Genomic DNA, 50,063 nt, shown 5'->3' with positions numbered 1-50,063 from the left:
ATACTCATGCCTTGTTGTTCGACACTTTTAATCACTTGAGCTCGAAAGTCTGCTGAATAAGTCATAATCTTTTTACTTTTCATTTATTTTAAAACTACTGTACCACTTTTATAAAGGCTCTACTATATTGGTCAAAAAACACCGATCCAGACGGCAATATGGTGCCCAAATCTGCGACCAAATGGGTGTGGCTAGTCACCCTTGCCTTTATCGCCATTGGTCTGGCCATGTTCCCTATCGTGAATGACTTTTTAGCCCAAAAGGGCTACGCTGTGGTACAAGATGATGGCAGTCAGTTTTTAGGCCTCATTGATTTTTATTGGATTAACGTTTTTGCCTTTGTGCTGTCTATTACCGCTCAGGCCACTATGATCTTACGTTATTCCTTTAACTGGTGGATTTGGATTGCCGTAAACTTTGTGTGGCTCATTGTCAATTTAATGAGTGGTAACTATATCTTTGCTATCCAAACCATGGTGTATCAGATTAATGCCTTTATTGGTCTGTATGAATGGCAACGTAGTGCAAGTCAAAACAAAGTGGGCTAAAAGCTATCGTGTAAACAAAAAAATACCGCGATCTTCATCGCGGTATTTTTTATGAGGATACGTTATAGGGTCTATGTGATTTAATGACTTAAGACTGGCCTGGCGTGTACTTTTTTAACGCTTCAATACGGTCATCAAGGGTGGGATGAGAGCGAAAGAAATTAGCAATACTAAAGCCTTGTGTCTGACCTGATGAGATGGCAAAAGCTTGCATGTTTTCAGGCATCTGATCGGGACGTGCTTCGGCCGGACGCAGCGCATTTAACGCACTGATCATCTTGTCACGGCCAGCAAGCTTAGCGCCCATAGCATCTGCACGGAACTCACGCTGACGTGAGAACCACATCACAATCGCTGATGCTAAAAAGCCCAATAAAATATCCATCACAATACTGGTCACAAAATAGCCGATACCTGGGCCATCTTCGTTCTTGAAGACGACTCTATCTACAAAGCTGCCGACAATACGAGCAAAGAACATCACAAAGGCGTTAACCACCCCTTGAATGAGGGCTAAAGTGACCATATCACCATTGGCCACGTGACCAATTTCGTGTGCCAATACCGCCTCGACTTCATCTGGGGTCATGGTATGCAGTAAGCCTGAAGACACCGCTACCAGCGCTTTATTCTTATTCCAGCCCGTAGCAAACGCATTGGGCTGAGCGTTATCAAAGATACCCACCTCTGGCATATCAATATTTACCGCTTTGGCTTGTTTGGCCACTGTCTCAACCAGCCATTGCTCACTGGCATTGCGAGGCTGTTCAATCACCACGGTACCCGTAGAACGTTTTGCCATCCATTTGGATAAAAACAGTGAAATCATAGAACCGATCATGCCATATACCGCACACATTACGGCTAGGCTGGCAATGTTTAGACCCCCTGCTCCATGGACAGAACCCAGTCCAAAAACACTGGATAAAATCCCAAACACAATACTAAATACCACCAGCACTGCTAAGTTGGTCAATAAAAACAGGCCAATACGCATCATACGTTAACTTCCTTTAAATATAATTGAGAGGCAAATAAGCGATGAAATCTTAGCCAAAATCCAAGCGCCCTTTGCAGCAGTCATGACCCTCTTAAATGGGGTCTAAGCGCCAAAAAGTCAACACATCGCCTGGGTAATAAAATCCTGTTTTAACCAAACAACAAGACAGCAGTTTACTTTAAGGTGGCTTATTGTAATAATGAATGACTATAAGCCGTCAATAGTGCACGCTATCACTCTCTACCTCATTACTAATAAGGATATTAGAATGACATCACGTAAACGCTCTGAAAAGCGTAGCTTAGATCAATGGCTGGCAGATTATGCCGTTAGCCACCAAAACCCTATTAATAAAAAAATACACTGGCTGTGTGTGCCGACAATTTTTGTCAGCATATTAGGCATGGGCATGTCGCTGGCCGCTTGGTTTACCATTGTGGCGGCCATGCTGGTTGCGGTGTTCTATTTGCGCTTATCAACCCCTTTATTTATCGCCATGGGCATATTTATGCTGATCAGTATGGCCGCTATCGCTTTACTTCCTCTTGGCTTTAAAGCTTGGGCCGCCGTATTTGTAGTGGCATGGATTGGACAATTTATCGGTCACAAGCTTGAAGGTAAAAAACCTTCTTTTTTTGAAGATTTACAATTTTTATTAATCGGTCCAGCTTGGGTAGCCAATACCTTAATGGGACGCAAGGTGGCCCCTAGTCGTTAACCAAATGTCAGCTTATAACCAAACTACAACCAAAACTGTTGGTTTTGTGGTTTTAGCTATCCCAAATTTACTAAATATTTGTTAAACTAGTGAGCGCTATATATAAGTACCCCTTATAGATTTAGGATGCCTAACCAAGGGCTGTCTGTTCAATAGGATATGTCTCACTTAGTGTAGCTTTTCATGCGACTGCTTATCGATCTAACTGATGATGGATTTGATGACTTTATAATCGCACCTTATAAAACTTATAACAGGAGAATGTACTGTGAATCTAATTCAAAAAACGCTTACTATTGCCACTGTAGTTGGCCTAGGTTCTTTAAGCGTTGCTGCCAATGCTGCGCTTTATGAAATTGATCCTGCCCATGCCAATGCTCGCTTTTCTGTAGACCATTTTGGTACCACCACGAACGCTGGCGGCTTCTACGGTCTAACAGGTGTGGTAGATTATTCTCCTGAGAAAAAACAAGGCTTTGTGGGTATTACCATTCCTATGAACAACTTAAGCACCAACTTTAAGCCTTTTGATAAGCACTTAAAATCTGCTGACTTCTTCAACGTAGAAAAGTACCCTACTGCTTACTTCAAATCTACCAAATGGGAATTTGATGGCGATAAAGTAAAATCAGTCAAAGGCGAGCTAACCATGCTTGACCAAACACACCCAGTTACTTTAACAGCCACTAAGTTTAACTGCTACGATAACCCAATCTTAGAAACAAAAACTTGTGGTGGTGACTTTGAAACCACTATCGACAGAACTCAGTGGGGTATTAACACTTACACTGACGGCGGTATGATGAAAGACGTTAAACTAAAAATCCAGATCGAAGCGGGTCTAAAAGACGACAACAAAAAGTCTTAATAACCACAGGCTTTCATCACGTTTTGGTCAAGGCTGCTTTAGGGTAGACCCAACCTAGTTCATCCAAAGCACAGGCCCAAAAAAGGCGCTACTCAACAGTGGCGCCTTTTTGTGTTTCAATAAGTCAAGATTATCGTTTTTCTACAGATGACCGGAGTATCAAAATAGATGAGCCTACCCCATATTTGGCCTATTTCGGCAAGAGATACCCATGAGCCTAACCGCGCCTCAACCCCGCTTGAGCTTTTATTTGACTTGGTGTACGTGATTGCCATTTCTGCGGCAGCTCAGGGACTGTATAAAGATTTATTGGCACATGAGTATGCAGGGTTTATTACCTTTACCGTGGCATTTTTTATTCTATGGAATGCCTGGTCTAGCTTTACTTGGTTTGGTTCCGGCTACGACCCTGATGACTTGCCGTATCGGATATCGGTCATGATGCAGATGTTTGGCTCGTTACTGATTGCCGCCAATATCCACCAATTCTTCGAGCAAGGGCTGATCTGGATTGGGGTTGCAGGCTACGCCATCATGCGCTTGGCCAGCTGTAGTCAATGGTGGCGAGTATATCGCCATGTGCCAGGCCACAAGAAGGTAGCTGGCCGCAGTATCTTTGGTCTCATAACTCTACAACTGATGTGGATAAGCTGGTTGTTTTTGCCCGCTGCTATAAAAAAACCTGCCTTATTTTTATTCATTACAGCAGAGCTGTTGATGCCCATCTGGGCCCGCTCAGAGCAATTTGATAATTGGCATCCCCGTCACATTGCAGAGCGTTATGGGTTACTTACCATTATTGTGCTTGGGGAAGGTATATTGGGCGTCAGTCAGACTATTTTGCATTTTTTAATCAGTCCGGCCTACTCAGCCTTTGCCATTATAATTTCAGGCTCAGCTTTAGTGGCGCTATTATTTGCTGTATGGTGGCTATATTTTAGCATCCCCTTCGATGACATCTTGGATGAAGAGCGTCGCCGCCATGACTTTGTATTTTTTGGTTATGGTCATTTCTTTATTTTTGCGGCGTTGACCGGTCTGGGCAGCACCCTAAAGCTGGTCACCGAAATCATTGATGAAACTAGTGAAATAACCGCTCAAGGCATCTCTCAGTCCTATACCATGGCGATGATTATGCTGCAGTTAGCAAGCTTTTTATTGGCCTTAATTACATTACGAGCCCTCATGTGCCGTAATTCGAGTCACAATATGGTTGCGGTACTGGCAAGCTTGGTTATCCTAGCCTTAAGCTACACGATGGTACATCAAGGTATTTCAATCACTTATGGCATTTGGTTTAGCGTACTGGCACCCCTGAGTCTGATTGCCTTATTTAATTGGGACAACAAGACTTGGGCCATGAAATCAGGATAATTAACAAGGTGACATTACGTCATCAGCAGATTAGTGTCCTAAAGCCACATCTACTACATCTACTACATCTACTAAATGAAACTTTGCCATTGGCAATAAACAATTAATCGGCTAAAGCTTGTATCAATTTAAAGCGCGGTACAGTCTGCCCTTCGAGCTGCACAGTCTCAGTAAACATAGCTAGGGGTCTTACCCACACGCCATATTCGCCATAAAGACAGCGATAGACCACAACTGCCTCTTCGGTTTCTGAATGGCGCGCGGTGTGTAATACTTGGTACAGATTGCCTTTGTAATGCTGATAGATACCTTGGGGCACGTGATTGTTATGATGTTCACTCATAGCGTTTTTGTTTCTCTTCAAGTTGTGTTTTGGCTTGTGGCCACTCATCAGCAGTCATGCTATAAAACACCGAATCTGTAATCGTGCCATCTTGGCGTATTCTATCGCCTCGAATGATACCGTCTTTTTTGGCACCCAGTCGTTCAATGGCATTTTGAGATTGCGTATTGATGATGTCGGTACACCACCCCACCGTCTGATAGCCTAGCGCTTCAAAAGCATAGGTTAACATCAACAACTTACACTCTGTATTTACATGGGTGCGCCAGTACGACTTGGCATACCAAGTATAGCCAATGCTTAACCGCTTAACGTCTGGTCTGATTCGATACAAACTGGTTGAGCCAATTGCTTGATTGGTAGCCATATCTATGACCGCAAACGCAATTCTGTCTTCGGTATCATTTGCTGTAGCGATATAAGTAGGTATCGACTGAGGGTCGGGCACAAAAGTATAGACTGTTTGCCACAGTTTTCCGTCTTGGCAGGCGTGTGCCAAATCAGTGGCATGCTTTTGAGTTAAAGGTTCAAGCCGTACTTTAGCAGTGGTTAATATGGGCGCATTTGGCATCATTATGTTTACCATTAATGGTTATTGCTCAATAATGATTTAGAGTTTAAAGAGCCTTGAGCATCTTGCAAAGTGCTTGATACCCAGACTCATTTACGAGGTTTAAGACGGCCCACTTATTAAGCAATGGTCACTTTAGCAAAAGCCTTTTTACCGGCCTGAATAACTACCGATTGACCAGAAGTTAGGCTAAAGCCTGCGTTTACTTCCTCACCATCTACCTTCACTGCATTGCGCTTTAACATATCTTTGGCAGCAGCGCTGTTTTTGGCCAAGTCTGCTTGGTTTAAGATTTGAGTGATAAATAACGCCTCTTGACCAGCCTCTAGCTCTAAAGTTACCTCTGGTAAATCAACAGGCAGCTCACCATCGGCTAAGACGTTACCGGCTGACTTGTGCGCATTGGCAGCGGCTTCGGCACCGTGGAAACGCTCGATGAGCTCTTCAGCTAGGATGCGTTTAATCTCTTGCGGATTACGGCCGGCTGCCATCTCAGCCATTAAGGCGTCCACTTCACTCATGGGCTTAAAGCTTAAAAACTCAAAGTAGCGATGGATAAGTGAGTCTGGCATAGATAAGATTTTTTGGTACATGGTACCCGGTGCGTCTTCGATACCGACGTAATTGCCAAGTGATTTTGACATTTTATTAACGCCATCTAACCCCTCTAAGATAGGCACAGTAATGCACACTTGCGCTTCATGGCCATAACGGCCTTGTAAGGTGCGCCCCATTAATAGGTTAAAGGTCTGATCAGTCCCCCCCATCTCAACGTCCGCTTCAAGCGCAATTGAGTCATATCCTTGTACTAATGGATATAAGAATTCATGGATAGCAATCGGGGTTTGTGAGGCATAGCGCTTAGCAAAGTCATCACGTTCAAGCATACGCGATACGGTTAACTGGCTTGCCAACTGAATCATATCGCCGGCGCTCATGTCATTGAACCACTGTGAGTTAAATACTACGTTGGTTTTCTCTTTATCTAAGATTTTAAAAACCTGTTCAGCATAAGTCTTAGCATTGGCCATCACCTGCTCATCGGTAAGCGGTGGACGGGTAGTATTCTTACCAGAAGGGTCACCAATTTTGGCGGTATAGTCCCCAATCAAAAAATAGATCTCATGGCCTAAATCTTGAAAATGCTTTAATTTATTGATTAGTACTGTATGCCCTAAGTGTAAATCTGGGGCGGTGGGGTCAAAGCCGGCTTTAATTTTTAAGGGACGGCCCAGCTTTAGTTTGGCCACCAAATCTTCTTCTGAAAAAATCTCATGAGTGCCGCGCTTAATGATAGCCAGCTGCTCGTCTAGACTTAAAGCATTGGATGGACTTGATGATTGTTCTGATGTCGCTTGGCTCATAATTGCCTCAATAGTTGGGTAATGAATAGGAAATGACAGTCTAATCAAGACTATGTTAATGAGTATAAAAAATGAATGCTAGGATTTTAATGAAGAATTTAGCAAAAAGCTATGTTAGTCGCCGTTTTGGGCTTAGATTTGGCAAAAGCTTGTCTGTTTTGATTTCTATTTTTGGCGCTATTAAAAAAAATTTTATTAAGGTCAAAAACCTCGGATGTAAAAAAAAACAATTTTTTTTCGATAATTTGTCTAGATGATTTTATATTTTGTCTTTTATAAGCTATGATAATTTATAGCTCAAGTTAAACGAATCTACTTAATCCATACGCTTATTATATTAACCTTTAATGATTGTTTAGGTGGTTTTAGGCCGTCTTTGCCCAACGGGTTTGGCGTTGTAGTTTTTGTGCTATTTGCAGGATTTTTACTAGACAGCTGTTAATTGACTAACCTGTATGTCGTTGCTTCTAACTGTGTTTTGCGTTTAAGGAATCATAATGAATATAGATTTTGATCATTTAGAAAAAATAATTGCGCTCGCTGAACGCTCAAATATTCAATCATTAGAAGTGGTGGATGGATCTCAGCGCATACATGTTGTTTGTCAGGCGGCAAGCTTAGCCAATACCGCTGAGTTAGCGCATAGCCCTACCACTCATCATGTCACAAATACCCAAGCACAGACTCAAAATATCCCCGCAGCCTCATCAACTGCTACGCCCTCTTGTGATCAAGACACTGCAAAATCTAATGACTTGGCCACCAAGACAACCGTTATCGCGCCGATGATGGGCACGTTTTACCTACGCCCTGAGCCTAATGCTGAGGTGTTTGTTCACGTTGGTGATAGCATCAAAGCTGGTGATACCCTATGTGTGATTGAAGCGATGAAAATTATGCATGAAGTCAAAGCGGAGACTGACTGTGTCATCGAGAAGATATTAATCAAAGAAGGTGATGTGGTCGAATTTGATCAGCCTTTATTTGAAACTCGCACGCTGTAAAGCAAATTCGTACCCTCTGCTTCATTTATCATTTTATGACACGCATTATTACCCTGTCTAACCTTTAACCTGCCTCTGCAAGGAAGCTGATATGTTCAAAAAAATTCTGATAGCCAATAGGGGTGAGATTGCCCTACGTATTGTCCGTGCCTGTCAACAAATGGGCATTAAATCAGTGGTGGTATATTCTCAATCAGATAAAGATACGCTTGCTGTAAGATTAGCGGATGAAAGTGTCTGTATCGGCCCTGCACCTGCTCCTAAAAGTTATTTAAACCAAGAAGCCATCATTTCAGCAGCACTCATGAGCGGTGCTGAAGCCATTCACCCCGGCTATGGATTTTTAGCCGAAAACGCCGCTTTTGCTGAAGCGGTAACTGACGCAGGATTGGTTTTTATTGGTCCTACTGCACAAAACATTCGTCAAATGGGCGACAAAGTAGAAGCCAAAAAACAAATGCTACTAGCGGGTGTTCCTTGTGTCCCTGGCTCTGAGGGCGCCTTGCCAGAAACTGAAAATGAGGTATTGGCACTCGCCGAGAAGGTGGGCTATCCGGTGATTATTAAAGCGGCCAGTGGTGGCGGTGGCCGTGGTATGCGTGTGGTCGACAAACAAAGTGAGCTGCTTAAAGCCATTGCAATGACCAAGAGTGAAGCGGAAGCCAACTTTGGTGATTCTGTGGTATATCTTGAACGTTATTTACAAAAACCACGTCATATCGAGGTGCAAGTCTTGGCCGATACCCAAGGCCACGCGATTCACTTAGGTGAGCGTGATTGCTCAATGCAGCGCCGCCATCAAAAAGTGATTGAAGAAGCCCCTGCTCCAGGTATCAGTGAATCACAGCGTCAACAAATTGGTGAGGCCTGCGTTAATGCCTGCAAGAGAATGGGCTATGTTGGTGCGGGTACGTTTGAATTTTTATATGAAAATGGCGAGTTTTTTTTCATCGAGATGAATACCCGCATTCAAGTGGAGCATACCATCACCGAGTTGGTGAGTGGTATTGATATTGTCCAAGCTCAAATTACCGTAGCTGCAGGTCTACCTTTATCGTATCAACAGACTGACGTTAAGCTTTCTGGCCATGCGTTTGAATGCCGAATTAATGCCGAAAATCCTTACACCTTTTTACCGACACCCGGCAAAATCAGCTATTGCCACTTCCCTGCAGGTATGGGCGTACGTGTCGACAGTCATGTTGAGTCAGGCTCAGTGATTCCCCCCTCTTATGACAGTCTGGTGGCCAAAATATGTGTTTATGCAGCAGACAGAGCCACGGCAGTGAATTATATGCAAGCAGCACTCAAGGAAGCTAGCATAGAAGGCATTGATACCAATTTAGCTTTACATAAGCGCTTATTTGAGGATAAAGGCTTTCAAGAAGGTGAGGTTAGTATCCATTATTTAGAACAGTGGATTGAGCAAAATATTTAATTGACTCTATATTATCAACCCTTAAAGGACTTAAGGCATGCCAAACTTGATCAGTAATGCTGAACTCAACAGCCCTGACCAGCCCACTTGGCAATTGTGTAGTGAGACCAATTTAACGCTACATTTTGCTAAGCCTATCACCCTACAAAAGCAGCAGCTTTGCTGGGCTTTGGCTGATCGTATTCGCAAGCTGCTGACGGTGACCGAAGTCGTCATTGGTATGAATACTTTGAGCGTTTTTACCCAGCCATTAACTTTTATTGAGCTAAATGAGCTAAAACAACACCTAACACAGCTGATAAAACAAACAGAGGGTCAAAGCATTCAAGGCAAGCATATTCAGATACCCGTGCAATATGGCGGCGAATATGGCCCTGACCTAAAGCCGATGGCTCAGGCGTTAGGCTTGTCTGTAGAAGAGGTGGTAAAGCTACACAGCGAGGCAATTTATACCGTTTACTTTATTGGATTTCAGCCAGGATTTCCTTACTTGGGCGGCTTATCAGAAAAGCTTTATTTCCCAAGGCGAGAGACACCGCGTACTCAGGTTCCAGCAGGCTCGGTCGGTATTGGCGGTGAACAAACGGGGGTATACCCCTTCTCCTCCCCAGGCGGTTGGCAATTGCTGGGGCGTACTCAGATGCCGCTGTTTGATTTGACACAAAACCCGCCGACCGCACTGAGTGCAGGAGATACTCTGCAGTTCACGGTGCTTGATATTCATTACTCGTAAACAAGGGATAGGCCACTGATTATGAAGATTTTAGCCTCAAATGCCTTAGCCAGTTTTCAAGATTTGGGGCGCTTTGGCTTTCGTAGCCTAGGCGTGGGCACAAATGGAGCCATGGATCCTTGGGCATTAAAAGCTGCCAATGCTTTATTACAAAACCCATTAGATACGGCTGCCATTGAAATTACTTTAGGCAGCTTTAGCGTGCAATTCGAGCAAAATACTTGCTTTTGCTTGACTGGGGGATTGTATGAGGCCTATCTCGATGAGCAGCGGGTGTACGCTTATTGGCGCATTACGGCTCAGGCTGGACAAACCTTAAAGCTTGTGCGCCCCCTGCAAGGCATGTATACCTATTTTGCAGTGCAAGGCGGCTTTGATATTGAGGCTGTTCTGGGCTCAAAAAGCACCAATACTAAGGCCGAATTTGGTGGCTTAAACGGGCGGTTTTTGCAGCCACAAGATAGCGTTAAAGTCGCCAAACTAGACTCAACACATAGGCATACCAGCGAGATTGGCGTGGCCGCTCCTCGCATGCCAGCTTCCCATCTTGATAGCAGCGCGCCCCAAATCCGCGTTATTGCCAACAGTGAATACGACCACTTTACTGAGTCTGCCAAACACAACTTTGAGAATCAGCTGTGGCAAGTCGATACCAGCAGCAACCGTATGGGCTATCGCTGTATTGGTGAAAATATACTTGAGTTTGCTCAAAAGTCAGAGATGAGCTCGCATGGCGTGGCCGCAGGCATGATTCAGGTGCCCCCTCAAGGCCAGCCCATTGTGCTAATGGCCGATGCCCAAACGACAGGTGGCTACCCTAAGATTGCCACCATTATTGAGGCGGATATTGGACTGATGGCACAGACCCGTTTTGGCCAAAAATGCCAATTTAAAATGGTCTCTATACAAGAGGCAATACAAGCCCGTCAAGACAGACACCGTTATATTGAACGTATTAGGAAATATGCTTATGACCACTAATTTACCTGTTAATAAACTGCAAACTATTGATTTGAATGCAGATGTGGCTGAAGGCTGTGGCCAAGATATTGCTTTAATGAATATTATTAGCTCTGCTAATGTCAGCTGTGGTTTACATGCCGGCTCGTATCAGCACATGCTTGAAACCTTAAAACTGGCCAAACAGCATAATGTACGAGTCGGGGCACATCCTGGCTTTGATGACAGAGATAACTTTGGGCGCACCGCACAGCAGCTACCAGAAGAAGAGTGCCGTGCCCTGATTCATTATCAGCTGGGTGCAGCAAAAGCCATGTGCGATTTGGTTGGCGTTAAGCTAAGTTATGTCAAGCCGCATGGCGCTTTATATAATCAGGCGGCTAAGGATGAGAAGTTGGCTAAAATTATTGTCAATGCGGTCAAAAACTTTGATCCAAGCCTAGCAATTATGGGGCTATCGGGTAGTTACCTAATCAGCGTCGCTAAGGCTCATGGCTTAACCTCAATCTCCGAAGTCTTTGCTGATCGTAACTACGAAAGCGATGGCTCTTTGGTTGCCCGAAGCAAAGACAATGCACTGATTACCGATGCGACCCAAGCAGCACAGCACGCTCTACAAATGATTACCCAAGGCATCGTGACCAGTGTAGATGGAGTTCAAGTACCTGTGGAAGCCCAAAGTATTTGCCTCCATGGTGACAGTGAGCATGCTGTGCAGTTCGCAGCTGAGATTAAGCAAAAGCTTGAGCAACAAGGTATTCTCATTTGTATCTGATGATTTTAATTTGAGTGTGTAACCCCCCCTTTGACCTTAAAATATTTTAAGACTACTCCTGATAGCTCACCGACAACAAGGATGTTTATGACAGCATTAAAAAAGAAAAACACCGCAATATTAGGAGCCGCTTTCTTAATGGCGACCTCCGCTGTAGGGCCGGGATTCTTGACCCAGACCGCTACCTTTACCGAAAGCTTAATGGCAAGTTTTGGCTTTGTGATCTTAATATCCATCATTATGGATATTGGGGTTCAGCTTAACGTTTGGCGTGTTATCGCTGTCTCCAAGATGCGCGCACAACAAGTGGCTAACTTAGTATTCCCAGGGGTTGGCTATTTACTTACTTTCTTGGTCGTGCTTGGCGGGCTGGCTTTTAACATCGGTAACATCGGTGGTGCAGGTTTGGGTATGCAGTCTGTATTCAACATCTCCCCCATCACCGGCGCCCTTATTAGTGGCGTAATTGCGGTAGCCATTTTCCTAAGCCGTGAAGCGGGACCTATGATGGACCGATTTACTCAGCTGATGGGCTTTATTCTACTGATTTTGATTATTTATGTGATGTTCAAATCAAATCCTCCCTTTGCTGAAGCGGTGACTCGGACTGTTATGCCTAGCAAAATTGATGCGATGGCCATCGTAACTTTGGTGGGTGGTACGGTCGGTGGTTATATCACTTTCTCCGGTGCTCACCGTCTGTTGGAGGCGGGTGTCAGTGGTGAAGAGAACCTGCCGTCTGTCACTCGCAGTTCAGTATCAGGTATTTTAATAGCGTCGATTGTACGTGTCTTTTTATTCCTAGCAGTATTGGGTGTGGTGTCTAAGGGTGTATCGCTCGATCCATCGAACCCGGCTATGTCACCTTTTGAGCATATTTTAGGCAATGCCGGTAAGATTATCTTTGGTATTGTGATTTGGGCCGCCTCCATTACTTCTGTCATTGGTGCAGCTTACACATCCGTCTCGTTTATGAGTAATTTTCATCCCTTTATCGAGCGCAACAGCCGCTACTTTATTATTGGCTTTATCCTCATCTCTACCTTTGTGTTCGCCACCGTGGGTAAACCTGCTCAGTTATTGGTCTTGGCAGGTACACTAAATGGTCTGATATTACCTATTGCTATGATTATTATCCTGATTGCCGCTTATCGCTCCAATATTGTGGGCAGCTATAAGCATCCAATTTGGATTGCCGCTTTTGGTTGGATCATTGCGCTTATCATGAGTGTATTAAGCGTCATTACTATTGCAAACTACATCACCGGTTAAACAAGATCGCTAAGTTTTGCCTAACGATATAAACCTAAAACAATGGTTTCGCACCTATTATGAAGAGAAAAAGGGAGCAACATGGACATTACGACCATTGAAGCTGTGGTAAAAAAAGTTGCCAACAGCTCAGTACAGCAAGTTACCATCAGTGAGGGCACTCAGTCCATTACTGTGGTGAATCGTAGCCCATCGCAGCTAAGCAGTACTGCAAGCTATGCCACAGCTAAAAATAGTGCTACAGCTGAAAATAGTGCCACAGCTGAAAATAGTGCCACAGCTGAAAATAGTGCTACAGCTGAAAATAGTGCCACAGCTAAAAATAGTACCGCCGCCGCAGATCAACAGGAGAGTGACTCTAACAAACCTGCTGCCAAACACATCACCTCAACCTATGTGGGTTATGTTCAATTGGGAAAAGATGCGGCTGCGGCACCATTAGTACAGCCAGGGGATAGCGTCCAAGTCGGTCAAACTGTGGCTTATATCGATGTTTTATCTAAACTGATGCCTGTGCTGAGTGAAGATAATGGCATTGTTGAGGCAGTTTTGGTCAATAATGCAGATAAGGTAGATTATGGTAAGCCCCTTATTAAACTTCAATAAAAAGCTTAACTAAGCGCCTTTTGCTATAATAGGGTAGTCCTGCCTTTTGGCAGCCTACCCTTTTTTATTGCAACTACTGTAGCAGGCCTATGACACATACTGACGCACCCTCTTTAGACCATTCTTTACCCCCCTCAGACAGCTCTTTAGAACATTTAGATCATCATGAAAGCCATCTAGAAGACTTAAAGTCTGCTTTATCAGACACCCTATTTGAGAGCTTCGATAGCGGCTACTACATTGGCATGATGTCAGGCACCAGCCTAGATGGTATGGACGCCGTGATTTGTCAGTTTGATAGCGCAGAGGCTACAGATGCTGCAGCAGACAAAATTGTGGTCACCCATTCACAGCCCTTCCCTGAACACCTGCGTGAGACCTTATTGGCACTGTGCCAACCCAATGGTACCGCCCAGCTTGCCTATCCAGTAAAAAACATTATTTTGGATCAGCAGCCACACAGCGAGCTTGAGTGGTTTGGCTGGGCGAGCCGAGAGTATGCCGAATTTGCCAGTACCGTGGTCAATGAGCTGCTACAAAAGTCAGGCATTAGTCCTGAGGCCATCTTAGCCATCGGCTGTCATGGTCAGACTGTGCGTCACCGTCCCAACTTAGGGTTTAGCTTACAGTTGGTCGATCCCAATATCATCGCTGAGCGCACCGGTATTAGTGTGGTCACCGATTTTCGCCGCCGCGATATGGCGGTGGGTGGACAAGGCGCGCCGCTGGCACCCGCTTTTCATTTAGACCAGTTTGGTGCGCCGTTAGAGCCGTCACAACACAATAGTGGCCACCGTATCGTCGTCAATCTAGGCGGCATTGCTAACATTACGGTGCTGCCAGCCGGCTCAGCTGAGCAGCAAGCAGCTTCGGTGATCGGTTATGACACCGGCCCGGCCAACATCCTGCTTGATGCTTGGTACCAATACCATGCGCCAAGTCTTGATGAGAGCCTCAAAGACAATGAGCTGTACGATACAGATGCCAAGTGGGCGCAGTCAGGACAAGTGAATGATGAGCTGTTAAATCAGTTGCTGAGTCACCCCTATTTTACCCAGCCCACGCCCAAAAGCACTGGACGTGAAGATTTCAATCTCTCCTGGTTACAGCAGCAGCTTGAACAGTTACCCGAGCAGACTCACGCCCAACTGCATCCGCAAGACGTGCAGGCTACATTAACTGAGCTGAGTGCCCGTAGCTTAAGCGATGCCATTGCCGCAGAAGCGACTCGACTTGATATGACAGGTGGTGAGCTGATTGTGTGTGGTGGCGGTGCTTATAATGCTTATTTGCTTAAGCGTCTTGCTGCGTTATTGCCAAACTGGCAAATACTGACCAGCGCAGACTTTGGGATTGCGCCTACTTGGGTAGAAGCCATGGCGTTTGCTTGGCTTGCACGTCAGACCATCATGGGTGCCACCGGTAACCTGCCTGCAGTTACCGGTGCCAGTAAGACAGTGGTCTTGGGTCAGGTGTGTTTTGCCTAACCCAATCAGATTTTAAATTAGCTCAAAGACTGAACCCATTGCACAATTTGATTGCTCGGCAGGGCGCCTGACTGCCGGGCAATTTCTTTTCCGCCTTTAAAAGCCACCATAGTCGGTAAGCTGCGGATACCATAAGGTGCTGCGGTCTGCTCAAACTGATCGGTTTGCAGCTTAGCAAAGACAATATGCGGCAATTGAGCTGCGGCCTGCTCGAACTGTGGCGCCATCATATGACAAGGCTGACACCAACTGGCCCAGAAATCGACGATGGTTAGCACCTCGTTTTTTTGGATGATCTTGGGGGCACTTTGAGCGTTCAATATCACAGGCTTGCCTATTAGCAAGGCATTTTGGCATTTGCCGCATACTGGATTTTGATTGATACGGTTAGCAGGAATGCGATTGGTGGCTGAGCAGTGAGGACAAACCAAGTGTCGTGATTGTGCTGTGGTCATGATAAATTACCTCTTATGGTTTAACGCCTGTAATAACAGCAGTTTATGTTTGATTTATTGCCTTGGATATTGGTTTTATTTAGCACTATATATTTTATTTAGGATTCTATAATGGGGGTTATTTATCAAACTTGCCAGCTTAGCGCAAAAAACTGATACAAAGTCACCACCTACTCTGGGGTGAGTTATCACTTTGAAAATAACCGTTACTCATTATCTCAAGCTATCTTGCGCCATCTGTTATATTATACAATTAAGTATATTAACTTATCTCGCCATCTGTAAGAGGCCACAGTGACTGACAAGCCGACCTCACTCATCCCGCACACAAAGCAAGACTGGCTTAAAAAGCTGATTCCCGCTTGGGTTTCAGACTATAGCCCCTCTCGCCTACCCGCTGACATTATCGCCGGTATTGTGGTTGGTATCTTGGTCATTCCACAAAGCCTCGGCTACGCTGTATTAGCGGGATTGCCCCCTGTGTACGGGCTATATGCCTCAATCGTGCCAGTTTTGGTCTACGCCTGGGTCGGCTCAAGCAGTGTACAAGCACTCGGCGCCGTTGCCATTACTGCGATCATGACCGCCAGTAGCCTGCATGGTCTGGCAGTTGAGGGCAGTTTGCAATACATCATGCTTGCCAGCTTATTGGCACTGATGATGGGCGGTATATTATGGCTCGCCGGCAAGCTGAAGCTTGGCTGGATCATGCAGTTTATTAGCCGCGGGGTATCGGCAGGCTTCGTCAGTGGGGCGGCGGTGCTTATTTTTATTAGCCAGATAAAATACTTAACCAATATTGCAGTCAGCGGCAATACCTTGCCAGGCTATGCCATCTCCATGTTTAGCCAGTTAAACAGCTTACATCTGCCCACCTTGCTAATTGGTGCTACCGCTTTTGTTCTGTTTTTATTAAATCGCTATGCCAGTGCTTATGTCTGGGAATCTTGGCTACCGCAGGCTCAGGCAAAATGGGCTGGACGATTGTTTCCGCTGCTACTGGTGGTGGTAGCCATTGTCTTAAGTTACTTGGGTCAGTGGGCAAGCCGAGGTATTCGCACTATTGGTGAAATCCCAAGCGGCTTACCCAGTTTCTCTGTGCCTGAATTTGAGTCATTTTCACAAGTTGCCACCTTATTACCCACCGCAGGCTTGATGGCGCTTATTGTGTTTATCTCCAGCAGCTCAGTCGCCAGTACCTATGCCCGATTGCGCGGCGAGAAGTTCGATGCCAATACTGAGCTTAGAGGACTGGGTCTGGCCAATATTGCCGGCGGTTTTAGCCAAAGCTTTCCGGTAGCAGGCGGGTTTTCCCGCACAGCCATCAATGTCGACTCTGGTGCTAAGACCCCTTTGGCCAGTGTGGTCAGTGTGGTGGTCATGGTCATCGCGCTATTGTCTTTGAGCCAAATGATAGCGCCGCTGCCCTATGCGCTGCTCGGTGCAATGATTATGGCCTCGATTATTAGCCTCATTGACTTTGCCACCTTTAAAAGCGCTTGGAAAACTGATCGTCTGGATGCATTAAGCTTTTCAGCCACCTTTTTTGGGGTGCTGCTATTTGGGCTTAATGTGGGCTTGGTCATCGGTATTATTGTCTCTTTTGCTGGCTTAATCTGGCAGTCAAGCCAGCCTCATATCGCCGTAGTAGGCCGCCTACTAGGCACCGAGCATTTTCGTAACGTAAATCGCCATGATGTGATTACCTACGAGAATTTACTGATTATGCGGGTTGATGAAAGCTTGTTTTTTGGTAATAGTGAGTCAGTGCATAGCCAAATCCAGCAAGCGCTCAACCACCACCCTAAAGCTTCTGAGTTGGTACTGATTATGTCCTCAGTCAACCACATTGACTTGACGGCACAAGAGATGCTTATCACCTTAAACCGTGAGCTGGTGGCCAACAATAAGCGTTTGCACTACAGTTTTATTAAGGGGCCGGTGATGGATGTTATAGAACAAACAGCGGTGATTACTGAGTTATCTGGACGTGTATTTTTGAGTACCGTTCAGGCCATTAACCTGCTCACCGATGACAATCTTCATAACGACCAGCACCCTACTGTGCAGCAACAAGAATTTCATTAGGCGAATTAAGCACTACCTGGTGTTCAAAACCACGCTAAAATTAACACAAGCCCAAGCTTTGACGGCTCAAAGTCTGTGGCCTCCATTTACTTTTATTAGACACACAAAATTATGAGCGACTCGTTAACTATCTATAAGCAAATATACCCTACTCAGTGCGCAAAGCTGTCACAGATGGGCTATCGCTCACTGATTAATATTCGTCCAGACCTTGAGACTGAGCATCAGCCCTCAAGTGAAGCGCTAAGTGTCGCCGCTCAGCAAGAAGACTTAGCGTATGTCCACATTCCCTTCGATGAAGAGCGTCTTAGCCGTGCTACCGTCGTACGCTTTGCGGAGCAATATCACGCGCTACCAAAACCTATTATGCTGTTTTGTGGCTCTGGCCATCGTGCCAAGCTGCTTTACCAAAGTGCATTGATGCAAGGTTTGCTATAAGTTATATTGACGTCACCGGTTACGCATAGCACGTATTTATGATTATTTTATAACATCAAAAAACATAATTTTATTGTTAATAAGGATTTCTTATGTCACATCAAGTCAGCTTCTCAGGTCAGATCACCCCAGAACAAGTTCAACAAATCGCCGATCAAGGCTTTAAAACCATCATTAACAACCGCCCTGATGGAGAAGCTGTAGACCAGCCCACCAGCGCTGAGATTGAAGCCGCTGGAGTTGCGTATAAAGAAATCTCATTTGCAGGTAATGAGTTAAATATGCAACATGTTGAAGATTTCGCCGATTATTTCAATCAAGCCGAGCAGCCTATTTTGATGTTCTGCCGCACTGGCAATCGCTCAAATGGCTTATACGAAGCGGCCAAGCAAATGGATAAGCTAGACGACTAACTAAAGCTTTATTTGCTTTATTGCTATTTGCTTTATTGTATGAGCCACAATTATCCACAAAAAAGCCACCGCAACTATAGATAGCTGCGGTGGCTTTTGAGTTAAAACAGAGCTATTTTTTAGCCCACGCTTATAAAAAGGCTTACTGCATTACTAGGTATTCAAAAGCTGATAAGGCCGCTTTGGACCCCTCGCCCATAGCAATGTTGATTTGCTTAAACGGTACCGTAGTCACATCACCTGCTGCAAAAATACCACGGCGATCGGTCTTACACGCTTCATCAATTTCAATCTCACCAAAGCGGTTCACATCCACAAAGCCTTTAACAAAATCAGAGTTTGGCACTAGGCCAATCTGAACGAATACCGCAGATAGGTCCTGCTCTTTGATATCGCCTGTTGTGCGGTCTTCATAAACGATTGAAGTCACTTTACCATCTGTCGCTTTAATCTCTTTGGTGGCAGCAGAGGTAATGATATTAATGTTATCAATTGACTTGGCTTTATTAATCAATACCTGGTCCGCTTTTAAATCATCAGCGAATTCAAAAACAGTCACGTTTTTGACGATACCGGCCAAATCTAGCGCCGCCTCAATACCTGAGTTGCCACCGCCGATAACCGCGATATCTTTGCTTTTGAAGAAAGGACCGTCACAGTGAGGACAGTAAGCCACACCGCTACCGATGTTCTCCTCTTCACCCGGTACATTTAGCTTACGCCACTGAGCACCGGTTGCAATAATAATACTGCGCGTTTCAAACTGCTCGCCGGTATTTAACTGAATGCGGTAGTTCTCATCTTCCGTTTCACTCAGCTGTTTCACACTGACGTGCTCTTTAATGGTAATGTCATATTCAGCCAAGTGTTTTTCAAAGTTTGCTGACAGCTCGCTGCCGGTAGTTAAAGGCACGGAGATTAAGTTCTCAATACTTTGGGTATCCTTTACTTGACCGCCAATACGATCAGCAACGATGGTAACTTTAAGACCTTTACGTGCGCTGTAGATGGCTGATGCCACCCCTGCTGGGCCACCACCGATAACCGTCACATCTTGACGCTCTAACTGTTCAGCATCCTCTTCACTAGGTGCGGCCAATAAATCCGGATACTGTTCTTGTAGCTTATCAATGATACGTGCCGTATCTACTTTACCATTTAAGAAGGGTTTGCCGTTCAAAAATACCGCTGGCACGCCTTGAATGTTGTTGGCTTCTACTTGCTCTTGGAACAGCCCACCATCAATCATCTCATTGCTGATGCCGTCATTTAATAAGGCAAACTGGTTTAATGCTTGTACAACCTCTGGACAGTTGTGGCATGACAATGAAACGTAAGTTTGGAACTGTAAGGGCTGAGCGATACGCTTCACCATTTTTTGGATGCTGTCATCAAGCTTCAGCGTGTGACCACCGGCTTGTAAGATGGCTAAAATTAGTGAAGTAAACTCATGCCCGCCTGGGATACCGCTAAATACGATACCTGTCTCATTATGGCCACTGTCTTTTTCAGAGATAATCTTGAAGCTAATTGGGCTAGGTAAGCTGTCATCGGTCGCAGCGTCATCAAAGTTAATTTTGTCGGTGGTACCGGCAATCTGCTTTAAAAAGTCTACCAATTCGGCTTTTTTGGGATGGTCACCTTGACCGATCACGAAGCGAATGGGGTGAGTCATATTTTCACTGTAACTTTTTACTGCATCTAATAAACCTTGGTCTAACATGGTAAGCTCCTTATCTAATTTTTATTTGCTGTCTTATTACCAAAAAGGGTGAAACACGACATTAATGAGCCAGCCCATTGACTGATTGTCGTGTTATCTCATACCTCTATTATCGAAGCTTGCGCCCCAAACGGCAAGCGGATAAACCTCAACACTGCAATTTATAAAACTAAACGATTAAGATTAAACGTTTTGTATTTCAAAACAATACATTGGCTTATCATGCACCTTTGGTCAGGCCATTACCTTAATAATGGATGAGATAAGGAGTATTGTAATTTTGGCAAAATAACCGCTTTTAGGCATAGTGTTTAGCAACAATTTTGGGTACAATTTAGTTAAAGCCAACAATAAATATAAACTCTCGCACTAAATAGGGTGCTACTTTTAACATTAAGATAAGCGCTTTATTTAGTTTATAAAACCAAGAAAATAAGGACTACGCTATGTTCCATGAACACCGTGATTTAATCTCTGAACTTAAAAACACAGACTCTCATTTCCAAAAAATGTTCAAAGAACACAACGAATTAGACACTGAAATTGGTAAGCTTGAAAATGACGTAGTTAAGTCAGTTAGCCGTGAAGAAGAAATCGAGGAAATGAAGCGCCGTAAGTTGGCTCTTAAAGATGAAATCGGTCGTTATTTAGACGAAAAAAGCAAAGCTGAATAAGCCACCATGCTCTTCGTAGTTTTCATCAACGAAACATCAAAGCCCTACTGATTACAGTGGGGCTTTGACTTTTTAAGGCCTAACTGTGGTGGGAGGCGGCTAACTTGTGTCAAATGACGCTCATTTCACAAAAAAACCAAGCTGGCCACATCAACATACAAGGCTAGATGGCTTAATCTTACAAGACAACTGCACTACAAATGCAATCTCTTTAGTGAGGGCAGCAAATCAAGCAGTCACAATCAATACGCTTTGTTTACGTTAGTTAACCCGTAGTATCATCGTTGCTCATACTTATTAACGCTTTTTTTATGTTAATATAGCTTCGATGGTACAAAAACCTTCATTTGACTATCTATAAGACTCAGTACAAACTAAGTACACACGCTAAAATAAGTACACATGCTAAAAAAAGCAAATAATAAGGGCCACCGGGTTAATAAGCGATTCAATACCCCCTACCCTGTACTGACTTATAATGAATCACTTATATAGTTAATCACATAGTACCTAATAAAAGCGCTATTAAACCAAACCGTGTTTATTAGCCCATATGGCTACTCAACTTAGCACGAAAAAATCGGTTGTGAGACCAACACAGTCACCTTATTTATAAACACTGACTTGGTCAATTTAACTATCAAATCACTTGAACTATCAGACCACCCTTACATTTAAATTAAAACACAAATAACTCATACGGTATTATATGACCTGGAACGATCCTAACGCACAACAAGAAGCTCAAAACTACGAAAATCCTATCCCAAGCCGCTTGCTTATTTTGCAAACCTTGGCCGATCAAGGAGAGCTTACTCACAAACAATTGGCTCAATCTTTTGGGATTGACAATGAAGATCAATTTGACGCTTTAGGCAACCGCCTAAAGGCCATGGCCCGTGATGGCCAAGTCAACCGTGAAGGTAGACCTTATAAATACCGCGCTGTGACAAAGCAAGATGTGGTCACAGGTACCGTATCAGCGCATGCCAAAGGCTTCGGCTTTTTAGTACTTGATGACATGCCAGATTTGTTTTTGCATGAAAAACAGATGCGCTGGGTATTCAACGGCGATACCGTTAATGCTATCGGCACCACCACCGATAATCGTGGCCGCACTGAAGGGCGTATTGTTGAGGTTATCGATCGCCAACAGACCCACTTTATCGGTACCTTAGAAAAAGATGATGAAGGCTATACCGTATCTTTGGCAAGCCCCAACAATCATCAACCGATTACCGTTACCGAAGACAATGTCAAGGCAGTGAATGCCAAGCCAGGTGTTGCGGTAAAAGTCGACATTATCGATTGGCCTACTCAACACGAATTTGCCACGGGTAAAATCGTTAACGTGATGGATGATGATAATGACCGTGAGGTAATTATTGAAACCACTTTACTTAACTATGATATCCCAAGCGAATTTGGTGCAGGTGTTATCAAGCAAGCCAATAGTTATAAAGAGCCTAACAAGAAAGATTTGCAAGGCCGCATTGATATCCGCGACTTGCCAATGGTCACCATTGATGGTGAAGATTCACGCGACTTTGACGATGCGGTATATGCGGAGAAGCGTCCAGGCGGTAACTACCGTGTGGTAGTAGCCATCGCCGATGTGAGCCATTATGTCACCCCCAATTCAGCATTAGACCATGAAGCCTTCGAGCGGGGTACTTCTGTATATTTCCCACATCATGTGGTACCGATGCTACCAGAGGTATTGTCTAATGGCCTGTGCTCATTGAACCCAGGCGTTGACCGTCTATGCATGGTCGCCGATATTAAGTTATCGCGCGCCGGCAATATCACCGGTTATGAGTTCTACCCTTCTGTGATGCACTCTCAAGCCCGTTTGACTTATAACCAAGTCAATGATTACTTTGACGGTAATATGGAAAATGTCCCAGACTCTTTAACAGGCAATAAAGACGTTAAAAAATCTGTCGATACCATGCATCAGCTATACAAAGTATTGGTTAAAAAGCGCGAAGAGCGCAATGCGATGGAGTTTGAGACACCTGAGACTTATATTAAGTTTAATGAAGAAGGCGGCATTGATGCCATCGTGCCACGTACCCGTGGTGACTCGCACAAGCTGATTGAAGAGCTTATGTTATTGGCCAACACCTGTGCTGCTAACTTTGCCCTTAAAAATGAGCTGCCCGTGTTATACCGTAATCACGATAAGCCAGATTCTGAGAAATCTCGCACAGTGCATGAATACGCCAAAAACTTCGGTATCAGTTTCCCAGAGGAAAACCCCACTCAGGCGGACTACAAGCGGATTATCGAAGCCACCAAAGATCGTCCAGATGCGGTGAGTATTCACAGCATGCTGCTGCGCTCTATGATGCAGGCCAACTACTCACCGGACAACATCGGTCACTTCGGTCTTGCTTATGATGAATACTCACACTTTACCTCACCGATTCGCCGTTATCCTGACTTAATGCTGCACCGTGCTATTAAGGCCAAAGTCACTGGTAAAAAACAACCGCAAATGGACTTTACGCTAGAAGAAGCCGGTCAGCAGACTTCAGATACGGAGCGCCGTGCTGAAAAAGCCTCGCGCTTTGTTGAGAGCTGGTTAAAATGCCACTACATGAAAGATCATGTGGGTGAAGAGTTTGATGGTGTGGTCACCACAGTCACCAGCTTCGGTCTATTTATCAATTTGACTGAATTATTTATTGATGGCTTAGTGCACATCTCAAACGTGGGTAAAGACTACTTCGTTTATGATGAAAAGCAGCAGCAACTTATCGGCCAAGACAAAGGTATGGTCTATGGTCTAGGCGACTTAGTACGTATTAAAGTGGCTGCGGTCAACATGGACTTATTGCAAATTGACTTTGAGCTTATTGCCAAGCTTAAAGCCAGCGCCATGAACCAAACCAAAAAAGACGGTAAAGCCAACGCTAAACAAAAGCCATCGGCTCAAAACAGCAGCGCTAAACATGGGGAAGACAAAAAACCGTCTCGTCGCCGTAGTAGCCGAGGCCGTGGTAAACCTAAGTCTTAGACCGGTCTATAAGCTTACAACGCTTGAGACAAAAAAGTTGAACCGTTAAGCATAAAAAGGTGCCATTCAGTTATCTGGGTGGCTTTTTTATTGGCTTATCATTTTAGCTGATAGTTAATGCTTGAGGTTTATTGTCCCCTATAAGCTCAGCTCAGCACTGATGGGTAAATGATCCGATAGCTCAGACCAAGGCTTGCCCTTATGCACCCAAGCCCGCTTAACCTTTAGGTTACGTACATAGATACGATCAAGGCTTAGTACCGGCAGCTTAGCCGGATAAGTGGGCAACAGCTTTTTATGTTTTTGCATAAAAGCTTCTGTCATATTAAGCTCATGCGCCAATCTTTGACACGAGACTTTTTTCCAATCGTTAAAGTCACCCGCTAAGATAAGGGGGCGGCTTTGATCAATGGTGTCATTGACGTACTCAGCAATGGCTCTATACTGCTTTTGACGATCATTCTCTAACAGATTTAAATGAGCGCACAGCACCACCACCGGCTCAGACCAGCCCAAAGGCAACACTTCACAGTGCAGCACGCCTCTTTGCTCAAGCTTATTTACAGTGATATTTACATTGTGCTTGGGGTCAAGTGGATGACGACTGAGCACTGCATTGCCATGGTGACCATTTTCATATTCGCAGTTTTTACCATAGCTATGTGCGCAGTTTAGATATTCACCAAACCACTCATGTTGCGACTGATTGGGGTATTCGTTGTATTTGACCATACGTTTAAGATTTTGCCCCTGCACTTCTTGTAGACATAAGATATCAGGGTGTAAGTCTTTTAAAGCCATGCCTATTTGCTTGGTCACAACTTGGCGATTGAGCGGAGACATGCCTTTATGGATGTTGTAGGTGGTAATGGTGATGCTATTGGAATTTATCATTATCAATATACTTAATAGTGTCAAAGTGAGTGAACTAAAATGGCTTTATTTTTATTATGAGCGCTTATGCTTAGCCTTGTCTGGATGATTATAATATGGATTGGGCTTAAGGTTTGAGGTCGATTCGTTTTTTAATGCAGCATATTGTTAGCAATTATTTGGCAAGACTTAATAGCTCACTTATCTTATGGGCTTAATAAACCCGTCTTATGAACCTAATAAAAAAGACACTGATTATAAATCAGTGTCTTTTTATATCACTCACAGCAGCTTGGGTTTAGCGCTGTTTGGATGATACGATTTGAGGCTAATAGCGAGTTACCAAAGCAATCGGCATCTGTTCATCCATAATATCTTGCGGCATAAATACCACCTTACCCCCATTATGAATGACCTGTTCAATGATTTCACCCACCGCATCATCGGTTACCCCGTCAGCAGTAGGATCCTCTGCTAATTCTAACGTCTGCGCTTTTTCATCGATCGTTGCAGGCTGCATATAACCACGGCGCAAGTACAAGGTCTCGCCCGCACCTTGGAAGGCTGCACGGTAAACTTCTTGTAAATCTGTGCGCAGCATCTCTACACCACGCGCTTTATCAATATCGCCTAACGCCGCTTCATGCAGTGAGCTGCGATATGCTTCAACGGCTTCTTGTACGCCATCTACTATATGCTGAGCACTGCCATTTTCTAGATCGGTTACGTTAGATACGGCGCCGATGATATTATCAGGGCGATCACAGACTTCTTTATAATAGCTGATGTTGCGGTTATCCCCTACTAAAATCAGTGGCATTCTATGCTCACCCCACAGCTCCTGAACACTCTTATCCACACGGTTAAAGTACTCTTTTAGGTAGCTGTTTTCGTTGTTCGCTGAACGATCAGAGCCACCATCGCCTGTTTTATAAAGGCTGTTGTTCTCAATAGGAAAGGGAATACTTTCCATGTGGTTTTGCGCTTTGTCATTCTGATCAAACTCTTTGATCACACGGCCGTTTGCCGCTTCAATCAGGCGGGCTTGGTCACGGCCGAGTACCACCACGTAATAATGTACAGCACTTGCCATATCACGAACCAAATCACGGGTCGCAAAACGTTCACCGATAATCACACGCTCTTTGGCATCAAAAGGCAGACGAATAACCTGGACATCTTCTGTACTGGCAAATATCGCTAAGGTATCTAGGTTATAGTTGTGGTCTAGATGATCAGTTTCGGCATGGATTTTGTCCATAATAGCCGCCGCTGTCCCTTTATCGTACTCATTAGTAATCCGCTCTTGCGCCACTTTAAGTTGATTCTTTAAAGAAATAGGGTCTTGCTCATTATCAGGATGCTGTCTGTGCGTGGTTACAAAGATACTTACCGCAGGGTTTGCTGTGCTTTCGCGTAAACTTTTCAAAGTCGCTTTCATAAAAATTTCCTTATTATTGTTGCTTTGGATTATTGTTGCTTTGCTTTCTTAAAATTATTGTTTATTTTGACTATATAATTCACCTTAACAACTAAACACCCTATCTGCCACATGATTTTGTAAAGCAATGTTGAGGGCACTTGATAGCTTGTGTGTGTTGTGTAATTAAGTGAGTCGCCCTTTTTGTCTATCAAGTATTCCTACAATCTCACTGCAGACAAAACTACAGACAAACCATAAAAACAACGGCGATAAACAAGTTGCCCTAAACACCGCTTAATCGCACAATCAGCAGATAAGGGCACAACTGGCCTCTTGTAATCTGTGCTGATAGGCTCAATAGTTATTACAAAGCGCGTATTTTGTCGCCTATTTTTACAGTATTAACCTAGGATTTCTTATACTTTAAGCTGTTAATTTGTTTACAGTTACTATTTAGCCGGCTGTTATTAGACTGTTATGTGGCTAGCCGGTAGTTAAGTTAATATCCCTTTGATTACTGTCCATTCGCTTGTTAGCTTTAGGAATTCATTTATGCACCCTACCTCTTATACCAAAGATATTGATCCAAATTTACATCTGGTCAACTTCTCTGAAGTTACCCCAGAGCAGCTCAAAAAGCAGGTAACTGATGCTTTAGCGAAAGGCACCGCTTTTTTGGATAAATTAGATACGCAGCACAGTGCACCGGCTGAAGCTCAGCAGGCTTTGGATGATATTATCGAGTTTGACCATATTGGCCTAGACTTAGACCGCAGTTGGGGTATTTTGTCTCATCTTAATAGCGTGATGAGTAATGAGGATATCCGTGATGTGCATCATGACTTGCTGCCTGCCCTCTCCGCCTTTGGTACCCGTGTGGGTCAAAACAAACCTCTATATAGCCGCTATCAAACCATCAAGAATGACAGCGCATTCTTTGCAAGCTTAGAGCCTGCCCGCAAGCGTGCTATTGAGCTTGCTATTCAAAGCTTTGAGCTGTCTGGTATTGGCCTAGCTGCCGAAGAGCAGGCCCGTTATGCTGATATTCAAAGCCAGTTATCGACCTTATCTGCTAAGTTCTCAGACAATATTTTGGATGCCACACAGGCCTTTGCGCTACCTTTAAGCAATGAGCAGCTTGCCGGCATTACCGAAAGTGGTCTTGCCATGCTCAAAGCAGCAGCTGAGCAGTATATCGCCAAGCAAGACGCCGACCCGTCGATGCAAGATAAGCCTGAGTATGTGGCTACCCTGGATATCCCAGTGTATCTGGCTGTGATGACTCATGCTGAGGATCGTAAGCTGCGCGAAATATTATACAAAGCGTATGTCACTCGTGCCTCACAGTTTGATAGCCACACAAACGCCAAACAAGAGACGCTGGATAACAGCGATATCATGGCGCAGATATTACAGTTGCGCACTCAAAAAGCACAGCTTTTGGGCTTTAACAACTATGCTGAGGTCTCCTTATCACGCAAGATGGCAGACAGTGCTGAGCAAGTAGAGCGCTTCTTACGTGACTTGGCCAGCAAAGCTATGCCTGCTGCCGAGGCTGATTTAGCACAGTTACAAGCAGAAGCTGCTAAGCTGGGCATCGAGAAGATTCAGCCTTGGGATACTGCCTACTTGGCCGAAAAAGTAAAACAGGCCAAATTCAACTTATCACAAGAAGAAATCCGTCCTTATTTCCCTCTGCCTAAAGTGATTGAAGGGCTATTTACCATTGTCAACAAGCTGTTTGGGGTACGTGCCATAGAGCAGTCTGACAAAGTGGCACTGTGGCATAACGATGTGCGCTTTTATGAGCTGTTTGATAAAGATGACAGTTTAATTGGCGGTTTCTACTTCGATTTATATGCGCGCAGCGGTAAACGTGGCGGTGCTTGGATGAGCGGTTTTCAGGCCCGTTATGAGTATACTGGCAGTACACATGATGCTTATAGTCAACTGCCTGTGTGCTTTATGGTGGGTAATTTCACACCGCCAACTGCCGATAAACCAAGTTTATTGACTCATGATGAAGTACTGACCTTGTTCCATGAGTTTGGACATGGCCTGCATCATTTATTAACCCAAGTGAGCGTTAGCGATGTGGCCGGCGTCAATGGCGTTGAATGGGATGCTGTGGAGTTGCCCAGTCAGTTCTTAGAGAACTGGGCTTGGCATTCAGAGGGTATCGCACTTATTAGTGCGCATGTTGACACTGGTGAGGCGCTACCAAAAGAGCAGCTTGAGGCACTATTGGCAGCCAAAAACTTCCAAAGCGGTATGCAGACCTTACGTCAAATTGAATTTGCTTTATTTGATTTGCTCATCCATGCCCAATCACCGGCACCCGATTATCAAAACATTTTAGCGACTTTAAATGGTGTGCGTGATGATATTGCCATCCTAGATACCCCAGATTACAACCGCTTTGCCAATGGCTTTAGTCATATCTTCGCTGGGGGCTATGCGGCAGGTTATTACTCTTATAAATGGGCAGAGCTATTGTCCGCGGATGCCTTTAGCCGCTTTGAGGAAGAGGGGATTTTTAATGCAGACACCGGTCAATCTTTCCGCGATAATATCTTAGCGGTAGGCGGAAGCTTGCCTGCCAAGACCAACTTTGAAGCCTTTAGAGGCCGTGAAGCCAGCATTGAGGCACTACTGCGTCATGGCGGCTTTATAGATGACGAGGTGGCCTAAGATGCGCTATCAATCTACTCGCCCTAAGCGTCAGTTCTTAGCCGGTGTCAGCTGTCCAAAATGTCAGACCATGGATGCTGTGGTACAGGTTCGGGTGTTTGAACCTGAGCCTGATGAATACATCGAGTGTACACAGTGTGGCCATACTGAGCGGCGCCCTGATCCAGAAGCGATTATCGAAAAAAATGCCTTGGCCAATGACGCCATGAGTACCGGTACCTCAGGGACGGTTAAGTTCTTAGACTAGTCTAAGCATCTAAATTAGCTAAGCGCTTGGCCACAAAAAAGCCAGATACTAAATTAGTATCTGGCTTTTGTCTTTTTTAAAATCATCAACTTATTTTAGGACGGGACATATCACCTAATGAGCGGTGCTGCTTATTAAAAGAACCACTGCCAAGCGGCTGATATCTCTGTATCTTGTGAGCCATCGTCTTCTTGATTGGCATAGTCGGTATGGGCACGACTGGCGCTGACATCCAGCTGCCAACGCCTATCATAGCTGATATCTTGAGCGTCATAGGCGGTTAGCTTAACACCCACCGTACCGCTTACCGCATCACTGGTATCATCATCCAAACGATGGTCGCTATATTTGACCACCCCATAGTCGACACCCACATAAGGCGACCACCGTATTCTCTGAGCCCCAAAGCGCTTCCAGCTAGACTGACTTGGCTCATAGCTTAGCGTGTTGCGTAGCGTGACCCCACTTTCGGCGGCATTATAGGCATTATCAATACCACGCACCCCTGAGTAGATAGAGCCTAAAGACTGTTGACTCACCCCAAACAGCTGGTCATCACTATACTGAGCTTGTAGCTCATGTGTCATCTGCCAATAGCCTTTACTTTGACCAGACTCAATAATGGGATGTTGATGGGTTAAGTAACCTGACAACAGCCAGCGTAAATACTCATCCTCTAGCCCTTGCTCAGTCGCCGGATTATCATGATTACCAAATCCTTGCTCAGCACTTAAGTCGACCACCCACGCCCCCGTAGTGATTTTGCTCGGATCAGTGCTTGAGCGTTTATCAAAAAGCTTGGTGTGGCTGATACCTAAGCGGCCGCTGCTTAATGTGGGGCTTTGAATATCTAACCGACTGCCTAGCAGCTCACTGGTCACCTCTTGGTGAGCGACCTGACCATATAACGTGGTAATACTGTCTTGGTCACGCTTGAACATATAATCGCCACGTATATTGGCCTGCCAGCTGTCCCCTTCCTGCTCAAGTACTGAGTTTGGCAGCTGAGTGGTTCGTTTGTACTCATCTGCTGCAAATAGTGCTGACCACTGCCAGCGGCCATTCGGAATTAGGGTATAAATACTGGCACTACGGCGCTGATTGTCCTCATCATAGCCGTAGTTATCACCTAGGCTTTGCTCCATCGATATCGAGGTATAATCTGCCTGACCTAATACGTTGCGTAGGGTGCCATGGAGCTGAATTAAGTTATGGCCATAGCTGTCATCAGGGTCATAGCGCCATTGCATGTCTGCACTAAACGGGTCAACCTCACCTTGTTGACTGACCTTGATACGCACATCTTGACCGACCGGATAAATATCTAACAGCAACTGACCATCAATGACGCGCTCACCGTGACTGACCGCTTGATCTAGCGCTGCCATATTTGCCGGTTTACCGATAATATCGCCAAATAAGCGCTGTGTTGGCAGTTTGGTTTGATTGTCTATCTCGGTAATTTTAGAGACCAGTATTTGCCATGTAGACCGGCCATTTTCAGCAGGGGTTGGGACAATATTAATCTTAAAGTAACCGGCATCCAGATACGCTTCAGTAATCGCACGCACCAAGTCGTTAGCATCAGATACTGACACACACTGTCCTGTCTGGGGGTTTGATGAAGACGCCGTAGTTTGAGAATTAGTCTGCGGATTAGCCGTCATCTCCTTGTTATCTACAGACAGCTGTCTGGATTTTTGACGCAGCTTAGCTTGCACGGATTGAGTTAACTGCGGCATGTCACCTAACGTAATTTGCTGAATAGGCAGGCAAGCTACCGTATTTGGATCCGCTTGACTGGGCTGAGTATTAGCCGATGCGTCTGCACCTTGGTCATTGCCGCTTTGCTGCGACTGACGCAGGGCATCAATACGCTGCTGCTGCAGTGACTCTTGCCAAGCTTGTTGTTGTTCAATGGTCTGCTTTAAGGGGGATGCCAAAGTGTTATTAATCGCTGCGGCAGGCAGTATCACACCACTGGTCATTAGAGCTAGCAGCGTACTGCGTAGATAACCGTGAGACTCATATCTGGTTTTAAAAGAGGGTTTGTCGCTATTAATAGCGGGCGTTATAAAAGGTGATAACATAATCATTCAACATCTATCATGGAGGATTAAAAAGCCCATACCTGTGACAGGTATGGGCTCCAATAACGTACAAAGCATCTATAAAAACAATAGCTGCTACAGCGAGGCGTTAAAGCTTAACATCTGCCTTGGTATTAGCGCCATCACTATCGTCCCAATCAAAATTAGCATCAATATTTACAGGTAAATCTAGCGGCTTGCCTTCAAAGGCATCTTGAACCAAGCTTGGGATGTTTTGAACAAAGCCTGGGATACTAAAGGTTTTTGCATCTACGCTTGCACCAACATTATGCACAAAGTCATTATTATTGGTGGTTTTCACCTTTGCATCACCCAGCTTGCTATTAGCGGCTCTGACGGTGGCAGCTTTGACAGCAATATCATTGCTACCCACTGATGCATCAAGATTATCCGCAGTCACTGTGGCGTGGTGCGTCGTTTGCTGATGATCAATATCAAATCCAGCTCTGCCAGCGGCGCTGACACCTAAGATAGTGCCATTATTAAAATCATCTTTTAATAAGCCCAGCACATCGCCTTTAGCCGCATCTGTAATAAACTGAATCGGTGAGCCATCAACAGCAAGGTCAGTATCTACCTCTACCTTTCTAACCACATCTTGCGCTGAGCTGATAGTCAGATCATTGCCTGAGATAGTTTGCAAGCTGCCTGCATCGACATTACTTTGTAATGTCACATCCTTACCACTATTGATGGTGATACGCTCGGCGTTAACTTCACCCAACTGATAGTACTGACTGTTGTCTGACTCAACATTTAGGTGAGCACCGATATTATCGGTACTAAAACGCTCTTCACCTGCATTAACAGAGACATTACCGCCAATACCAACATTGCCTACTTTGTTACGAGACTCTGCTGCAATAACCGCGACATTACCGTCTTTATTGCCATTGGTTAAGCTTACAGTATCCGCATCGATAGTAGCACCTTCAACAATCAAGGCGTCATCCGCCTCATTTGCGGTCACGGTTAAGTCACTGGTATTAACGGTAGCGCCGTGCGCTTTATTACCGGTCTCATTAACCACACCTAAGTGACCACCAACACCGATGTCATCACTACTAAGGACAGTATCAGCAATATTTAGTGAAAATCCTGTATTACCGTCCATAGCGACACCAACTGCACGATGGTTGTCTTGAGCCGCTGCGATATTAGCACGATTGCCTTTTATGATAACCTCATCGGCATTAATAGTTGCGCCATCAACTTGTGCTAGCTGCTGAGCTGTTACGGCTACTTTTTGTGCATCTACAGTTGCAGTTTTGGCTTGTGAGTCTTCTACGCTTAGGTAATTAAAGCCTGCTTGCCCAGTAAATGACGGCGTGCCAATGACGGCGCCCGCGGCGGCTGTTGCAGGAATAACGGTCAGACCAACTGAACCACCAAGTTTACCACCGCCTACGGTAGTCCACTGCTTGTCATCATCTTGTCCGATTCGTGCCTCTTCACCGGCGCTAAGCGTATAGTTATCTGCCGTGACATCTTGTGCCGCTATCGCACTTGTGCCTGCATTGATCGCAACCTCTTTTGCGTTTAATTGGCCTTTGACTGCTTTTGCATCACCGGTTTGTAAGTAGTCATACTCACCGCTGCCAGTCACGCCAATGGTCACATCAGCTAAGGTGCTGCTGCTGGCGCTAACGCCTACATCACCGCGGCCGCTGTGCGTGGTTGTGACCGTTGAATCATATGCAGAAGTACCATTATAGTCATCTGCTTTAATATTAATGCTGTTGGCTTTGATTTGGGTACCGGCATCAACCGCACTATTGGCCGCATCCACTGTCACGGTATTGTCAGCATTGATGGCTGTCGTATGGGCTGTTTTAACCTCAGTGGTTTGACCAATACCCTCTCCAGATAGGCTAACTGCACCGCCAACAATTGGGGTAATACCTGCAAAAGCCGTTAATGCGGCATCACCACCGGCCACAACATGACGATCAACCACACGGTCGTAAGACGCCTCATTGGTAATATCTTGACCGCTTAAGCGTACGTCAGCCGCTGTAATCTGCGCCCCTTTATTGGCTAAGGTTTCAGTCGCCGTTAATGAGGCACTCTCGCCTGCGTTAACACTAGAGTTAACGGCCTGATACTCATTGTGCTCATCAATAATTTGATCGGTTCCGATACTCAGACCAAGCTCAACACCGGTTGCGCCGCCTCTAATATAAGCTTCAGGACCCGTGCTCTTAACCACTTTGCTATCAACTGCAGTCAGCGCTTCACTGGCACCGACCGTCACATTATCTGCACGGATAGTGGTGTTTTGTGCGGTGGTTAAATCACTGCCATTTAAGTTGATTTCTGCGGCATTAAGCTCAGCATTGCCCGCTTTTAGCGTATTACCACGTGCGCTACCTGTACCAGTCGTCGTTAGCGTGGTCACACCTTTAATAGCAGTTTTTGACTCAAATAAATCTGGCTTATCAAACGCCGCTAAGCCTTGGCTCAAATCAACATTAAGGCTGGCTTCTGTACCGCTCTCAATATCATAGGTTTCAGTTTTGCTAATATCAGTCGCATTGGCAGCTTCTGTATTTAGCTCACTGTTTGCGGTCACATTTAAGCGGTCAGTTGTTGAAATATCACTGCCTGAAACCGTCACGCTGTCACCAGTTAAGCGCATATCTTTCGCTGTTAAGCTGCTGGCAACTGCAGATGTCGCAACTCGATCTGTCGCTGACTTTTTATCGGTGATATTAAAGGCTGTACCGTGACGATCTTCGCTATAATCTTGCTCTTTTGCAAAACCGTTAGCGACTTCTAGTGCCTCACCTGCATTGATATCCAGCGTATCATCAGCAGTAACTGAACTGGCATTGACGCTGACATTTGTATCACTGGCTAAGCTTACGTTATTGGCTTTGATTTGACTGCCAGTAACCGCGGTTTGTTGTTTGTTATCAATGTGAGTCTCACCGCCACCGATACCGCCCCAATATTTGAAGTCTTCTTCATCTGTTTGGCGATTCGTGGTAGTACTGCCTGCAACACTTAGCCCTTTATTAGCCGTTAATTGAGCGCTATCTGCCGTTAGCTGCACGCCTTCTAAACCCAGCTCACCGTCACTGTTTAATGCCACGCTATTAGCATTAATAGTGGTTTGATGACCGGCTTGAGTCGCATCCGTTTGAGTGCGTGCCCCTGATTTTAAGGCAGCCGTTTCACGCTTATAACGATTAATTTGGCTTTGTGAATTTTCAGTGGTCTCAGCAGACGCTTGCAAATCGCCGCCAGTATTAACCGCTACAGTCTTCGCGTTAATCGCTGTCCCTGCAATACTTGTATCTGCCGCAGAGCTGACATTAATTTGATCGGCAGCATCTAGGCTTGATTGATGATACTGCTGGGTTTTGTTTAAGGTTTCATCTTCATTAAACCACAAGCCTTTGCTGTTACGTGCCGTCGTACTGTCTGTATCAGTTGTGGTCACACCACTTAGATCAACTGTCTTACCGCTGACGCTAATATTATCACCTGTCACTTGGCTGCCTGACACGGTAATATCACCGCCAGTTAGTGCAACGTCTGTACCAGAGATGCTTGAGCCATTATATGCTTGTGTTTCTTGATAGCCTGAATGGGTTAAGGTGACCTTATCTTCAAGCGCCTCTTTAGTCACTTCTTTATCGGTACGAGCAGTTGTGACATCACCGCCAACAGACAAGCTATCATGGCCTGTTAAATCAACTGAGCCACCTTTAATAGTGCTATCAACAACTGCTAAATTAGCAGCCGTGGCATCAAACGCTTGACCTGCCTCAAACTGGCCTTGTAAGGTTTGTGTCGCTTGCTCATCTGTATTATGCAGACGGATGCGGCCTGATTGCATGCTACCTAAGATTTGGCCGTCTAACACTAATTTAGGCTGAGAGCGCTCTAAGCCGCTTACCTCAAGCGTGTCATAATCTACTTTATTACGCCCTGAGATGACATTAATGGCATCCGTTGCTGTGATATTGCCATTGATATCTACTTTTGGTGCCAATAGATCCAAACGCTGTGCACCATTCACATCACCGCTTACCGTTAAGGTATTGCTTTGACGATCACCCACATTAAAGCTTTCTAGACGCTCCTTTGCAATATTTGGCGTACCCACAACCAACGACGCACGATTGGTATTAATAAAACCGCCGCCCTCAGAGGTAATGCCATTAGGGTTAGCAAGCACATAATCAGCGGCCATCCCAAACACTTCTTGTTGACCTAACAACAACGATGGGTTTTTGCTGACCACCTCATTTAAGATAACAGAGGCGGTCCCGGTTAAGTTGCTATTGGCGTCAAGTTGACCCGCAAGCTGTGACTTACCAGCGGTCAGTGAGTTATTTAATACAGCGCCCGATTTACTCACATTAAAGTCTTTATACTGGTTATGAGAAAGACCTTTTGAGTTTGGGTTAGCAATATTGACAACATCGACATTACCCACTTGGCTCACACTGGTTTCGCCAACGGGTTTAATATTGTCTGCAAGTGCAGCAACACTTATAAAAGGTAATACCAGCGCCATGCTGACTGCGCTTGCAATCCGGCCTTGAGGGGATAATCTAAAAGCTTGTGTGTGATTCATAACCGTGCCCTTTTTAGTAATTATTGCCAAACCTATCTTCATTGTTGAAGCTCATCTACACCCTAAGATCGATTTGACAGAGATGAAGCTCTATCACATCAACTTAATAATAAAATCAAATCTATGATTCATCTAATCAGATAAATATGACATTATTATTACAATTAACGCTGTCGTTACAATTACCACCACTTGTTACCTATAGTTAATGGTGAATCAGTTGTTAAACACACTTCATCATTTAAATTAGCAAAAAGAACAACCGCTTAGCGGCTATTTTTGTATCTAAATGTGATAATAAGACTGCATTTAAAATAATCATTAATTAATAAATTTAAATTAAGTTACATATATCAGGATGAATACTACTCATATAAACCCTTTTTGTTATCTGTAAATACTCATCCTCTCTCGTCGCAGCGCTTTATTTATTAGATATAGTAATCATTAGAGTTATTTTTAAATTAATTATTAAATAAAAAATATTAAACAATATATTTAATATTGTTTAGTATGGCTTGCCATTGCTTGTTAACAAAAAAATTACAACGACCCTGTCCATAAAAAATAATATTATGTATCAATGACCTGACTAAAATATTAAAAGCGGTATAAATATAGAGCGTGTTTATCCTCTAAAATCGCTATTTGCTATCTATAGCCCAGATAAAAACAATCCAGATAAAAAAATAGGGCATAACCGAAATTCAGTTATGCCCTATTATTTTTTTATAGATTAAGAGGTTTAGTACTATTAACCGCTAATCTTCTTGTACTTCATACGCTTAGGACCAGCATCATCACCTAGAGTCTTCTTGCGATACGCTTCGTACTCTGAATAGTTACCGTCATACCATACAGGGCCTTCTGGCTCAAACGCCAAGATATGGGTTGCGATACGGTCAAGGAACCAGCGGTCATGCGATACGACCAATACGGTACCTGGGAATACTTGAATCGCATCTTCTAGGGCACGTAAGGTTTCTACGTCCAAGTCGTTCGACGGCTCATCCAGTAAGATAACGTTGGCGCCCTGCTTTAGCGTTTTTGCTAATTGCAGACGGTTACGCTCACCACCAGACAGGTTACCGACCAGCTTCTGCTGATCTTGACCCTTGAAGTTAAAGCGGCCAATGTACGCACGGCTTGGGGTTTCGTAGTCGCCAACTTTAATGATGTCTAAGCCGTCTGATACTTCTTCCCACACGGTTTTGTTATCATCAAGGTTATCACGCACCTGACCCACATAGGCGACGCTGACACTCTCACCGAGCTCAACCGAACCGGTATCTGGCTTATCAAGACCGGTCATCATGTTAAACAAAGTGGTCTTACCAGCACCGTTAGGGCCGATGATACCGACGATGGCCGCTGGTGGTACGTTAAAGCTTAGGTTTTCGTACAATAGACGATCACCGAAAGATTTTGAGATGTTATTTACCTCAATCACTTTGTTACCTAAACGAGGGCCTGGTGGAATATAAATCTCTGAGGTCTCGTTACGCTGCTGGAATTCTTTTGAGTTTAGCTCTTCAAAGCGCTGGATACGAGACTTAGATTTAGCCTGCTGACCTTTTTGGTTTTTACGCACCCACTCAAGCTCTTTTTTCAGTGCTTTAGCAAAAGACTCTTCTTGCTTCTGCTGTTCTTCTAGACGCTTGTTCTTCTGCTCTAGCCACTCAGTGTAGTTACCTTCATAGGGATAGCCATAACCGCGGTCAAGCTCTAAAATCCACTCGGCCACGTTATCCAGGAAGTATCTATCGTGGGTAATGGCAACGATGGTACCGCTAAAGTTCTTCAAGAACTGCTCTAGCCACGCCACAGACTCTGCGTCCAAGTGGTTAGTCGGTTCATCAAGCAGTAACATGTCAGGGCGAGATAGCAACAGACGACACAGTGCCACACGGCGCTTTTCACCACCCGATAGTTTGCTTACATCGGCATCCCAAGGTGGCAGACGTAGTGCGTCGGCGGCTTTTTCAAGCTGGGTATTTAAGTTATGCGCATCCCAAGCCTGAATGATGTCTTCCATCTTACCTTGCTCTTCAGCCAGCTTATCGAAGTCGGCATCGGGGGCGGCATATTCTGCATAAATCTCATCCAGACGGGTCAGCGCATCTAACGCCTCACGCATACCATCCTCAACGTTACCGCGTACATCTTTGCTGTCATCTAGCTGTGGCTCTTGAGGCAGGTAACCAATCTTTGTACCGGGCTGCGCACGAGCTTCACCACTATAATCGGTGTCCACGCCAGCCATGATGCGTAGCAGTGTTGATTTACCCGCACCGTTAATGCCTAAAACGCCAATTTTTGCGCCAGGAAAGAAAGACAAGCTAATGTCTTTTAGAATTTCACGTTTTGGCGGAACAAGTTTTGATACCTTGTTCATGGTATAAATATATTGTGCCATTAAGACTCCATTATCAGGGTTAGGTCTGATTAAAAATCAAATAAAAAAGCAATTAGAAATCGAATATACGGTTAAGCAGCATTATCGCATATTGGCCTACAGTTATCATCTTATGTTGTGGTTTTCCTGCTATTGTATGGCTTTTTCATAGCTATTATCAGCGTATTGCCACAAACGGGGGCCTATTTACGTTATCACCCAAAAGCTATAACAATACACTGCATGAATTGTAGCGCTTTATGCTAAAGTAATCATTAAGAGTCAGCCCTTATCATTTGGACATCTTACTTAGAGTTTGCGCTCTAAATGCACCCCAACACTTTAGTAATCTGTGAGTAATAAAACTTATAAATCGGTCTATTACTTATTCAAGGGCTTAACTGTTCTACCTTAACCATTTATTAGGGAGTCGTTTATGACACAATCTATCGATATCACTCATAACACCGCTGAAAACCGTTTTGAAACCACAATTGATGGTCATACAGGATTTATCAGCTATCAAGATCAAGGCGATGCCATTGTATATGACCACACTATCGTGCCATCAGAGCTTGGTGGTAAAGGCGTGGGGTCGGCGCTGGTGAAGCATGCCCTAGACTATGCCCGTAGTGAGAACAAAAAAGTAGTGCCACAGTGCTCATTCGTAGCCTCCTATATTAACAAACATGAGGCGTACCAAGACCTGGTAAAATAGCTATAAAAACCAAGGTGGTTTATAAAAAAATATAAGCAATAATCCACACTTAGGCATTACAATTCCCATAAAGCAAATATAATATACTAGAGGCTGTTTTGCAGTGCTCTGGTGTATTATTATAGGGGTATCTTTGACTTATTTAGGAGGGCTTTATGAGCCATCTCACCGACTCTCAAGTAGAGCTGCAATTGCAAGATTTAGAAGGCTGGGTTAAAGAAGGTAATGCTATCGTCAAGACCTTTATTTTCCATGATTTTGTCGAGGCGATGAGCTTTATGGTTCAAGCCGCTTTTCGCGCCCAAGAGCTCGAGCATCATCCTGAATGGACCAATATTTATAATGAGGTCCACGTGCGTTTGACTACCCATGACTTAAACGGTATTTCAAGCCATGATATTCGTCTGGCCAAGCGTATGGAGCAAATATTGCAGCAAAAAACCTTTTAATTTCACTGAGCAAAGCTCTTAGAGATTAATGGTTTAACCCTCTGTTTGCATAGGTAGCGGTTGCGTAATCAACAGCTACCTATTTTTTATCACCCTCTTTTGATTGATAGGCTAATATTCTGTGGCAAATTTTAAAACCCACCTTACTGGCGGCTTTGCAGTCAGTGGGGTTTTGGGCTTGATTACTTATAAAGCAGGCTTGGTAGATGCTCAGCAGTTCTTAATGTGTGTGTTGGCAGGCACGGTGGGCGGCCTGCTGCCTGATATCGACTCTGACAACTCCACGCCAATTAAAATGGGCTTTGACTTTGTGTCACTGGCGACTGCCTTTGCGTTGGTGATTCACTGGCGCAGTGAGCTGTCGCTGGTTTCAATGATACTGTTATGGCTGGCAGGCTACGGCTTTGTGCGCTATGGGGTTTTTTCTATTTTCACCCGTTTGACGGTGCATCGCGGTATTATCCACTCGGTTCCTTATATGCTGGTATTGGCACTGGGGCTGACGTGTCTGAACTTTTATATCTTTGATATACCCGCTATTATTAGCTGGTTTTATGGATCCTTTTTATTGTTAGGCTCACTGGTACATTTGGGCTTAGATGAAGCCTATAGCGTTGACTTATTAAACCGTCGTCTGAAGCGCTCATCGGGTACAGCGATGAAGTTTTATCAAGACTCTCAGCGCTATTATTATCTGGGGCTATATACTATTTTATTGATGTTTATTTTCATCTCCCCGCCTTTTGAGCCGTTTTTTGAAAAACTTACCGACCCCATCACTTGGTGGGTATTAAAAGATGAGATATTACCTCAGGTACTTATGCGTAATATTTAGTCTGCCTTGGCCACTAAAGCTGGCTGCGGTATCTGTTGACGGATTTGCTTTGAGTAGCTGTCTGCGCTTTGATTGTTGTCAACGCTAAAGTGTGCCACCTTGGGATTGATATGCGCCGCTTTATACCATTGCTCAATACGCCAATTCTGTGTCTGCCTAGGCAATAGGTGTTGGTCATAAAGGTAATTTGGCACATAGCCGGACATCAAGATGCGATAATCCCAAGGAAAGTCCCTACCATCAATGGCACGTGCCATATCAAATATGACCGTGGTACAGTTACGAATGAGAGTGTTATACCAGATGGGCTGCTGCTGTAGCTGCTTGACCTGCTGCAAATAGGCCTTAAACAGCGCTTGCATCTGCGCTTTGCTCATCCCCTCAATAGGCAATAGATATACTTGCTCACCGCGTACATTGGTACGGGTATAAATAATATCGCGCTCTTCTGCGGCCACTACTGCCATTTCAAATTGTTTTACAAATCCGCCAAACGCTGAGAATGACTCACTTTCTTCTTTACGTATTTCAATAGAGAAGCTCAGTGGCCGCTCATCTTCAAAGCGAAAACTTAGCAAAGTGTGCGCTATTTGCTCACCCATCCAGTACGAGTTGACAATATCTACCCCGCTCAGCTTGTCTAAATCTACCGTGCGCTCGCTCCAGCGCTCGGTGGCGACTACTTCCTTTGTGTCATCGCTGGCCACTTTATAATAATAAGGCGCCTCAGGCTGCGATAGAGGCTGAGTGCCTGTGCTTCGTACCCAGTCAAAGTTACGCACATTATGCAAGGTAATCAGATTGGGGTTTTGGGGATCTTGGGTGAACTGTAGCACTTGGCTCACCTCTGGCATCCAGTGTCTATCCTGCTTAGGTGGCAACCAGACAAACCACATCAAAAGCATCAGCCACAGCGTCCACAGTAGAGCCAGCTGTTTTTGCCAGTGCAGCGCTTGCTGCCAATACGACTTTAAAGTTACCCCAACGCCCACACCAAGCACCAGCAGTATAATCACTCGCAGACCCCCTAGGGGCACCAAATGTATCCACAGCACCAAGCCTGCCCATAATGCAGCCAGTAGCACCGCCAGAGTTACGCCTGCTTTTATGATCGGTGAAATACGTGCCTGCGGGGGCTTAACCACAAGCTGTTTGGTCAGATTAGCAGTATGAGAGGGGTTGATTTTGGTCATAAGTGGGAGGCGTCCAAAGGCTAGGTTTGCCGTAAGTTTATTTTAGTGTCCGTAACTTAGCAAATAAGCTCACAGGGATAATACAAAATAGACGAGAAAATAGTAGTCTTGGGCGTTGAATATAAATGCACCTTGGGATAAAGTGAGAGCAACTAAATAACCATACGAGGTGATACTCCCCCCATGTCTGATGACAATTCTGGCACAACCAGCTGGTCCATGCGCGGCTTAAAGCGCTGGCTTCATACTGCCCCCGAAACCCGGGACGAGCTGATAAAATTGGTCCAAAACTCACGCCAGTTTTTAGAAGCCGATACCGTAGATATGCTGGAAGGGGTGCTTGACCTACCCGCCACGCAAGTTCGTGAGATTATGACCCCGCGTCCTCAAGTCGAGGGAGTTCGTGAGCATGATACCCTAGGCGATATTATGGACATGATCATGGAGACCAGTCATTCACGCTATCCGGTGTTTGACAGTCAAGATGATGATGCCGTCATTGGTATCTTATTGGCCAAAGACCTAATTCCTTTGCTGGTCAACATGATTCGTCAAGATGAAGATGCAGATACTTCTTTTCGCCTAAAGTCATTGATCCGTCAACCTTTATATATCAGCGAAACCGCACGCTCTGACACGCTGTTGCGCTCACTACAGCGTACTCAAGTGCACATGGCTGTTGTGGTCGATGAGTTTGGTAACATGGTGGGCGTGGTCACGATGGAGGACTTGCTCGAAGAAATCGTCGGTGACATTGTTGATGAGCACGATGACTTTGAAGAAGACAGTGACATCAATAACATCATTCCTCACCCCGAAAAACCCAATACTTGGATTGTTCAGGCCTCAACCCTCATTGAAGACTGCAATGAAGAGCTAAATACTAATTTTGATGACACCGACGTTGATACCATGGGCGGGCTAGTCATGCAGGAGCTGGGCTATGTGGGCGACTTAGAAGGTGAAAGCGTGACTACTCAAGGCTGGCACATCTCCATCATTGATGTGGAAGGACGCTTTATCAAACTGCTTGAATTAACCCCCGTGGCTGAAGACTTATACAATGAGGACTAGAGCTGGCTTGCCTTTTAATGGCCAAAAGACCGGCTTAGCCTGTGTAGCGGTCATGGCCTCTACGCTGCTGGTGAGCGCTTGTCATACCTCATCTGTCGCTTCTGGCAAATCTGGCCAAAATGTAGCGACGTCTACTGCCTCTGCCCCAACCATCGCTTTGGTATTAGGTGGCGGGGGCGCTAAGGGATTTGCTCATGTGGGTGTGATTAAAGCTTTGGAGGCCAATAACATTCACCCAAACTTGGTGGTAGGCACCAGCGTCGGTAGCTTTGTGGGCAGTCTTTATGCCAGTGGTAAATCTACTGCCGAGCTTGAGCGCATTGCCCGCACTACTGCAGACAGCGAGCTGACCGACTTTACCTTAGCTTATCAAGGTATCATCGAGGGCAACAAGCTGCGTGATTTTGTCAATCTACAGGTCAATAATCAGCCCATTGAAGCCTTTCCCATTCGCTTTGGCGCAGTGGCGGCTGAAAAGCACAGCTTAGCTAAGACCGTATTTACCCAAGGTGAAGCTGGACTTGCGGTACAGGCCTCAAGTAGCGTCCCTAATGTATTTATCGCTCCCCGTATTCCTGATCCTAAGACGTCAGGCATCGTGGGTAAAAAATATATCGACGGCGGGGTGGTCAGTATCGTACCCGTGGATAGCGCCAAAGCACTGGGTGCAGATATTGTAATTGCGGTGGATTTACAAATAAATAAAAATAAAAACACCTCTCCATCGGGTATCAAAGATGCCAACCGCAGTCTGTGGTCATTAATTGAACAAGGCTATAATAGCTATCTTAATAGCAGTGCTAAAGACTCAGCCACTCAAGCTTACCGTCAACACTATGCGGCGATTAATGAGGCAGAAATAGGCCGTGCTGATGTGGTCATTCGCCCTGATGTGGCGAATATCAGTGCCATTACCACCTTAGATCGCGAAAAAGCCATTGCTGCTGGCGCTGCTGCCACCGAGCAAAACTTGCCAGCCATCCGCGCAGCGATTGCTAAGGCTCACGTGCAATATCGGCTCAATAATTGACACGCAATCTTTGCCATTGAATAAGCCCAAATTGAAAAACCCACTATCATATTGATAGTGGGCTTTTTTTATACAATAAACTGGGTTTATTTTACGATGGCGCGATATTTAACCACCGCAGTTTCATTAATACCCAAGCCTTCTATGGTCCAGCGTAAGTTCTTATAGTACTCAAGTGGCACATCTTGCATTTGGCCATTAATACTACCACGCAGTGGCATATGACTAAAGTTGGTGCCATCAATACTGGCAGAGGCTGTATCGGGTGATACTTGACCGACCAGCTTCACCTCTTCTGGAATAGTCATGGTCACATCCATTTTACGCATACGGTCTTTACCGGTGTTGGTAAAATAGCTGTGGTACTCAATCACATTGCCTTTTTGTAGGCGAGTATTGGCATCAATAGGCTTCAAAGTAGGCTGACCTTGAGCATCCACACTAACTAAGGCGGCCACAGTCTTAGACACAACTTGATTGGCCTGGGTAGCTTGCATGGCGGCGGCATTGGCTTGATTGCTTGGGCTGCTCATTTCAGGCTCAGGTGTGGGTAACATAGCTTGAGCGCTTACGCTACCTGCCAATAGCATTGAGCCAATGGCCATACTGCCGGCAAGCTTTGTGACCAATTTAGAGGAAGTTGATGCATAAAATTTCATAAAATACGTATCCTTTTGAAGTGGGGTGATAAACAAGGGTTAAATAAAGTCAGCCATTAGGTAGTAAGCGCCGCAGTGTCTTTGCTGTTGTTATTATCTTTATGATTTAAAAATACTGCAAACTTACAGTATAAGGACATAAATCGATAGTATGCGACAAATTCACGTAATTATCTGTATTAAGTCAGTTGCCTCAGTCTTACACCTAAAATAAAGATAGCCCAAGTTGGCATTTTTTGCTATCGTAAAAGCGTTTATTTCATTCCCTTATGCCTTAAGCCTATTGTGATATTTTCATATGATTGATACTGCTATGCCAAAAATAACGCCAGACTATGTTCATTGGTTTCGAAACTCAGCTCCTTATATCAATACCCATAGAGGCAAAACGTTCGTCATTATGTTTGGCGGCGAAGCTGTAAACCATCCTAATTTTAGCAATCTTATTCATGACTTTGCGTTACTGCACAGTCTAGGTATTAACTTAGTCTTAGTGCATGGTGCACGGCCCCAGATTGAGAAGAACTTAGATAAATTGGGTATAGACTCTCCACTACATAAAGACATTCGAGTCACGCCGCGCGAAGCCATGCCCGCCATTTTAGAAGCTGTGGGTGCGATTCGCTTACAGATCGAAGCTCAGCTTTCGATGGGCCTTGCCAACTCCCCCATGTATGGCTCACGCATCGATGCTGTCTCAGGCAACTTCGTTACTGCCAGACCTTATGGTGTCCGTGATGGCGTTGATTATCAAATGACCGGCGAAGTGCGCTCCATTGATGTTGAAGCCATCAAAAACAATCTTATTCACAATCATATCGTCATCCTAGGCTCAATGGGCTACTCGGCCACCGGCGAAGTATTTAACTTACTTGGAGAAGATGTGGCGCTTAAAGCGGCCGTTGCACTCAATGCCGATAAGCTGATTTTCTTAGGTAATGAGACGGGAATTAATGAAGAGGGTCGTTTGCTACACGCTATGATCCCTAATGAAGTGGACCGCTTCTTACGTGATCGTGACTTGGACCGTGAGATTTATTACTTCTTATACTGCGCCGCTCAAGCTTGTCGTGCCGGTATCCACCGTACACACATCATCTCGTATGCTGAAGATGGGGCACTGCTAGAGGAGCTGTTTACTCGTGATGGCTCAGGCACACTCATTAGCCATGACCCTTATGAAGAGATTCGCCGTGCCACCATTGATGATGTGGTAGGCTTAATTGAGCTGCTCTCCCCTCTTGAGGAACAAGGCATTTTAGTCCAGCGTTCACGTGAGCGCTTAGAGCAGGAGATTGAGCTGTATAGTGTGATCGAGCGCGATGGTATGATCTTGGGCTGCGCAGCCTTGCATCCCTTAGATGACGAGTCAGCAGAAGTGGCGTCCATTGCCATTCACCCAGATTATCGTAATGGCAGTCGTGGTGCAGATTTGCTCGCCTTTTTAGAGCAGCAAGCTCGCAGTCATGGTCTGCACAACCTATTTGCGTTAACCACCCGTACCGCACACTGGTTTGTGGAGCAAGGTTTTATTGAAGTGAGCGCAGATCAATTGCCTGAGCCACGCCGCACCGCCTATCACAATGGTCGTAATTCAAAAGTATTCCAAAAAAGACTATAGCACTATTTTGCTACGACTGTAGACCATAAAAAATACCTGCTAATAGCAGGTATTTTTTTGATGATTTTTGAAACTCTCAAATCTGCCAATTATTAATTATTGTGCAGGCTGCTCAGGCATTTTTGGATTTACCTCAATCATCTGCACTTTAAAGATTAAAGTGCTGTTAGGATCGATGCCTGAGTTACCGGTTTCGCCATAAGCCAGATCAGCTGGGATATACAATTCATACTCACCGCCTTCTTTCATCAGCTCTAGACCTTCTGTGAAGCCAGGAATCATGCCTTCAACAGGGAATACTACCGGCTCACCGCGGTCATACGAGCTGTCAAATACTGTGCCATCTAGCAATTTGCCTTCATAGTTAATTTTAACCATATCGCTGGCAGTTACTGATTTTCCAGTACCTGGCTTGATAACTTTATACTGTAATCCTGATTTAGTGGTTTGAACGCCTTCTTTTTTAGCATTTTCGGCTAAGAATTTGTCACCAGCGGCTTTATTAGTGACGGCGTCTTTTTTCATCTTTTCCATCATTTCAGTTTGTTTCTTTTCTTCGTACTTAGCCATGACCTCCTGCATTTGCTCTTTGGTCAAAGCTGCTTTTTTATCGCCATAAGCATCACGAAAGCCCATTTCGAAGGTATCGAGATTTAAGTCATTCAACGACTCTTTATAACTCTCTGCTGTGGCATAGCCAATGCTGTAGCCTACTTTTTCAAGCTCAGAGCTTTTTTCAGTTACGGTAGCGCTTGAGCTGCTTTGGTCAGCTTTGTTGCCATTATTAGCACAGCCAAAAGCTAAGGTGCTCACTAAAGCTACTGCTAAAAACTTAGGAACCATTACTTTTTTCATAAATGAACTCTATTGTTAATTAAAATTATTGTCTGCTAAATCTGGTTATTATTTATACGCTGTCAGCATCTACACAGGCCAAGGTGTCTTTAAGGGGTTAAACCAATAAGCCCCTCTAATTTTCATTGACTCACAAAGTTATGAGTCATTCGACATTTAGTGTTTCGCATAATAATAGGCGTAATAATATCAAAAATGGCAATTAATCACCATATAACTAAGTTAACATGCTAAAGTATTGTATAGTAAATGTTAATAAATGCTAAATATGTCACATCTTCTCACATATATCTAAACTAATATTAAAAATAGCTATTTATTATTACTGGTTATTCCGATAAAGTGACATCGTAAGCTGTCACTTTTTTATAGTGAACGTAACAACTGACAGCTTTTTATCTAAGATATAGGTTAGTTTTTTTTAGAAATAAATTTAACTAAAGTAGTTAACCTAATTTTTACCGCCTTAAGATTGTCAAAAATAAAATAATTTATCTTATTGATTTTCTTATAAGTAGCAGATAAAAATACTATTAAACTAACCTTTTTAGATAGACAAACTTAAAAATACAAAAGTATATTAGGGTCATCTTTAGATCCACTTATTGAATTACATTACAGGAGAAACAGCATGGACAACATGTTTGTTTGGTTTAATAGCAATCTAGGCGGACCAATCGGCTCGATTATCGCAGCCATTTTGGTATTCGTTATTGGTTGGTTAATTGCTATGGCACTGGCTGGTGTTGTACGCAACTTACTGGCCCGTGTTAATTTAAACCAACGTATGAACACCTCAACAGGTAAAGCTTACGACCTTGAAAACATAATTTCTAAGGTCGTTTTTTGGTTTATCTTCTTAATGGCAATCTCAGGCGCATTAAGTATGTTGAGCCTAAATGCCATTTCAGCCCCATTTGCCAATATGATTGACAACGTACTGTCATTTATTCCCACCTTACTAGGCGCTGTGATTATTGGCGTGATTGGTTGGGTCGTGGCGACAGTGGCACGTACCGCTATCAACACCGCTTTATCTAAGACCACTCTTGATGAAAGACTAAGTGCACAAGCGGGCGTTCAACCTATGAGCAGCACCATTGCTGATATGGTTTACTGGGTTATCTTGCTGTTTGTACTCGTTATTGTATTAGGCCAGCTACAATTAGATGGCTTATTTGCCCCATTAACCAACATGCTAAACAAAGCAGTAAGTTACATCCCGAACCTATTTATGGCAGGTGTGGTGTTCTTTGTGGGTTATATCGTGGCAAAAATTGTCCGTGGTATCGTAACTAATATGGTTACCAGCTTAAACCTACAAGGTTTTGCTGAGAAAGCCGGTATTAGTAATAATCGTGAAAATAGCTTACCTAATATCGCCGGTTCATTGGCGTTCTTATTGGTCATTATTCCAACCACGATCATAGCTTTAGATGCCCTAAACATCGAAGTTATCTCGCGTCCAGCGACTAATATGCTGAACAAAATTATGAGCGCGCTGCCGAATGTCTTTACTGCAGCAGCCATTTTAATCATCACCTACTACATCATGAAAATGGTCGCGAATGTGGTTAAAGGCTTGCTTGAAAACACCACAGTTAATGCCCTGCCTGCCAAGGTTGGTCTAGACAGTGCTATGGGTAAAACCCAAGTTTCAGACCTTGTTGGCCATGCTATCATCTTCTTTGCTATGTTATTTGCAGGTATCTTAGCTGCAGACTTACTAGGCTTTGGGCAAATCAGTGGCATCATCACTATGTTCATTGCTTTTGGTGCTGACATTATCTTAGGCGCTGTTATCTTGTTCATCGGTTTCTGGTTAGCCAACATCATCGCTGGTGTGGTTGAGCGTTCTGATAAAGGATCACAATTTTTAGCCAATATCGTTCGTGTTCTTATCATGGGTCTTGTGCTTGCGATGGGTCTAAAAGCGATGGGGATTGCCGATTCTATTGTTAACCTTGCCTTTGGTCTTACTTTGGGTGCTGTGGCTGTTGCCTTTGCCCTATCGTTCGGTCTTGGTGGTCAAGAGGCTGCTGCTCGCTTCTTACGTAAGCTACAAGACAAGGCAGAAACTGAAGCTGAAAAAGCGAAAGTTGAAAAAGCCATTGCTGATACTGCTAAACAGACAGATAAAGAGCCTTCAATCACTACTGTTTCAGGTGATGAGCCTTCAATTCCTAATGTGGATGTGGATAACAAATAACAGCTAACGACTAGCTGTCATTGTCTCTAATCTCAAAAAAGCAGCCTTTTATAGGCTGCTTTTTCTATGCCCCGAATAAGTGTAATTTTTACACTTTGCCAGCCTTATTATTGAAGGTTGCTATAAAGGCTAAATCTTGTCAAAATCATAAACACGAAAAACTTTTAAATAAAATAAGGCCAACTCTTATGAAGCGTTTTAATGATAAAGCCGTTATCGTGACTGGAGCTGATTCAAGCCTGGGCCGAGTCACTGCTATAAAACTGGCCAGAGAAGGCGCTAATGTGATCTTAGTAGGCAGTAACAGCAAGGTATTACAATATATAGCAGCAGACTTGCCAGAAGACCATACTTGGATCAATTCAGGCAATCACTTAGCCATTACCTGTCGTCTAGACGAGGCCACACCGTCAGATGAGCTGGTTACTCACGTTTTACAAAAGTATCAAAAAATCGATGTTTTAATTAATATAAATACCTCGCTGCCTTTAGAGGGCAGCTTAGTGCAAGCGTTAGCCCAATCTAAAGGCAGTGTGGTTAATGTTGGCTTACTGTCGGACAATAGCAGTGAGTGGAGTCTTCACGATTATCAGCAACAAGACCATCAGCTAGCTGAAAACACTAAGCAGCTGGCATTAACGCACAGTACGAACGGTATACGTGTCAATGCGGTAAATGTAGGGCTAACAGCTGACGATCGTAATAGTCATGACAGCCGTCAGCTGTTTTTACAGCACAGTCCTTTAGGCGACCTTGTCAGCTTGGAGGATGCCTCTGAGGCCATTACTTTTTTAGCCAGTGAAGAGGCCCGTATGATTACTGGTGTCACCTTACCAGTCGATGGGGGATTAAGCTTAACCTATTAGATTATGCGTGATAAGTGAAGATAAGCAGTTGCTAGCTGTACAGCCTTGACTTCCTCCCCTCGCTAAACCGAGGGGATTCCTACAGCTAGACGGTCAAGCCCGACCGCAAGGATGTTCTTGGCAGCATTGATATCTCTATCATGCCATGTGCCACACTCAGCACACCTCCATCCTCTTATTCCAAGACCTGCTCTACCGCTCGGACTACTATCACTTATTTTAAGGCAGTGCGAACAGGTTTGGGTAGTGTAACTCTCATTCACTATCTCAAGCTGACAACCTGCATACTTGCATTTATATTCCAGTTGTCTTTTGAGTTCAAACCATCCTGCATCGTATGTCGATTTAGCTA

The 50,063-nt window shown here is 44.5% G+C and carries 41 protein-coding genes and 1 pseudogene; 27 read left to right on the top strand and 15 right to left on the bottom strand.

Translation table 11 applies throughout. The features are described from left to right. Positions 1-122: 122 nt before the first annotated feature. Positions 123-548, top strand: a pseudogene (locus tag JMX92_RS07880) (nicotinamide mononucleotide transporter); the annotation flags it as partial. A gap of 88 nt (positions 549-636) precedes the next feature. Here JMX92_RS07880 and htpX read toward each other — a convergent pair. After that, on the bottom strand, positions 637-1,548 hold the full coding sequence (htpX, locus tag JMX92_RS07875; RefSeq protein WP_011961427.1) for a protease HtpX: 912 nt from the start codon (positions 1,546-1,548) through the stop codon (positions 637-639). A gap of 268 nt (positions 1,549-1,816) precedes the next feature. Here htpX and JMX92_RS07870 point away from each other — a divergent pair, with 268 nt between their 5' ends. From JMX92_RS07870 to JMX92_RS07860, 3 genes are all read left to right on the top strand, one after another. Next, entirely contained in the window at positions 1,817-2,266 is a 450-nt protein-coding gene (locus JMX92_RS07870; RefSeq protein ID WP_011961428.1) for a DUF962 domain-containing protein, read from the top strand. A gap of 268 nt (positions 2,267-2,534) precedes the next feature. Further along, on the top strand, positions 2,535-3,134 hold the full coding sequence (locus JMX92_RS07865) for a YceI family protein (protein WP_011961429.1): 600 nt from the start codon (positions 2,535-2,537) through the stop codon (positions 3,132-3,134). 168 nt (positions 3,135-3,302) lie between these two features. Beyond that, positions 3,303-4,508, top strand: a complete 1,206-nt coding sequence (locus JMX92_RS07860) for a low temperature requirement protein A (RefSeq protein ID WP_011961430.1) — start codon at positions 3,303-3,305, stop codon at positions 4,506-4,508. A gap of 103 nt (positions 4,509-4,611) precedes the next feature. On the opposite strand, the gene JMX92_RS07855 is transcribed toward JMX92_RS07860, so the two are convergent. The 3 genes from JMX92_RS07855 to tyrS form a co-directional block, all read right to left on the bottom strand. Further along, the gene (locus JMX92_RS07855) at positions 4,612-4,851 is read right to left on the bottom strand and encodes a DUF1653 domain-containing protein (RefSeq protein WP_110817126.1); all 240 of its coding nucleotides are present in this window, start codon (positions 4,849-4,851) and stop codon (positions 4,612-4,614) included. Continuing rightward, on the bottom strand, positions 4,844-5,425 hold the full coding sequence (locus JMX92_RS07850; RefSeq protein WP_227675317.1) for a GNAT family N-acetyltransferase: 582 nt from the start codon (positions 5,423-5,425) through the stop codon (positions 4,844-4,846). Before JMX92_RS07850 ends, JMX92_RS07855 begins: the two co-directional genes overlap by 8 nt. Positions 5,426-5,541: 116 nt before the next feature. After that, a complete protein-coding gene (gene tyrS, locus JMX92_RS07845) occupies positions 5,542-6,786 on the bottom strand; it encodes a tyrosine--tRNA ligase (RefSeq protein ID WP_011961433.1) in 1,245 nt (414 codons plus the stop codon). A 497-nt stretch (positions 6,787-7,283) separates the two neighbouring features. Here tyrS and accB point away from each other — a divergent pair, with 497 nt between their 5' ends. The 8 genes from accB (at position 7,284) to JMX92_RS07805 (ending at position 15,061) form a co-directional block, all read left to right on the top strand. Further along, positions 7,284-7,790: an acetyl-CoA carboxylase biotin carboxyl carrier protein gene (gene accB, locus JMX92_RS07840; RefSeq protein WP_201545025.1), complete on the top strand. Its 507-nt coding sequence runs from the start codon at positions 7,284-7,286 to the stop codon at positions 7,788-7,790. A gap of 91 nt (positions 7,791-7,881) precedes the next feature. Beyond that, positions 7,882-9,228 (top strand): acetyl-CoA carboxylase biotin carboxylase subunit, encoded by a 1,347-nt coding sequence (accC, locus tag JMX92_RS07835; protein WP_110817129.1) that lies wholly within the window; start codon positions 7,882-7,884, stop codon positions 9,226-9,228. 37 nt (positions 9,229-9,265) lie between these two features. After that, positions 9,266-9,961 carry a 5-oxoprolinase subunit PxpB gene (gene pxpB, locus JMX92_RS07830; protein ID WP_011961436.1) on the top strand — a complete coding sequence of 232 codons (696 nt, stop codon included), beginning with the start codon at positions 9,266-9,268 and terminating at the stop codon, positions 9,959-9,961. Positions 9,962-9,982: 21 nt separating this feature from the next. Further along, on the top strand, positions 9,983-10,942 hold the full coding sequence (locus JMX92_RS07825; protein ID WP_201545023.1) for a biotin-dependent carboxyltransferase family protein: 960 nt from the start codon (positions 9,983-9,985) through the stop codon (positions 10,940-10,942). After that, positions 10,932-11,696 (top strand): 5-oxoprolinase subunit PxpA, encoded by a 765-nt coding sequence (gene pxpA, locus JMX92_RS07820; protein WP_011961438.1) that lies wholly within the window; start codon positions 10,932-10,934, stop codon positions 11,694-11,696. Before JMX92_RS07825 ends, pxpA begins: the two co-directional genes overlap by 11 nt. Before the next feature lie 87 nt (positions 11,697-11,783). Beyond that, positions 11,784-12,968, top strand: a complete 1,185-nt coding sequence (locus JMX92_RS07815) for an NRAMP family divalent metal transporter (RefSeq protein ID WP_011961439.1) — start codon at positions 11,784-11,786, stop codon at positions 12,966-12,968. An 81-nt stretch (positions 12,969-13,049) separates the two neighbouring features. Beyond that, on the top strand, positions 13,050-13,574 hold the full coding sequence (locus tag JMX92_RS07810) for an acetyl-CoA carboxylase biotin carboxyl carrier protein (RefSeq protein WP_201545021.1): 525 nt from the start codon (positions 13,050-13,052) through the stop codon (positions 13,572-13,574). 89 nt (positions 13,575-13,663) lie between these two features. After that, a complete protein-coding gene (locus JMX92_RS07805) occupies positions 13,664-15,061 on the top strand; it encodes an anhydro-N-acetylmuramic acid kinase (RefSeq protein WP_201545019.1) in 1,398 nt (465 codons plus the stop codon). Positions 15,062-15,078: 17 nt separating this feature from the next. On the opposite strand, the gene trxA is transcribed toward JMX92_RS07805, so the two are convergent. Beyond that, entirely contained in the window at positions 15,079-15,516 is a 438-nt protein-coding gene (gene trxA, locus JMX92_RS07800) for a thioredoxin (RefSeq protein WP_110817133.1), read from the bottom strand. 294 nt (positions 15,517-15,810) lie between these two features. Between trxA and JMX92_RS07795 the strand changes: the two genes are divergently transcribed. The 3 genes from JMX92_RS07795 to JMX92_RS07785 all read left to right on the top strand — a co-directional run bounded on the left by JMX92_RS07795 (position 15,811) and on the right by JMX92_RS07785 (position 18,455). Further along, entirely contained in the window at positions 15,811-17,604 is a 1,794-nt protein-coding gene (locus JMX92_RS07795; protein ID WP_201545017.1) for a SulP family inorganic anion transporter, read from the top strand. Between the two features lie 111 nt (positions 17,605-17,715). Continuing rightward, positions 17,716-18,042: a beta-lactamase hydrolase domain-containing protein gene (locus JMX92_RS07790; protein WP_011961445.1), complete on the top strand. Its 327-nt coding sequence runs from the start codon at positions 17,716-17,718 to the stop codon at positions 18,040-18,042. Positions 18,043-18,134: 92 nt separating this feature from the next. Continuing rightward, positions 18,135-18,455: a TIGR01244 family sulfur transferase gene (locus tag JMX92_RS07785; RefSeq protein ID WP_201545015.1), complete on the top strand. Its 321-nt coding sequence runs from the start codon at positions 18,135-18,137 to the stop codon at positions 18,453-18,455. Positions 18,456-18,597: 142 nt separating this feature from the next. Here JMX92_RS07785 and ahpF read toward each other — a convergent pair whose 3' ends face one another. Then, on the bottom strand, positions 18,598-20,178 hold the full coding sequence (gene ahpF, locus JMX92_RS07780) for an alkyl hydroperoxide reductase subunit F (RefSeq protein ID WP_201545008.1): 1,581 nt from the start codon (positions 20,176-20,178) through the stop codon (positions 18,598-18,600). A 446-nt stretch (positions 20,179-20,624) separates the two neighbouring features. On the opposite strand from ahpF, the gene JMX92_RS07775 reads away from it, so the two are divergent. Further along, positions 20,625-20,852: a YdcH family protein gene (locus JMX92_RS07775; protein ID WP_011961448.1), complete on the top strand. Its 228-nt coding sequence runs from the start codon at positions 20,625-20,627 to the stop codon at positions 20,850-20,852. Between the two features lie 709 nt (positions 20,853-21,561). Beyond that, on the top strand, positions 21,562-23,874 hold the full coding sequence (gene rnr, locus JMX92_RS07770) for a ribonuclease R (protein WP_011961449.1): 2,313 nt from the start codon (positions 21,562-21,564) through the stop codon (positions 23,872-23,874). A 138-nt stretch (positions 23,875-24,012) separates the two neighbouring features. Here the strand turns inward: rnr and JMX92_RS07765 are convergent, their stop codons facing one another. Both JMX92_RS07765 and JMX92_RS07760 read right to left on the bottom strand, forming a co-directional pair. Next, positions 24,013-24,768: an endonuclease/exonuclease/phosphatase family protein gene (locus JMX92_RS07765; protein ID WP_201545001.1), complete on the bottom strand. Its 756-nt coding sequence runs from the start codon at positions 24,766-24,768 to the stop codon at positions 24,013-24,015. 307 nt (positions 24,769-25,075) lie between these two features. After that, on the bottom strand, positions 25,076-26,188 hold the full coding sequence (locus JMX92_RS07760) for a hypothetical protein (protein WP_201544993.1): 1,113 nt from the start codon (positions 26,186-26,188) through the stop codon (positions 25,076-25,078). A 534-nt stretch (positions 26,189-26,722) separates the two neighbouring features. Here JMX92_RS07760 and JMX92_RS07755 point away from each other — a divergent pair. After that, positions 26,723-28,861 (top strand): M3 family metallopeptidase, encoded by a 2,139-nt coding sequence (locus JMX92_RS07755; protein WP_201544991.1) that lies wholly within the window; start codon positions 26,723-26,725, stop codon positions 28,859-28,861. Position 28,862: 1 nt separating this feature from the next. Further along, positions 28,863-29,108: a YheV family putative metal-binding protein gene (locus tag JMX92_RS07750; RefSeq protein WP_011961453.1), complete on the top strand. Its 246-nt coding sequence runs from the start codon at positions 28,863-28,865 to the stop codon at positions 29,106-29,108. Between the two features lie 134 nt (positions 29,109-29,242). Here JMX92_RS07750 and JMX92_RS07745 read toward each other — a convergent pair whose 3' ends face one another. From JMX92_RS07745 to ettA, 3 genes are all read right to left on the bottom strand, one after another. Beyond that, positions 29,243-31,204 (bottom strand): ShlB/FhaC/HecB family hemolysin secretion/activation protein, encoded by a 1,962-nt coding sequence (locus tag JMX92_RS07745; RefSeq protein ID WP_201544989.1) that lies wholly within the window; start codon positions 31,202-31,204, stop codon positions 29,243-29,245. Between the two features lie 103 nt (positions 31,205-31,307). Beyond that, entirely contained in the window at positions 31,308-35,807 is a 4,500-nt protein-coding gene (locus JMX92_RS07740; RefSeq protein ID WP_201544987.1) for a hemagglutinin repeat-containing protein, read from the bottom strand. A 754-nt stretch (positions 35,808-36,561) separates the two neighbouring features. Continuing rightward, positions 36,562-38,223, bottom strand: a complete 1,662-nt coding sequence (ettA, locus tag JMX92_RS07735) for an energy-dependent translational throttle protein EttA (protein WP_011961454.1) — start codon at positions 38,221-38,223, stop codon at positions 36,562-36,564. A gap of 415 nt (positions 38,224-38,638) precedes the next feature. Here ettA and JMX92_RS07730 point away from each other — a divergent pair, with 415 nt between their 5' ends. From JMX92_RS07730 to JMX92_RS07720, 3 genes are all read left to right on the top strand, one after another. Beyond that, entirely contained in the window at positions 38,639-38,920 is a 282-nt protein-coding gene (locus JMX92_RS07730) for a GNAT family N-acetyltransferase (RefSeq protein ID WP_201544985.1), read from the top strand. 155 nt (positions 38,921-39,075) lie between these two features. Further along, the gene (locus JMX92_RS07725) at positions 39,076-39,369 is read left to right on the top strand and encodes a 4a-hydroxytetrahydrobiopterin dehydratase (RefSeq protein WP_011961456.1); all 294 of its coding nucleotides are present in this window, start codon (positions 39,076-39,078) and stop codon (positions 39,367-39,369) included. A gap of 121 nt (positions 39,370-39,490) precedes the next feature. Next, positions 39,491-40,204: a metal-dependent hydrolase gene (locus tag JMX92_RS07720; RefSeq protein WP_011961457.1), complete on the top strand. Its 714-nt coding sequence runs from the start codon at positions 39,491-39,493 to the stop codon at positions 40,202-40,204. Here the strand turns inward: JMX92_RS07720 and JMX92_RS07715 are convergent. Beyond that, positions 40,201-41,397, bottom strand: a complete 1,197-nt coding sequence (locus JMX92_RS07715) for a DUF4105 domain-containing protein (RefSeq protein WP_201544983.1) — start codon at positions 41,395-41,397, stop codon at positions 40,201-40,203. The two genes, JMX92_RS07720 and JMX92_RS07715, sit on opposite strands and share 4 nt — an antisense overlap. A 183-nt stretch (positions 41,398-41,580) precedes the next feature. On the opposite strand from JMX92_RS07715, the gene JMX92_RS07710 reads away from it, so the two are divergent. Next, the gene (locus tag JMX92_RS07710) at positions 41,581-42,471 is read left to right on the top strand and encodes a CBS domain-containing protein (protein ID WP_201544981.1); all 891 of its coding nucleotides are present in this window, start codon (positions 41,581-41,583) and stop codon (positions 42,469-42,471) included. Next, positions 42,461-43,501, top strand: coding sequence for a patatin-like phospholipase family protein (locus JMX92_RS07705; protein ID WP_201544973.1), 1,041 nt, complete (start codon positions 42,461-42,463; stop codon positions 43,499-43,501). Before JMX92_RS07710 ends, JMX92_RS07705 begins: the two co-directional genes overlap by 11 nt. 86 nt (positions 43,502-43,587) lie before the next feature. On the opposite strand, the gene JMX92_RS07700 is transcribed toward JMX92_RS07705, so the two are convergent. Then, positions 43,588-44,160 carry a hypothetical protein gene (locus tag JMX92_RS07700; protein WP_011961461.1) on the bottom strand — a complete coding sequence of 191 codons (573 nt, stop codon included), beginning with the start codon at positions 44,158-44,160 and terminating at the stop codon, positions 43,588-43,590. Between the two features lie 298 nt (positions 44,161-44,458). Between JMX92_RS07700 and argA the strand changes: the two genes are divergently transcribed. Next, complete coding sequence (gene argA, locus JMX92_RS07695) at positions 44,459-45,781, top strand: amino-acid N-acetyltransferase (RefSeq protein ID WP_011961462.1); 1,323 nt, start codon at positions 44,459-44,461, stop codon at positions 45,779-45,781. Positions 45,782-45,877: 96 nt separating this feature from the next. Here argA and JMX92_RS07690 read toward each other — a convergent pair whose 3' ends face one another. After that, the gene (locus JMX92_RS07690; RefSeq protein WP_011961463.1) at positions 45,878-46,636 is read right to left on the bottom strand and encodes an FKBP-type peptidyl-prolyl cis-trans isomerase; all 759 of its coding nucleotides are present in this window, start codon (positions 46,634-46,636) and stop codon (positions 45,878-45,880) included. 631 nt (positions 46,637-47,267) lie between these two features. On the opposite strand from JMX92_RS07690, the gene JMX92_RS07685 reads away from it, so the two are divergent. After that, positions 47,268-48,845 (top strand): mechanosensitive ion channel, encoded by a 1,578-nt coding sequence (locus tag JMX92_RS07685; protein ID WP_011961464.1) that lies wholly within the window; start codon positions 47,268-47,270, stop codon positions 48,843-48,845. Between the two features lie 188 nt (positions 48,846-49,033). Next, positions 49,034-49,711, top strand: a complete 678-nt coding sequence (locus JMX92_RS07680; RefSeq protein WP_201544965.1) for an SDR family NAD(P)-dependent oxidoreductase — start codon at positions 49,034-49,036, stop codon at positions 49,709-49,711. Between the two features lie 62 nt (positions 49,712-49,773). Here the strand turns inward: JMX92_RS07680 and JMX92_RS07675 are convergent. Further along, positions 49,774-50,063 (bottom strand): RNA-guided endonuclease InsQ/TnpB family protein (locus tag JMX92_RS07675; protein WP_201544963.1); only part of this gene is annotated, 290 nt, incomplete at its 5' end.

Origin of the sequence: Psychrobacter sp. H7-1, assembly GCF_904846585.1 — a bacterium.
Lineage (GTDB): Bacteria > Pseudomonadota > Gammaproteobacteria > Pseudomonadales > Moraxellaceae > Psychrobacter > Psychrobacter raelei.
This window is presented reverse-complemented; position numbering and strand designations above follow the sequence as displayed.

What these genes read in the sequence shown, in the direction of transcription:
- JMX92_RS07690 (WP_011961463.1), bottom strand. Translation starts at nt 46,636, where the DNA reads ATGAAAAAAGTAATGGTTCCTAAGTTTTTAGCAGTAGCTTTAGTGAGC.
- trxA (WP_110817133.1), bottom strand. Translation starts at nt 15,516, where the DNA reads ATGACCACAGCACAATCACGACACTTGGTTTGTCCTCACTGCTCAGCC.
- JMX92_RS07870 (WP_011961428.1), top strand. Translation starts at nt 1,817, where the DNA reads ATGACATCACGTAAACGCTCTGAAAAGCGTAGCTTAGATCAATGGCTG.
- JMX92_RS07760 (WP_201544993.1), bottom strand. Translation starts at nt 26,188, where the DNA reads ATGAAAGCGACTTTGAAAAGTTTACGCGAAAGCACAGCAAACCCTGCG.
- JMX92_RS07855 (WP_110817126.1), bottom strand. Translation starts at nt 4,851, where the DNA reads ATGAGTGAACATCATAACAATCACGTGCCCCAAGGTATCTATCAGCAT.
- JMX92_RS07730 (WP_201544985.1), top strand. Translation starts at nt 38,639, where the DNA reads ATGACACAATCTATCGATATCACTCATAACACCGCTGAAAACCGTTTT.
- JMX92_RS07755 (WP_201544991.1), top strand. Translation starts at nt 26,723, where the DNA reads ATGCACCCTACCTCTTATACCAAAGATATTGATCCAAATTTACATCTG.
- JMX92_RS07825 (WP_201545023.1), top strand. Translation starts at nt 9,983, where the DNA reads ATGAAGATTTTAGCCTCAAATGCCTTAGCCAGTTTTCAAGATTTGGGG.
- JMX92_RS07740 (WP_201544987.1), bottom strand. Translation starts at nt 35,807, where the DNA reads ATGAATCACACACAAGCTTTTAGATTATCCCCTCAAGGCCGGATTGCA.
- JMX92_RS07805 (WP_201545019.1), top strand. Translation starts at nt 13,664, where the DNA reads ATGACACATACTGACGCACCCTCTTTAGACCATTCTTTACCCCCCTCA.
- JMX92_RS07860 (WP_011961430.1), top strand. Translation starts at nt 3,303, where the DNA reads ATGAGCCTACCCCATATTTGGCCTATTTCGGCAAGAGATACCCATGAG.
- JMX92_RS07745 (WP_201544989.1), bottom strand. Translation starts at nt 31,204, where the DNA reads ATGATTATGTTATCACCTTTTATAACGCCCGCTATTAATAGCGACAAA.
- JMX92_RS07680 (WP_201544965.1), top strand. Translation starts at nt 49,034, where the DNA reads ATGAAGCGTTTTAATGATAAAGCCGTTATCGTGACTGGAGCTGATTCA.
- JMX92_RS07850 (WP_227675317.1), bottom strand. Translation starts at nt 5,425, where the DNA reads ATGATGCCAAATGCGCCCATATTAACCACTGCTAAAGTACGGCTTGAA.
- JMX92_RS07785 (WP_201545015.1), top strand. Translation starts at nt 18,135, where the DNA reads ATGTCACATCAAGTCAGCTTCTCAGGTCAGATCACCCCAGAACAAGTT.
- JMX92_RS07815 (WP_011961439.1), top strand. Translation starts at nt 11,784, where the DNA reads ATGACAGCATTAAAAAAGAAAAACACCGCAATATTAGGAGCCGCTTTC.
- JMX92_RS07750 (WP_011961453.1), top strand. Translation starts at nt 28,863, where the DNA reads ATGCGCTATCAATCTACTCGCCCTAAGCGTCAGTTCTTAGCCGGTGTC.
- JMX92_RS07715 (WP_201544983.1), bottom strand. Translation starts at nt 41,397, where the DNA reads ATGACCAAAATCAACCCCTCTCATACTGCTAATCTGACCAAACAGCTT.
- JMX92_RS07710 (WP_201544981.1), top strand. Translation starts at nt 41,581, where the DNA reads ATGTCTGATGACAATTCTGGCACAACCAGCTGGTCCATGCGCGGCTTA.
- argA (WP_011961462.1), top strand. Translation starts at nt 44,459, where the DNA reads ATGATTGATACTGCTATGCCAAAAATAACGCCAGACTATGTTCATTGG.
- ettA (WP_011961454.1), bottom strand. Translation starts at nt 38,223, where the DNA reads ATGGCACAATATATTTATACCATGAACAAGGTATCAAAACTTGTTCCG.
- JMX92_RS07685 (WP_011961464.1), top strand. Translation starts at nt 47,268, where the DNA reads ATGGACAACATGTTTGTTTGGTTTAATAGCAATCTAGGCGGACCAATC.
- pxpA (WP_011961438.1), top strand. Translation starts at nt 10,932, where the DNA reads ATGACCACTAATTTACCTGTTAATAAACTGCAAACTATTGATTTGAAT.
- JMX92_RS07700 (WP_011961461.1), bottom strand. Translation starts at nt 44,160, where the DNA reads ATGAAATTTTATGCATCAACTTCCTCTAAATTGGTCACAAAGCTTGCC.
- rnr (WP_011961449.1), top strand. Translation starts at nt 21,562, where the DNA reads ATGACCTGGAACGATCCTAACGCACAACAAGAAGCTCAAAACTACGAA.
- JMX92_RS07765 (WP_201545001.1), bottom strand. Translation starts at nt 24,768, where the DNA reads ATGATAAATTCCAATAGCATCACCATTACCACCTACAACATCCATAAA.
- htpX (WP_011961427.1), bottom strand. Translation starts at nt 1,548, where the DNA reads ATGATGCGTATTGGCCTGTTTTTATTGACCAACTTAGCAGTGCTGGTG.
- ahpF (WP_201545008.1), bottom strand. Translation starts at nt 20,178, where the DNA reads ATGTTAGACCAAGGTTTATTAGATGCAGTAAAAAGTTACAGTGAAAAT.
- JMX92_RS07810 (WP_201545021.1), top strand. Translation starts at nt 13,050, where the DNA reads ATGGACATTACGACCATTGAAGCTGTGGTAAAAAAAGTTGCCAACAGC.
- JMX92_RS07775 (WP_011961448.1), top strand. Translation starts at nt 20,625, where the DNA reads ATGTTCCATGAACACCGTGATTTAATCTCTGAACTTAAAAACACAGAC.
- tyrS (WP_011961433.1), bottom strand. Translation starts at nt 6,786, where the DNA reads ATGAGCCAAGCGACATCAGAACAATCATCAAGTCCATCCAATGCTTTA.
- accB (WP_201545025.1), top strand. Translation starts at nt 7,284, where the DNA reads ATGAATATAGATTTTGATCATTTAGAAAAAATAATTGCGCTCGCTGAA.
- JMX92_RS07725 (WP_011961456.1), top strand. Translation starts at nt 39,076, where the DNA reads ATGAGCCATCTCACCGACTCTCAAGTAGAGCTGCAATTGCAAGATTTA.
- JMX92_RS07790 (WP_011961445.1), top strand. Translation starts at nt 17,716, where the DNA reads ATGAGCGACTCGTTAACTATCTATAAGCAAATATACCCTACTCAGTGC.
- accC (WP_110817129.1), top strand. Translation starts at nt 7,882, where the DNA reads ATGTTCAAAAAAATTCTGATAGCCAATAGGGGTGAGATTGCCCTACGT.
- pxpB (WP_011961436.1), top strand. Translation starts at nt 9,266, where the DNA reads ATGCCAAACTTGATCAGTAATGCTGAACTCAACAGCCCTGACCAGCCC.
- JMX92_RS07705 (WP_201544973.1), top strand. Translation starts at nt 42,461, where the DNA reads ATGAGGACTAGAGCTGGCTTGCCTTTTAATGGCCAAAAGACCGGCTTA.